Source organism: Arthrobacter sp. SLBN-112 (assembly GCF_006715225.1).
In the GTDB taxonomy this organism is placed as follows: domain Bacteria; phylum Actinomycetota; class Actinomycetes; order Actinomycetales; family Micrococcaceae; genus Arthrobacter.
Map to the genome: position 1 here is coordinate 3,494,702 of NZ_VFMU01000001.1, position 56,686 is coordinate 3,551,387.

General features: G+C 63.6%; 55 protein-coding genes (2 of these 55 cut by a window edge). 26 read left to right on the forward strand and 29 right to left on the reverse strand.

Annotated elements, in window-relative coordinates; translation table 11 throughout:
• Positions 1-786 carry the 5' end (the start) of a heavy metal translocating P-type ATPase gene (locus tag FBY33_RS16045; RefSeq protein ID WP_142031409.1) on the reverse strand. The gene continues 1,188 nt to the left of window position 1, outside the view, so 786 of the gene's 1,974 nt are visible here — the first part of the coding sequence; the start codon lies at positions 784-786; its stop codon lies beyond the left edge, outside the window.
• 215 nt (positions 787-1,001) lie between these two features.
• Between FBY33_RS16045 and FBY33_RS16050 the strand changes: the two genes are divergently transcribed.
• Genes FBY33_RS16050 through FBY33_RS16060 form a run of 3 tightly spaced genes read left to right on the forward strand, consistent with a single transcriptional unit; the run spans position 1,002 to position 2,363 of the window.
• Complete coding sequence (locus FBY33_RS16050; protein ID WP_142031410.1) at positions 1,002-1,454, forward strand: flavodoxin family protein; 453 nt, start codon at positions 1,002-1,004, stop codon at positions 1,452-1,454.
• A gap of 15 nt (positions 1,455-1,469) precedes the next feature.
• Positions 1,470-1,832, forward strand: coding sequence for a DUF5655 domain-containing protein (locus FBY33_RS16055; protein ID WP_142031411.1), 363 nt, complete (start codon positions 1,470-1,472; stop codon positions 1,830-1,832).
• A 60-nt stretch (positions 1,833-1,892) separates the two neighbouring features.
• Positions 1,893-2,363, forward strand: a complete 471-nt coding sequence (locus FBY33_RS16060) for a GyrI-like domain-containing protein (protein ID WP_142031412.1) — start codon at positions 1,893-1,895, stop codon at positions 2,361-2,363.
• 29 nt (positions 2,364-2,392) lie between these two features.
• Here FBY33_RS16060 and FBY33_RS16065 read toward each other — a convergent pair whose 3' ends face one another.
• Positions 2,393-2,749 (reverse strand): hypothetical protein, encoded by a 357-nt coding sequence (locus tag FBY33_RS16065; protein WP_142031413.1) that lies wholly within the window; start codon positions 2,747-2,749, stop codon positions 2,393-2,395.
• A 61-nt stretch (positions 2,750-2,810) separates the two neighbouring features.
• Between FBY33_RS16065 and FBY33_RS16070 the strand changes: the two genes are divergently transcribed.
• Entirely contained in the window at positions 2,811-3,707 is an 897-nt protein-coding gene (locus tag FBY33_RS16070) for a DUF4386 family protein (protein ID WP_160141969.1), read from the forward strand.
• 137 nt (positions 3,708-3,844) lie between these two features.
• Positions 3,845-4,117, forward strand: coding sequence for a YegP family protein (locus FBY33_RS16075; protein WP_142031415.1), 273 nt, complete (start codon positions 3,845-3,847; stop codon positions 4,115-4,117).
• A gap of 68 nt (positions 4,118-4,185) precedes the next feature.
• On the opposite strand, the gene FBY33_RS16080 is transcribed toward FBY33_RS16075, so the two are convergent.
• Positions 4,186-5,643 (reverse strand): DUF5129 domain-containing protein, encoded by a 1,458-nt coding sequence (locus FBY33_RS16080; protein ID WP_142031416.1) that lies wholly within the window; start codon positions 5,641-5,643, stop codon positions 4,186-4,188.
• Between the two features lie 120 nt (positions 5,644-5,763).
• On the opposite strand from FBY33_RS16080, the gene FBY33_RS16085 reads away from it, so the two are divergent.
• The 11 genes from FBY33_RS16085 (at position 5,764) to FBY33_RS16135 (ending at position 16,336) form a co-directional block, all read left to right on the forward strand.
• Positions 5,764-6,615 (forward strand): universal stress protein, encoded by an 852-nt coding sequence (locus FBY33_RS16085; RefSeq protein ID WP_142031417.1) that lies wholly within the window; start codon positions 5,764-5,766, stop codon positions 6,613-6,615.
• A 59-nt stretch (positions 6,616-6,674) separates the two neighbouring features.
• Positions 6,675-7,205: a hypothetical protein gene (locus FBY33_RS16090; RefSeq protein WP_142031418.1), complete on the forward strand. Its 531-nt coding sequence runs from the start codon at positions 6,675-6,677 to the stop codon at positions 7,203-7,205.
• Positions 7,202-7,396 carry a hypothetical protein gene (locus FBY33_RS16095; protein ID WP_142031419.1) on the forward strand — a complete coding sequence of 65 codons (195 nt, stop codon included), beginning with the start codon at positions 7,202-7,204 and terminating at the stop codon, positions 7,394-7,396. Before FBY33_RS16090 ends, FBY33_RS16095 begins: the two co-directional genes overlap by 4 nt.
• A gap of 53 nt (positions 7,397-7,449) precedes the next feature.
• Entirely contained in the window at positions 7,450-8,316 is an 867-nt protein-coding gene (locus tag FBY33_RS16100; protein WP_142031420.1) for an HNH endonuclease, read from the forward strand.
• Between the two features lie 24 nt (positions 8,317-8,340).
• A complete protein-coding gene (locus tag FBY33_RS16105) occupies positions 8,341-9,288 on the forward strand; it encodes an alpha/beta fold hydrolase (RefSeq protein WP_142031421.1) in 948 nt (315 codons plus the stop codon).
• 108 nt (positions 9,289-9,396) lie between these two features.
• The gene (locus FBY33_RS16110; protein ID WP_142031422.1) at positions 9,397-10,419 is read left to right on the forward strand and encodes a LacI family DNA-binding transcriptional regulator; all 1,023 of its coding nucleotides are present in this window, start codon (positions 9,397-9,399) and stop codon (positions 10,417-10,419) included.
• A 144-nt stretch (positions 10,420-10,563) separates the two neighbouring features.
• Complete coding sequence (locus FBY33_RS16115) at positions 10,564-11,856, forward strand: ABC transporter substrate-binding protein (RefSeq protein ID WP_142031423.1); 1,293 nt, start codon at positions 10,564-10,566, stop codon at positions 11,854-11,856.
• Between the two features lie 66 nt (positions 11,857-11,922).
• Complete coding sequence (locus FBY33_RS16120) at positions 11,923-12,894, forward strand: carbohydrate ABC transporter permease (RefSeq protein ID WP_142031424.1); 972 nt, start codon at positions 11,923-11,925, stop codon at positions 12,892-12,894.
• Position 12,895: 1 nt separating this feature from the next.
• Positions 12,896-13,774, forward strand: coding sequence for a carbohydrate ABC transporter permease (locus FBY33_RS16125; RefSeq protein WP_142031425.1), 879 nt, complete (start codon positions 12,896-12,898; stop codon positions 13,772-13,774).
• Between the two features lie 2 nt (positions 13,775-13,776).
• Positions 13,777-15,294 carry a glycoside hydrolase family 32 protein gene (locus tag FBY33_RS16130; RefSeq protein WP_142031426.1) on the forward strand — a complete coding sequence of 506 codons (1,518 nt, stop codon included), beginning with the start codon at positions 13,777-13,779 and terminating at the stop codon, positions 15,292-15,294.
• A 541-nt stretch (positions 15,295-15,835) separates the two neighbouring features.
• Positions 15,836-16,336 carry a DUF2087 domain-containing protein gene (locus tag FBY33_RS16135; protein WP_142031427.1) on the forward strand — a complete coding sequence of 167 codons (501 nt, stop codon included), beginning with the start codon at positions 15,836-15,838 and terminating at the stop codon, positions 16,334-16,336.
• A 58-nt stretch (positions 16,337-16,394) separates the two neighbouring features.
• On the opposite strand, the gene FBY33_RS16140 is transcribed toward FBY33_RS16135, so the two are convergent.
• The 3 genes from FBY33_RS16140 to FBY33_RS16150 form a co-directional block, all read right to left on the reverse strand.
• A complete protein-coding gene (locus FBY33_RS16140; RefSeq protein WP_142031428.1) occupies positions 16,395-17,246 on the reverse strand; it encodes a phosphotransferase family protein in 852 nt (283 codons plus the stop codon).
• 69 nt (positions 17,247-17,315) lie between these two features.
• Positions 17,316-18,188, reverse strand: coding sequence for a hypothetical protein (locus FBY33_RS16145; RefSeq protein ID WP_142031429.1), 873 nt, complete (start codon positions 18,186-18,188; stop codon positions 17,316-17,318).
• A complete protein-coding gene (locus tag FBY33_RS16150) occupies positions 18,188-19,936 on the reverse strand; it encodes an FAD-dependent oxidoreductase (RefSeq protein WP_235010597.1) in 1,749 nt (582 codons plus the stop codon). Before FBY33_RS16150 ends, FBY33_RS16145 begins: the two co-directional genes overlap by 1 nt.
• Before the next feature lie 310 nt (positions 19,937-20,246).
• Here FBY33_RS16150 and FBY33_RS16155 point away from each other — a divergent pair, with 310 nt between their 5' ends.
• The 4 genes from FBY33_RS16155 to FBY33_RS16170 all read left to right on the forward strand — a co-directional run bounded on the left by FBY33_RS16155 (position 20,247) and on the right by FBY33_RS16170 (position 22,655).
• On the forward strand, positions 20,247-20,549 hold the full coding sequence (locus FBY33_RS16155; protein WP_442858352.1) for a UBP-type zinc finger domain-containing protein: 303 nt from the start codon (positions 20,247-20,249) through the stop codon (positions 20,547-20,549).
• 67 nt (positions 20,550-20,616) lie between these two features.
• Positions 20,617-21,309, forward strand: a complete 693-nt coding sequence (locus tag FBY33_RS16160) for an MSMEG_4193 family putative phosphomutase (RefSeq protein WP_142031430.1) — start codon at positions 20,617-20,619, stop codon at positions 21,307-21,309.
• A gap of 24 nt (positions 21,310-21,333) precedes the next feature.
• Positions 21,334-21,888, forward strand: coding sequence for a DUF3090 domain-containing protein (locus FBY33_RS16165; RefSeq protein WP_142031431.1), 555 nt, complete (start codon positions 21,334-21,336; stop codon positions 21,886-21,888).
• Positions 21,888-22,655, forward strand: a complete 768-nt coding sequence (locus FBY33_RS16170; protein ID WP_142031432.1) for an SCO1664 family protein — start codon at positions 21,888-21,890, stop codon at positions 22,653-22,655. The genes FBY33_RS16165 and FBY33_RS16170 overlap by 1 nt, the downstream gene beginning before the upstream one ends.
• A gap of 133 nt (positions 22,656-22,788) precedes the next feature.
• On the opposite strand, the gene FBY33_RS20880 is transcribed toward FBY33_RS16170, so the two are convergent.
• Positions 22,789-22,992, reverse strand: a complete 204-nt coding sequence (locus FBY33_RS20880; RefSeq protein WP_160141970.1) for a hypothetical protein — start codon at positions 22,990-22,992, stop codon at positions 22,789-22,791.
• A 295-nt stretch (positions 22,993-23,287) separates the two neighbouring features.
• On the opposite strand from FBY33_RS20880, the gene FBY33_RS16180 reads away from it, so the two are divergent.
• A complete protein-coding gene (locus FBY33_RS16180) occupies positions 23,288-24,463 on the forward strand; it encodes a serine hydrolase domain-containing protein (RefSeq protein ID WP_200831402.1) in 1,176 nt (391 codons plus the stop codon).
• Positions 24,464-24,999: 536 nt separating this feature from the next.
• Here FBY33_RS16180 and FBY33_RS16185 read toward each other — a convergent pair.
• The 14 genes from FBY33_RS16185 to FBY33_RS16250 all read right to left on the reverse strand — a co-directional run bounded on the left by FBY33_RS16185 (position 25,000) and on the right by FBY33_RS16250 (position 39,118).
• Positions 25,000-25,206, reverse strand: a complete 207-nt coding sequence (locus tag FBY33_RS16185) for a hypothetical protein (protein WP_142031433.1) — start codon at positions 25,204-25,206, stop codon at positions 25,000-25,002.
• Between the two features lie 418 nt (positions 25,207-25,624).
• Positions 25,625-26,329, reverse strand: coding sequence for a hypothetical protein (locus FBY33_RS16190; protein WP_235010598.1), 705 nt, complete (start codon positions 26,327-26,329; stop codon positions 25,625-25,627).
• 909 nt (positions 26,330-27,238) lie between these two features.
• Entirely contained in the window at positions 27,239-28,366 is a 1,128-nt protein-coding gene (locus FBY33_RS16195) for a Gfo/Idh/MocA family protein (RefSeq protein ID WP_142031435.1), read from the reverse strand.
• On the reverse strand, positions 28,363-29,181 hold the full coding sequence (locus FBY33_RS16200; protein WP_142031436.1) for a ThuA domain-containing protein: 819 nt from the start codon (positions 29,179-29,181) through the stop codon (positions 28,363-28,365). Before FBY33_RS16200 ends, FBY33_RS16195 begins: the two co-directional genes overlap by 4 nt.
• Positions 29,178-30,278 carry a Gfo/Idh/MocA family protein gene (locus FBY33_RS16205; protein WP_142031437.1) on the reverse strand — a complete coding sequence of 367 codons (1,101 nt, stop codon included), beginning with the start codon at positions 30,276-30,278 and terminating at the stop codon, positions 29,178-29,180. Before FBY33_RS16205 ends, FBY33_RS16200 begins: the two co-directional genes overlap by 4 nt.
• 59 nt (positions 30,279-30,337) lie before the next feature.
• The gene (locus FBY33_RS16210; protein ID WP_142031438.1) at positions 30,338-31,234 is read right to left on the reverse strand and encodes a carbohydrate ABC transporter permease; all 897 of its coding nucleotides are present in this window, start codon (positions 31,232-31,234) and stop codon (positions 30,338-30,340) included.
• Positions 31,234-32,091, reverse strand: coding sequence for a carbohydrate ABC transporter permease (locus FBY33_RS16215; RefSeq protein ID WP_235010599.1), 858 nt, complete (start codon positions 32,089-32,091; stop codon positions 31,234-31,236). Before FBY33_RS16215 ends, FBY33_RS16210 begins: the two co-directional genes overlap by 1 nt.
• 77 nt (positions 32,092-32,168) lie before the next feature.
• A complete protein-coding gene (locus FBY33_RS16220) occupies positions 32,169-33,494 on the reverse strand; it encodes an ABC transporter substrate-binding protein (RefSeq protein WP_200831403.1) in 1,326 nt (441 codons plus the stop codon).
• A 193-nt stretch (positions 33,495-33,687) separates the two neighbouring features.
• Positions 33,688-34,701 carry a LacI family DNA-binding transcriptional regulator gene (locus FBY33_RS16225; RefSeq protein ID WP_142031440.1) on the reverse strand — a complete coding sequence of 338 codons (1,014 nt, stop codon included), beginning with the start codon at positions 34,699-34,701 and terminating at the stop codon, positions 33,688-33,690.
• Positions 34,702-34,982: 281 nt separating this feature from the next.
• Positions 34,983-35,597 carry a carbonic anhydrase gene (locus FBY33_RS16230; protein WP_142031441.1) on the reverse strand — a complete coding sequence of 205 codons (615 nt, stop codon included), beginning with the start codon at positions 35,595-35,597 and terminating at the stop codon, positions 34,983-34,985.
• A 428-nt stretch (positions 35,598-36,025) separates the two neighbouring features.
• Positions 36,026-36,292 (reverse strand): hypothetical protein, encoded by a 267-nt coding sequence (locus tag FBY33_RS16235; protein WP_142031442.1) that lies wholly within the window; start codon positions 36,290-36,292, stop codon positions 36,026-36,028.
• Positions 36,289-37,563: a hypothetical protein gene (locus FBY33_RS16240; protein ID WP_142031443.1), complete on the reverse strand. Its 1,275-nt coding sequence runs from the start codon at positions 37,561-37,563 to the stop codon at positions 36,289-36,291. The genes FBY33_RS16235 and FBY33_RS16240 overlap by 4 nt, the downstream gene beginning before the upstream one ends.
• A 188-nt stretch (positions 37,564-37,751) precedes the next feature.
• A complete protein-coding gene (locus FBY33_RS16245) occupies positions 37,752-38,414 on the reverse strand; it encodes a DUF4352 domain-containing protein (protein WP_142031444.1) in 663 nt (220 codons plus the stop codon).
• 41 nt (positions 38,415-38,455) lie between these two features.
• Positions 38,456-39,118 (reverse strand): hypothetical protein, encoded by a 663-nt coding sequence (locus tag FBY33_RS16250; RefSeq protein WP_142031445.1) that lies wholly within the window; start codon positions 39,116-39,118, stop codon positions 38,456-38,458.
• 240 nt (positions 39,119-39,358) lie between these two features.
• Here FBY33_RS16250 and FBY33_RS16255 point away from each other — a divergent pair, with 240 nt between their 5' ends.
• The 4 genes from FBY33_RS16255 to FBY33_RS16270 are packed head-to-tail and all read left to right on the forward strand — an operon-like array spanning position 39,359 to position 47,506.
• Entirely contained in the window at positions 39,359-41,422 is a 2,064-nt protein-coding gene (locus FBY33_RS16255; protein WP_200831405.1) for a hypothetical protein, read from the forward strand.
• Positions 41,422-43,050, forward strand: coding sequence for a class I SAM-dependent DNA methyltransferase (locus FBY33_RS16260; protein ID WP_142031446.1), 1,629 nt, complete (start codon positions 41,422-41,424; stop codon positions 43,048-43,050). Before FBY33_RS16255 ends, FBY33_RS16260 begins: the two co-directional genes overlap by 1 nt.
• Positions 43,047-44,270 (forward strand): restriction endonuclease subunit S, encoded by a 1,224-nt coding sequence (locus tag FBY33_RS16265; protein WP_142031447.1) that lies wholly within the window; start codon positions 43,047-43,049, stop codon positions 44,268-44,270. The genes FBY33_RS16260 and FBY33_RS16265 overlap by 4 nt, the downstream gene beginning before the upstream one ends.
• 47 nt (positions 44,271-44,317) lie before the next feature.
• Complete coding sequence (locus tag FBY33_RS16270; RefSeq protein WP_142031448.1) at positions 44,318-47,506, forward strand: type I restriction endonuclease subunit R; 3,189 nt, start codon at positions 44,318-44,320, stop codon at positions 47,504-47,506.
• A 547-nt stretch (positions 47,507-48,053) separates the two neighbouring features.
• Here the strand turns inward: FBY33_RS16270 and FBY33_RS16275 are convergent.
• Both FBY33_RS16275 and FBY33_RS16280 read right to left on the reverse strand, forming a co-directional pair.
• Positions 48,054-48,314 carry a type II toxin-antitoxin system RelE family toxin gene (locus FBY33_RS16275; protein WP_142031449.1) on the reverse strand — a complete coding sequence of 87 codons (261 nt, stop codon included), beginning with the start codon at positions 48,312-48,314 and terminating at the stop codon, positions 48,054-48,056.
• Positions 48,311-48,559 (reverse strand): type II toxin-antitoxin system Phd/YefM family antitoxin, encoded by a 249-nt coding sequence (locus tag FBY33_RS16280; RefSeq protein ID WP_142031450.1) that lies wholly within the window; start codon positions 48,557-48,559, stop codon positions 48,311-48,313. Before FBY33_RS16280 ends, FBY33_RS16275 begins: the two co-directional genes overlap by 4 nt.
• A 117-nt stretch (positions 48,560-48,676) precedes the next feature.
• On the opposite strand from FBY33_RS16280, the gene FBY33_RS16285 reads away from it, so the two are divergent.
• Positions 48,677-50,215, forward strand: a complete 1,539-nt coding sequence (locus FBY33_RS16285) for an HNH endonuclease signature motif containing protein (protein ID WP_142031451.1) — start codon at positions 48,677-48,679, stop codon at positions 50,213-50,215.
• A gap of 81 nt (positions 50,216-50,296) precedes the next feature.
• Here the strand turns inward: FBY33_RS16285 and nrdF are convergent, their stop codons facing one another.
• From nrdF to FBY33_RS16315, 6 genes are all read right to left on the reverse strand, one after another.
• Positions 50,297-51,271 carry a class 1b ribonucleoside-diphosphate reductase subunit beta gene (gene nrdF / locus FBY33_RS16290; RefSeq protein WP_142031452.1) on the reverse strand — a complete coding sequence of 325 codons (975 nt, stop codon included), beginning with the start codon at positions 51,269-51,271 and terminating at the stop codon, positions 50,297-50,299.
• A gap of 575 nt (positions 51,272-51,846) precedes the next feature.
• Positions 51,847-53,967 (reverse strand): class 1b ribonucleoside-diphosphate reductase subunit alpha, encoded by a 2,121-nt coding sequence (gene nrdE, locus FBY33_RS16295; RefSeq protein ID WP_142031453.1) that lies wholly within the window; start codon positions 53,965-53,967, stop codon positions 51,847-51,849.
• Between the two features lie 20 nt (positions 53,968-53,987).
• Positions 53,988-54,458: a class Ib ribonucleoside-diphosphate reductase assembly flavoprotein NrdI gene (nrdI, locus tag FBY33_RS16300; protein ID WP_142032956.1), complete on the reverse strand. Its 471-nt coding sequence runs from the start codon at positions 54,456-54,458 to the stop codon at positions 53,988-53,990.
• Positions 54,459-54,585: 127 nt separating this feature from the next.
• Positions 54,586-54,831, reverse strand: coding sequence for a glutaredoxin-like protein NrdH (gene nrdH, locus FBY33_RS16305; RefSeq protein WP_013601222.1), 246 nt, complete (start codon positions 54,829-54,831; stop codon positions 54,586-54,588).
• A gap of 370 nt (positions 54,832-55,201) precedes the next feature.
• Positions 55,202-55,723, reverse strand: a complete 522-nt coding sequence (locus tag FBY33_RS16310) for a TspO/MBR family protein (protein WP_142031454.1) — start codon at positions 55,721-55,723, stop codon at positions 55,202-55,204.
• Positions 55,724-55,755: 32 nt separating this feature from the next.
• Positions 55,756-56,686: the 3' portion of a class I SAM-dependent methyltransferase gene (locus tag FBY33_RS16315; RefSeq protein ID WP_200831406.1), read on the reverse strand. 446 nt of this gene lie beyond the right edge of the window; 931 of the gene's 1,377 nt are visible here — the last part of the coding sequence; the start codon falls outside the window, past its right edge; the stop codon is at positions 55,756-55,758.

Below are 56,686 nucleotides of genomic sequence, written 5' to 3' on the forward strand. Positions count from 1 at the left end.
TGCGTAACGGTCAGCGAGCCGGACAACGGGAGCCCGGCTGTTGGATGCCTCCTCCACCAGGGCGATGATGCGGCTGTACTGGGAATCGACTGCGGCGGCCGCGGCCCGCATGCGGATAGCGGCCTCGCCGTTGACCGCACCGCTAAGCAACTGTTCCCCCTTGCTGCGCTCAACGGGCAGGCTCTCACCCGTCAGCGATGACTCATCCAGGGTGGCTGAGCCGGACAGCAGTTCGCCGTCCACAGGTACCAGCTCGGACGGGCGGACCACCAGGATGTCCCCAGGTGCTACCTCCCCAATGGGGATATCTTCGAGTATCGCGCCGGTCCCTTCCCGGTGCGCGAACCGGGGCGCCCTGTCCAGCAGCGACCGCAATTCGCGTGCCGCGCGTCCCTGGGCAAAGTTCTCCAGCGCCTCACCCCCGGTCAGCATCAGGATTACCACCAGTGCGGCGAGATATTCACCCACGGCCACCGTGCTGGCAATCGCCGTCAGCGCCAGGAGGTCGATACCCCAGCGTCCCTCCCGCAGGGACCGGACCATGCCAGGCGCACGCGCCACTACGATGACCGCGGCGTAGGCGGAGGCGAGGACGCGGACCTGCAAGTCCAGGCCGGCCTGGAGCATCACCAGCGTGGCGAGGAGGACGAGGCAGGTCAGTGCGACGACGGGATAACGCCTGAGAAAGCCCCATGCCTTTCCTGCCGGCGACGTGGGGGATGCCCCGTCGTCGAGGTTGCCGGGACTCCCCTTGGTTGCCGCGGGCAGTGCGGCCTGGTTTCTCACTTAGGCCCCCCGGCAAGTAGTCGGCGGTGATCGCACATAAAGCCGAACCTACCCGGCCGCCCGCAGCCGGGCTAGGGCATTAGGCCCCAACCCCCTCCAGGCAAAGCCCTCCAGCAGGCCTTTGGGCCCTGCCGTGACTTTTGGCCCTGACACGGCAGCCGGACCAGGAGCATGGTTGAGGGCAACATGCCGCCGACACAGACCGAAAGTTCCACATGAAAGCCGTTGTCCTCTACGACACCGCGTATGGGAACACCAGGACCATTGCGGAGTCGGTGGCATCCGGACTGGGGCAGGGTGCGGCCGCCGTTCCGGTTGAAGGGTTCGATACGGAGACCCTGCACCCGGGTGACCTGCTCGTCGTCGGCAGTCCCATCAATGGCTGGAAGCCCACCGCCCGGATCACTGAAATGCTGGCAGACCTCGGCCGTCGTAGGCTGACCGGGGTAAAGGCCGTTGCTTTCGATACCAGGGTGAAGCTGTTCGTCCACGGTGATGCCGCCGGGAAGATCACCAGGGCTCTTGAGGCGGCCGGTGCCAGCATCGTTGGCGGACCCGCGGCCTTTTATGTCAAAGGCAGCGAAGGACCCCTCATTGAAGGCGAGGCAGAGCGGGCAGCAGCATGGGCCGCCGGTCTTGCGGCCTCGCTGGGCAACGGCAGTGTGTAGGCAGGGCCTTCCACCTTGCAGCAGTTGACGGTGGAGCGGTTCTTCGACGGCGCACCGACGGCCCTAAGGCTTTACCAGGCGGCGGAGCAGATGGCCGCGGAACTGGGTCCGCACGACGTGCGGGTCAGCAAGAGCGAAATCTCCTTTCGCCGGCGCCGCGGCTACGCTTACCTCTGGCGGCCGGGGGTGTACGTGAAATCAGCGGTTCCGTTGGTCCTGTCCCTCGCGCTGCCCCGGAACCTGGAATCGCCCCGGTTCAAGCAAATCGCCCATCCCGCAGCCGGAATCTGGATTCATCACTTGGAGCTCACAGACAGCTCCCAACTCGATGCCGAGGTCCACCGTTGGATGCAGGAAGCGTATGACGCCGCGGCCTGACCTTTCCCCTAGAGTCCTACGGCCCTGTCACGCTGCTGCCCGGAGGGCAAAGCTGATGCCATGAATGAACAGGGCCAGCAGCCGCGGAGGATCCATATCACCGCGCAACCAATCGCCGTGGTCCGCGAACGCGTCCCCATGAACGAACTGACAAGCTTCTTTGGCCGCGCCTTTGGCACAGTCATGGCCGCCGTCCAGCAGCAGGGCGCCAGCCCGGCAGGCCCTCCGTTCGCGCTGTACCACGGAATGCCGGATGAGACAGTGGACGTTGAAGCAGGATTTCCCGTGGCCGGGAACTTCCAGGGAACCGCGGAAGTGGCCAGCGGGATGCTCCCCGATACCGACGCAGTCGAAGCCATCCACACCGGCCCTTATGACAGCCTGGGCACCACCTACGATGCCATTCTTGAGCATATGAAGGCCGGCGGCGCCGCCCCCTCAGAGACCATGTGGGAGTACTACCTGACGGATCCGGAAGCACAACCCAATCCGGCGACATGGCAGACCAGGGTGGTCTGGCCGGTCGCCTGAGAATGGCCCACGACTGAGGGGCCGGAGGGCTATGAGCCGTTGCGGCGGCTGAAGGTCAGGTCCCACGGCTGGGTGCCGCGGCTGGTTTCAGACCATCCATCGCGTGCAATTTCCTGGCGGAGCTGGCCCAGGCTTGCTTCCAGGCCGGGAGCCCAGGCCTCTTGCGGTGGTGTCTTGTTCAGCGGTGGTCCGGGAAACGTATCGCTGGTGTAAAGGCGGTGGCCGTCCTCCGTCCTGCCCACGAAGCGCAGCTGCGTGCGTCCATACTGTGAGCCGAGCGTGTAGAGGATGCGCGCCCACCACTTCCGGGACGCGGCGTCCTCCAGCTCTACGCGGAGCCGCTCTTCACGCCCGGGGTGGGCTGGCTGCTGGGCATCTGCGGTCATGTCGTCCTCCAGGGAAACGCGATCATGGGTTAGGTCCCGCAGTCTTCCAAGGATCGGCTCGATGGAACAGGGCCCTTGGTCACTGGGTGCCGTGCTTCTCACCGGGTCCAAAGGCACTACCCCACCCCGCAGGCGGATGGCAGAGTCCAGCCATGACAAGGCACTCCCCTTGACCGGCCGGCATCCGGGCGCCCGGCACCGTCCGCCGGCCGGCGGTACTGCGGCAGACACCGGGGACCGGCACGGCTGGCAGCTCCTGTATCTGGCAGCCGGCGCGTCGTCGATCCTGTTTGTGCTCCTGCTGATAGCTGCCCTGGTACTCGACTTCATGGCTCCCCCGCCCGTGCACGGCGGAGCCCCCACCCTGGAGTTCATCGCCGCCAACAAGCAGGTCTACGTCGCCGAGCAGGTCCTGTGGATCCTGCCGAACATCCTTCCGGTCCTTGTTTTTGCAGCACTTTTCGTCGCTCTCTCGGCCGGTCAGAAGAGCCTTCCCCTGATTGCGCTTGTTTTCGGCGCCCTGCCCTGGGCACTCCTGCTTGCTGTACCGGTCAGCAGCCGGGGTTCACTCAACCTGGTGTACCTCAGCGACCGCTTCACGGCGGCCGGGTCGGATGAAGAACGCAGAGCCTACGCCACCGCCGCCGAAGCCATCATTGCGGAGAACAACACTCCTGCCATCGTCGGCGCCCTCTCTGCGCTCGGAATCCTCCTGATGGGACTGGCGATGCTCCGGGGAAGCGCAGCACTCTTCCCGCGGTACCTGGGCTGGCTTGGTGCGGGCACGGGAGCCTTGGGTGTGGTCAGCGAGGTCCTCCGGCACGCTGCGCCCGAATTTTATTGGGGCTACGGCATCCTGCTGTGGGTGTGGTTCATCGCCACAGGAATCGCACTCATGCGGCTGTCCCGCGTGCCCGCCCGAAGCCCGGTGCCGGCGGTCAAGGTCTTTGGTCCCTAAAAAGCCCGCCGGTCATTTGAGATGGTGGTCCAGGCCGGAAGCACCACGCTGGGGTTGTGCATCCGGGTTGCCGCGGCCCATGCAGGCCGGCATGCAGCCTCATCAACGGGGGCAGGAGCTAGAGGAGAGCAAGGCTTATGGCAGGTACGTTCGAACTGTTTGTCGATGAAGATTCACAGATCCGGTTCCGGCTTGTGATGCCGGATGGACACGTACTGGCGGTTTCCGGACAATTCACTGACAAACGGGCGGCGGCCGCAGCCATCGAAGAGGTGCGTGAATGCGCCGGAACCGGGCTGATCCGGGACGTGGTTTCGCCACCGCCGGGCATGGCGCTGGCCTCCGCGCCGCATCCGCGCTATACCGTCCGGCATCGAATTCCCCGGCTCAACTCCCTCGGCGCCGCATAGGCACAGCCATCGGGCAACGGCCCACCCAGGCCCGGCTTGCCAGGAGGGCTTCGCTCCTGACTGGGCTGCTAGAAGCTCGACGAACTGCCTGATCCCGAGAAACTGCCGCCGCTGCTGCCGTACCCCGTGGTGCTGCCGCCGCCCCTGGCGGAGTTGACGCTGCTGACCCCGGTATTGAAGCCGGAGCTGAATGTGGCCACGGAGAAAAAGTTGTACGACGGATACACGGTGCCCAGGATGCTCGGTTCGTAGGTCCGCTGCCTGTGGTGGTCCAGGCCCTCGTGTGCCGTCTCCATGTGCTCGCGCATCAGGCGGGCCTCGCGCTCATTTTTTGCGAAGCCCTGGATGACGGTTTCGGCATGGTTCTCCAACAGCTCCGAGAGCCGTGAGCGTGCCTCATAGAGCCGGTCCAGGGCCTTTTCCGGGCTGATGCGCCGGTCGGCCAGTTCTGCCGTCCACCGTTCGATGTCCCGAAGGCTCCCGTCACGGAAGGAACGAAGCGCCGTGGCGGTGGCCGAATCCCCCTGCCCGTGGCGTTTTGCCAGGAGTTGCTCAAGCCCGGCCAGGTCCTTGCGGAACGGGGCGAGCTGCCGGTCCCAGGCGGTAGGCCAGGTGTCGGCGCGGTTGAGCAGGGCGTTGCTGTCGGCGATGACATCATCGAGGGCGTCCAGCTCTGCTGCGGCATCCGCGAACTGGCGGGCGAGCTTGAGGTTCTTCCGCCGGCTGAGCGCCCGTTTGCCCAGCGCGTGCACTTGGTTGGAGAGCTCCGTAGAGGCTGCATACCGGCTCAGGAAGGTGCGGTGTTTCTCCAGGATGCGGCTGCCGTATCGGGATGATTCGGGGATGGTGCCGGCATTCAGCTCCGTGACGTCCAGGTCCATGCTGACGTTGGAGTAGCTCCGGTCACCGCGTTCGATCTGCTTGCGGCAGGATGTCCTGGTCACGGCCCGGACAATCAGCCACGCCGCCGCGCCCAGGACCGCAAGGCCCCCGGTGATCCAGGCCGTGATCAGGAAGGCGGCAGACCTGTACCAGGGCTGGTTGATGAGCTCGGCGGCACGCCGGATTCCGGCCACCGTGCCGTCGGTCCATTGCGCGTCGCGGAACAGTTCCTTCGAAGCGTCCTGGATGTCGCTGCGCTGTTCAAGCGACACTTTCCGGTCTTCGCCCATGTAGGTGCCCACGTGGCGGCCCACCGGGTCGAGCGCGAAAATGAACAACCCATCTGCCCATTTCTGTCCATCCGCGCTGATCCACTCGGGGTGCCTGTCACGGGCGAACTTCAGGACCTCTTCATTGAGGTTGTCCTCAGGCTTTCCGTTGTACGTAAAGACGGCAACGCGGGTGGGCTCGTAGAACTGGATCTTTTCGATCGCGGGAACCAGCGTGTTCCGGTCCAGGACACCGGCTGTGTCTTCCACGACGACGGCTGCCGGGACCACGGCAGCGCTTGGGGCCGCAGCACCGAGCAGGGTGGCAGCCAGGGCAAGCATGATCACGGCTATCCGGCCCACCATGGTGCCCATATCCCTCCCCGCTTCTTAGAATCAGAAGGATTCCTGGATTCAGCATGGAACCAACGGCCCGGCGCGCCAAAGGGGCGAAGGTCCCGCCAGTGAAGATCGGCCTGAGAGGAGCGCTGCCGCATGACACTCGGTTCGGGGCAAATTGTGGCCGGTTACGACGGCTCGGACGAGGCAGCGGCCGCCGTCCGGTGGGCGGCGCGCCATGCCCGGGCCATCAATTGCCCGCTCCATGTGGTGCATTGTTCAATGTGGCCGTTGCTGACAAGGCACCTGGGTCCTGTCCCGGGGGTGTCCGGCAGTGGCCTGGAACAGTCCGCCCAGTCCGTCCTGGAGGAGGGCGTCTCGCATGCGGCAGCGGAAGTACCTGGCCTTAAAATCCGCAGCACCCTGCTCCACGGACTGCCCGCACAGCTCCTGGCTGAATTTTCCGCCGGTCAGAAGATGCTGGTTGTGGGCAGCCGCGGGCTGGGCGGTTTCCTGGGCCTCCTGGTGGGGTCCGTGAGCCTGGAGCTGGCGGCCACAGCTGCCTGCCCGGTGGCTGTGATCCGGGAGGACACCCATCCCGGCGGACCCGTCTTCGCCGCCGTCGATGCATCGGGTTCGCCGGCAGCCTTGGAAGACGCCTGTGGCCTTGCTTCCGCATGGCAGGCACCCCTTACGGTGGTCCACGTCCGGTACGAGCCCGCCGGCTACCTGCGGCCGCGCGGGCAGGACGGCTCGGCTGAGGCCCGGGAAGTCCTTGAATCCGCCCTGACCCAGGCGCGGACCGTGGCCCCGGATGTTGCCGTTGACGGCAGGTTGCCCGCGGACAGTTCTGTCCCGCACGCCATCCTCGAGGCCGCACGGGAAGCACGGATAGTGGTGGTGGGTTCCCAGGGCCGCGGGGTCCTGCGGGAGACCATGGGGTCAACCGCACACGCTGTACTGCACCACGCTCACGGGCCGGTCCTCGTTTCCCGGCGCGGCGCCTGAGCAACGCTGCTGCAGGAGTGTCGGCCCGGGTGCAGCGGGACTGCGCCTAAGCTGGTTTGGTGACCCCTGTCCCCTCCCCCGGCCCGCTGGACGTCGTCGTCCATTCGGGACCGGCGGACTGGTGGGTCATCCTGGCGGGGCTTGGACCCCTGGCCGTTCTTATCGCAGCCCTGCTTGCCTTCTACATCAACTGGCGGACGCTCAAGCAGCGCACCGCTGCTGACCAGACCGCGTTGGACCAAAAGCGAGAAGCGGACGCCGACGCCCTGCGGCAGAAGACCGAAGCAGACAGCCGTGCGGAATGGTGGCGCCGTACGCAGTGGGCGCTGGACCGGGCGTTGGATCCCGATGAAGGGACAAAGGCGCTGGGCCTGGCCACGCTGGAAGTCCTGGCCAGGAGTGAACTCGCCCGCACCGAGGAACTCGAGTTGTTCGACATCGCCTGGAAGAGTGTGTCCGGCGACGAGAACGGGGACGATGAAGAAGCCGGCACAGCGCCGGGGCGGGAGACGGCCTTCGTGGACGACGGTGGGAACTTAGGCGAGAATGGAACAACGGATGAAGACAATGCCAGGGAGGTTGAACCATGAGTGCAGCATCGCCTGAACACCGCCTTGTCCACCCTCCCCGGAACAGCGCTGCCAAGCCTGCCGGGAAAAAAGCCACCCCCGCCGAACACCGGGTCCAGGTTGCTGCGGCCAGGCTGCGCGTCACGCTTGATGAACGCCTGGGCCGGGAAACGCCCGCCAAGACCAAGGCCCTGGCCAAGGAACCGATCTAGGTTCCGTTGCAAGGGCTTGGGGGTCGACGACGCATGGCCGGGTTCGGTGGGCAGTGGCACTAATCCTTGGCTGCGGCTTGGGACGGCTGCGCCGCTGGGACTATGGGGCCGTCGTCGGGCAGGTGGCGCAGTCCGGCAGGTACCTGGACCGTTGGCGCATCGGCTCCCGCCCTGACATCCTCCCGGGAAGCGAAGCCTGGCTCCTGCTGCGAGGCAGCAATGATGCGGGCAGCGGACTGATCGGCCACGGGTGGGTGGCGTCGGAGCCGTACCAGGCTGCAACAGGCGAGGTTCCCGGTGCCCCGGACTGGTACATCGCGGTGGCCTTCGATTCACTGCTGCCGCTGGGTGAACAGATACGTCCCGGGACTCTTCGGGAGGCTTTTCCCGGCGGCCCCTGGGATATGGCGAATCCGCCCTCCCTGGTGAGCCTGCCGCCGTCGTCCGGGCCCGTTCTGCAGCGCTTGTGGCGGCAATACGGACCCACGACGACGGCTCCCACCGAGGTGGTGGCCGGAACCTGTCCCCCGGGCGCCGTCAGCAATGTCCAGGTGAACCGCTTCGAGCGGGACCCTGACGCGCGCCGGGCCTGCCTGGCCTTCCATGGCACCTCGTGCGCGGCCTGCGGCTTCTCCTTCGAGTCCGCCTACGGCGAGGCCGGCGCAGGAGCAACTGCCGTGCACCACGTGGTGCCGCCGGCGATGCTTGGCAGTGGATACCAGCTTGACCCGATCGCCGACCTCATTCCACTCTGCCATAACTGCCACGCGGTGGCGCATGGCGCCAACCCGGCGCTGACGGTGTCCGAGCTCCGGGGCATCACCTCGTCCGCCGGGCATCTGAGGGGTGAAGTGGTCAGTGATCCGGCGCTTCAGGCGCAGGAAGATGCGCGGCGGATCCTCGGAAGCGGCCAGCCGTAGGGTTTGCGGGGTTATCTTGGGACCATGGCGGAGCCGGACCGGAAAGAGTACGGGGTTGATCCTGAGGAGTTTGGTTCTGCCCTGGTGGATGCGGCTGCCCTCCTGGATGCGGAGTTGGGAGACGTCGATTGGTCAGTCCCGCCGGCGGGCTCGGTGCGTTTCGCCATCGATGTTCCAAGCGGCAGGCTGGCCGCCTTGGCGCTGGGTAATCCGGAAAGTCCCTGCGTACTCCTGGTACCCGGGGCCACCGGTTCGAAAGAGGATTTCTCGCTCATGATGCCCGACCTGGCTGACGCCGGCTACTTCGCACTGGCCTACGACCTGGCCGGCCAGTACCAGTCAGCAGGCGCAGGCCCGGAGAACCTGGAGCCGCCCCGGAAGCATTACGACTACCGGCTTTTCGTGGAGGACTTCCTGGCGGTCACGAAAACCGCTGCCACCCCCATCCACGTTGTGGCTTATTCCTTCGCCGGGATCATCGCCCAAATGGCCTATGTGGAACGCCCGGAGCTTTTCAGGTCCCTCACCCTGCTGGGCTGCCCGCCGGAGCCCGGGCAGGGTTTCAGGGGCGTGAGCCACCTCGGCCGCTTGAGCACGTGGGTGAACGGACGGGCAGGCGCTGCCCTCCTGATTTGGGGGATCCGCAGCGGCCGCATGGTCCACGTGCCGCCGGGACGGCAACGGTTCGTCAACTACCGTTTCCGCTTCACGCGCCGCGCCGCCGTCCGGGACATCTACACCCTCATGCAGAACATTCCGAATCTTCGGCAGCAGCTGGCGGAGGCCCCAATTCCCAAGTTCGTGGCCGTCGGCGAACACGACCTGTGGCCTCTTCAATTGCACCGGCTGTTCGCGCAAGCCATTCGCGCCCGCATCGGGGTATACAGGGGCGGGCACAGTCCGTGCGAAACATCGCCGCACCAGTTCAGTCGCGATCTTTTGGCGCTGTACGCCAAAGCGGACGAGGGGTAATCGAGGCATTTGAGCCGCGAAAGGCCTGGGAGGCCTTGACCGGAGCAAAACGTTTTGCATATAGTGATGCAGGCAACATACAAAACGTTTTGCAAAGGAATGAAGTCAATGGCGACCAAGGTAAACATCCGGGACGTGGCGAAAGCTGCCGGCGTGTCCGTGACCACCGTGTCCCATGCCCTGAGCGAAGCGCACAGCTCCCGGGTGAACGCCCAGACAGTGGAGCACATCAAGGCGGTGGCCGGAGAACTCGGCTACGCCCCCAACCGGCTGGCCAGCGGACTGCGCAACCAGCGCTCCCGGATCCTCGGCCTGGTCAGCGACGAGATCACCACCACCCCCTTTGCCGGCGCCATGATCCAGGGTGCACAAGACGCAGCCTCCGAGCACGGACACCTGCTGATGGTGGTCAACTCCGGCCTGGACAATGAACTCGAACGACAGGAAATCCGGGCCCTGCAACAGCACCAAGTGGACGGGGTCATCTACGCCCGGATGTTCCACCAGCTGGTATCCGCTCCGGGCGAGCTGAACGGCCTGCCGACGGTCGTGCTGGATGCGGCCACGAACGATCCCCGGCTGTCCTCCGTGGTGCCGGATGAATTTGGCGCCGGCCAATCAGCTGCCGAACTCCTGGTGGCGGCAGGCCACGGCAGGATCGCCATGATCAACAACGAGGACGACATTCCGGCGGCCCACGGGCGGCTTGCAGGCTTCCGCGAACGCCTGCTCCGTTCCGGACTCGAACTGGCCGAAGGGAACCTGGTGGCCGCACATCCAAGCACGGCCGGAGGGCGGGAAGCGGCACTGCAGCTGCTGTCCGGAACGGAGCGGCCCACGGCGCTGTTCTGCTTCAACGACCAGATGGCCATGGGCGCCTACCAGGCCGCCGGCCACCTCGGCCTCAAGGTGCCGCAGGAGCTCTCGATTGTGGGGGTGGACAACCTCGAACTCATCGCGGATGCGTTGTGGCCCGGGCTGTCCACGGTGGCCCTCCCCCACTACGAAATGGGCCGGTGGGCCGTCCTCAAGCTCCTCGCCGAACTTGATGACCCGGACGCCGCCCGCATCCAGGAAAAGATTACCTGCCCGCTCGTTGAGCGGGAGTCCGTGGCTCCACCCCAAGACTGAACCACCCAAAGACTGAGCCGGATTCGCACAGCGGACCCGGCCCTCAGTAAAACCCGCAAAAAGGGAACGCAGCCGTTGCAGCGGCCGCGTTCCCGGCAGGACCCCATCAATCCCTCCACTGTGTCCAAGCAGAAAGACCGACCCATGAACAAGACGCTCACCAAGGTCCTCGCGACCAGCATAGCCGCAGCCGCACTCACTGCCACCCTCGCCGGCTGCGGAAAGGGCAGTGCCTCCTCCTCCACGGAAGGATCCGGCGAAATTGCGCTGTGGACCCACAACGCAGGCAACCCCGATGAACTGGCCGCCGTCCAAAAGATCGTCGACTCCTACAACGGCAGCCAGGACAAGGTGAAGATCAAGGTCCAGGCTTTCCCCCAGGACTCATACAACGACTCCGTGGTCTCCGCAGCTGCGGCCGGGAAGCTGCCATGCATTGTGGACATAGACGGCCCCAACGTCCCCAACTGGGCCTGGGCCGGCTACCTTAAGCCGCTGGAACTGGGCGCGGACCTCTCCAAGCAGCTGCCCAGCACCGTGGCGGAATGGGACGGAAAACCCTACGCGGTTGGCTACTACGACGTCGCGTTGGCCATGATGGCACGCGCCTCGGACCTTAAGGCTGCCGGCGTCCGTGCTGCCACCGTCGAACAGCCGTGGACGAAGGAAGAGTTCCAGGAAGCCCTTACCAAACTCAAGGCGCTGGGCAAATGGGACTATCCCCTGGACATCGGCACTGCCGGGACCGGCGAATGGCTGCCGTATGCCTACTCCCCGTTCCTGCAGTCCTTCGGTGGCGACCTGGTGAACAGGGACGGCTTCCAGAGCGCCGATGGCGTGCTGAACGGCGACAAGGCAGTGGAGTGGGCCGGCTGGTTCCGCGGCCTGGCCGACCAGGGCTTCATGGCCAAGAAGAGCGGCAAGGACTCCACCCAGGACTTCCTGAACAACAAGAGCGCCATCGTGTATACCGGCTCCTGGGCTGCGGACAAGGCCAAGGCAGCACTGGGCGATGACCTGGTGGTCATGCCGCCGGTGGACCTGGGCAAGGGCCCGAAGATCGGCGGCGCCTCCTGGCAGTGGGGCGTCACCAGCGGCTGCAGCAACTCCGAAGCGGCCATGGACTACCTCTCCTATTCACTGAAACCGGAGAACATTGCGGCGGTGGCCAAGGCAACGGGCGCCATTCCCGCCAGCAACGAGGCTGCCGCCCAGATCCCGGCCTTCGCCGAAGGCGGGGCCAACCGGATCTTCATGGACTTCTCCCGCAACTACGCGGTGATGCGGCCGGAGACCCCCGCGTACCCCTTCATCGCCACCGAATTCGGGAAAGCCACACAGGACATCCTCAACGGGGCAGACGCCCAGTCAACCCTGGACAAGGCCGTGAAGGCGATCGACGCCAACATCAAGTCCAACGGCGGCTACAAGAAATAGCCGGACCCGCGGGAGGCCCGTACCCAACGGTGCAGGCCTCCCAGGCCCGGTCGATCGGAGAATCCCATGGCAACTGTTCCCCTCCCCACCCGTCCCCGCGTTCCCGAAGCATCAAAACCCGCCCCGCCGCCGTCGGACGCCAAAACCAACGCACGCCGCCGCCCAGGCTTCCGCCGCGACCAGCTCAGCGGCTGGGGCATGATCGCCCCGGCAGCAGTGCTGCTGCTGGCCTTCGTCTTCATCCCGGCCATCCTCGGCTTCGGCCTGGCCTTCACCAACGCCAGGCTCATTTCACCCCGTCCCGTCGAATTCGTGGGAGTGGACAACTTCGCACGGCTCTTCACGGACCCCACGTTCTACCGGGCACTGCTCAACGTGGCCTACTTCACCGTGGTGATTGTCCCGGTGCAGTCAGGCCTGGCCCTGGTGATGGCGCTCCTGATCAACAAGAAGTTCCGGGGCGTGAACTTCTTCCGTACCGTGTACTTCCTGCCGGTGGTCACCTCCATGGTGGTGGTTTCGCTGCTGTGGCTGTTCATGTACCGCAAGGACGGCCTGATCAACGAGATTCTCTCCACCGTCAGCTTCGGCCTGATCAAAGGACCTGACTGGCTGGGCGACCCCATTACCGCCATGCCGGCCATCATCATCCTGTCCATCTGGCAGGCCGCGGGCTTCCATATGATCATCTGGCTGGCGGGGCTGCAGGGCATTTCCGGCGAGCTGTACGAGGCGGCGCAGCTGGACGGCACCAGCCGATGGCAGCAATTCCGGTACGTGACGTGGCCCGGGCTGTTCCACACCCGCAGCCTGGTCCTGGTCACCATCACCATCCAGGCCCTGGGCCTGTTCGACCAGATCAGTGTGATGACGCAGGGCGGCCCGATGGATTCAACCACCACCATCGTTTACGAGGCCGTCCGGTCCGGCTACCGGCAGCAGGAAACCTCCTATGCATCCGCCATCTCGCTGGTGTTCTTCGTCCTTGTACTGATCGTCTCCGCGGTGCAGCGCTACCTCACGCGGGAGAAAGACTGACATGAAAAACCAACTGCTTTTCAGGAGCGCCGGCACCATGCTGGTGCGCGTCCTCTTCGCCGTCGTCGCTGCCTTCCCCATAGTCTTCATGCTCGTGTCCTCCTTGAAGCCGGACCAGCAGATCTTCGGCGACATGTCATCGCTTGCGGCGTTCCTGCCGGTGGGCAACATCTCCTTCGACAACTACGCCGCCGTGTTCGACCGTGTCCCGGCGGCACGCTTCCTGCTCAACTCGGTGGGCGTCTCCGCCGTCACCGTGGTGCTGGGGATCTTCGTCAACAGCGTGTGCGCCTTCGCCCTGTCCCGCATGCAGGTAAAGGGTAAGAAGATCGTCTTCACCGCGATCCTGGCCACCCTGATCGTGCCGTTCCAGACCCTGGCCCTGCCCCTGGTGTGGTGGGTCAACCAGCTCCCCTACTTTGAGCTGAACGGTTTCAGCCTCGAGTTCTCCAAGGGCTGGCTGGACACCTACCAGGTCCAGATCATTCCGTTCATCGCCAACGCGTTCTCCATCTACCTGTATCACCAGTATTTTGAGTCCATCCCCAAGGAACTGGATGAAGCAGCCCGGATCGACGGTGCCGGCTGGTTCAAGATTTACCGCCAGGTGGTCATGCCCCTGGCAGGCCCGGCCACGGCGACGGTGGCGATCCTGACCTTCCTGCCGGCCTGGAACTCCTACCTCTGGCCGCTCATGGTGGTCCAGTCCGAGGAACTGCGGCCTGTGATGATCGGCATCCAGTACTTCTTCCAGCTGAACGTCTCGTGGGGCGAGGTGATGGCCTACGCATCCCTGATTACGGTCCCGGTGGTGGTGCTCTTCATCGCCTTCCAGCGTTCGTTCGTCAACAGCATCGCCTCCAGCGGCGTGAAGGGCTGAGCATGAAGACATTGACGACGGCGGCAGGCGCACCTTCGGTGTCCACCCCGGACCCTTTCCGGCCCAAATGGCATTACACCTCTGAGCGCAACTGGCTTAACGATCCGAACGGGCTGGTGTACCTGAACGGCACCTACCACCTCTTCTACCAGCACAATCCTTTCGGCCCGGAGTGGGGCAACATGTCCTGGGGACACGCCACGTCCGGGGACCTGCTGAACTGGGACGAGCAGCCGGTGGCGATTGCATGCGATGAGCACGAAGCGATCTTTTCCGGCTCGGCCGTGTTCGACGAACTCAATACAAGCGGCTTCGGCACGCCCGCTAACCCCCCGCTCGTCGCCGTGTACACCAGCGCCTATACCGATGCCTCCCCGCTGGCCGGCCGGCAGGCCCAGTCTCTGGCGTACAGCCTGGACGAGGGGCTGACCTGGACCAAGTACCACGGCAACCCAGTCCTGGACCGCGCATCGGCGGAGTTCCGGGACCCGAAGGTCTTTTGGTACGACGGGGACGCGGGCAGTTACTGGGTGATGGTCGCCGTGGAGGCGGTGCAGCGCCAGGTGGTGCTGTACAAGTCCGATGATTTGAAAGCGTGGGAACACCTGAGCACTTTCGGACCCGCCAATGCCACCGGCGGAGTGTGGGAGTGCCCGGACCTTTTCGAGCTGCCCGTCGACGGGAATCCGCAGGACAGCCGGTGGGTGCTCATCGTGAACATCAACCCGGGCGGTGTCGCCGGCGGCTCAGCGGGGCAGTACTTCCTTGGAACCTTCGACGGCGTGGCGTTCCGGTCCGGGTCGACCGTCACGGAGGGCCTGCAGAGCGACGGTTCGCGCATGCGCGAGTACGGCTGGCTGGACTGGGGACGGGACTATTATGCCGCCGTCTCGTTCAGCAACATGCCCGATGGGCGCCGCGTCATGATCGGCTGGATGAACAACTGGGACTATGCCCGGGAGACGCCCACCGGAGAGTGGCGAAGCGCCATGTCCCTGCCACGTGAAGTCTCACTCACCCGCGTGGACGGGAAGCCGGCGCTGCGGCAGCAGGCCATCGATCCGTTTCCCGGGCTTGAATCCGCACAGTTGCAGCTTGGACCGCAGGCCTTGGCACCTGGTCTTTTGGCACTGCCTGCTGCGGCAGAGGTGGCACGGATTGATGTTGAGTTCCGGCCGGGCACTGCGGACAGCGTGGGGCTGCTGGTGCGGAGCGCGGATACCGAACGCACCGTCGTCAGCTATGACGTGGCGGAGGGAATACTCAGGCTTGACCGCCGGGAGTCGGGGAACGTCAGTTTCCATGGAGCTTTCCCGTCTATTGAAGCCGTGGCGGTTCCCCTGCAGGACGGCCGCCTCCGGCTGCGTGTCTACCTCGACCGCTGCTCGGTGGAGGTGTTTGCCCAGGAGGGCCTGGCCACGGTAACGGATCTGGTGTTCCCGTCGTTGGCGGGCACGACGCTGGCGATTTTCGCCCACGGTGAGGGCGCGCACCTCGTGGCGCTCGACGTCGTCGGCTGACTCCGTGGAAGGCCTGCGGTCTCCCCGGTAATCCTTTGATTGATGCGGAACATCACAAGGCTGATCGAAATTCTGTGAGGGCACCCACAGATCGCATACTTCGGGGTTATCCTCGAAAGGCGTATCCAGTTGTTGGGGCAGGGCAAGGCGCAACTGCGGTCTGATCGCCGCGGGTCAGTTTCATCATTTGCATTCGCACCGGGGGAACCGGAGACCATGACGGCGGCCCTCGGCTGGGACAAACAACCCCCGTCGTGGTCCGAAGTGTTCAAAATGGCCGGGGAGCAGGATATCTGGGAACGCCTGGGCCATGGCGACTGGGGAAAGTTCAAGTTTGGGAAGGCCAGTCCCAGGTTGGCATCCGTCAAGTGTGCGGGTGGTGGCTGGCCAGCAACAGGGCCACACGTCCCGCCGGGTCCGAACACTCCTGCAGGGGGTTCCGGGAACAGGAGCTTCAGGGCTACGATCTCTGATCACCCACTGACACATATGGTTTCGCTGGCCGGCAAAGGAAAAAACTGACGTGGCCGAAAGCAGGAGAATGAGCGGCCCCCATTGGCGCCGGGTCCTGGGAACGCTCGGCAACGGCGATGCCCGGATTGCCTACGCCCAGATTGTGCTCGGGGCTGCGCCTGCCGACATCCTGCCTGAAGTAAAAGAGCAGCGGCGGAACCGGGCCATCGCTGGCCTTCTCGAAGCCGGGCTCGTGGAGCAGCAGGCGTCAGGCGACTTGGTAGCGTCGGACTCGATATTCGGCGACTTGCTCGTCCAGCAGCCACGCCGGCAGCCCCGGACGGGACTCGACAAGTTCCTGCGGCTCGGCCGGATCGAACGGTACCCGGCGAACGTTGCGGATCGGCGGGAGCTCCTTGCCAGGATTGCGGGTGAAGTCATTGCGCCCGGAGAAAAGCTAACAGAGAGGCAAGTCAACGAACGGCTCCTCAGTTATACCGACGACGTTGTGCTGCTGCGCCGCTACCTGGTCGACTTTGGACTACTGGAGCGCACGCCCTCGGGCTCTTCCTACTCCTTGGTGGAGTAGCGCTGCGTTACCCAGCCCTGGGGCCGGCTCGGTGAGTTCGTCGCCCGGAGTTTGCTGCCTAGAAGTTCAGCAGGGCCTCACCCAGCATGCGATGGCCCTGGGCTTCGAACGCCGTGTCGCCCACAAGAAAAGCCCACACGGCCGTGCCCACTGCTTCCCTCAGCAATTCGATCCGCCACGGATCCTGCGCCCGCGGATCCTCTCCGTACCCGTCCAGGAATGCCGATTCGAGGGCCGGGTCCTTCTGCCACTGCTGCACGGCAAGCCGGCAGAAGTCGCTCGCGGCCGGCCGGAAGTCGAACCGGCCGAAGTCTATCGCCTTGAGCTGCCCTTCATGACTGACCCAGTTTCGCGGATGCCAGTCGCCGTGGGTCGGAACAACCCTGACCTGCGAAGGACGGTAATCCATCAGGTGCCGCCGGATGTCCCGTTCCAGTCTCGGATCAATCCTGTGGCGGCGGTCAAGCCAGCTCAGGGCTTTCTGCGTGGCTTGGGCTTCATAGTGGTCGTCCACCCGGTGTTCCTCTGCGTGGAGCATGCTCAACAGCTGCCCGGCCTGGCGGTGCAGTCCCCTGTCCAGTTCGTTTGCAGTGCCTTCCACCAGGTCCCCGTCGAGATATTCGAGGACCAGAACGTTCGCGGGCCGACTCGAGTGCAGCATGAGCGGGGCGCGGCCGGCAGCCAGGAGCGGGCGGGTATAGGAGGCATAGGCCGTGATCTCCCGGTGAAGGTGATGATTGTCCGGGCCAGCGGCCTTCACAATTCTCGCCTGGCCACGGGCATGGACCTTGAGGACCTTCGTGTCCGTCAGTCCCCATGACAAGTCCTCAACGAGTTCCGGCACGCCCAGCCACCGTGCCACCAGTTCGGCTTGGGGCGCAGACAGGCTGCCCCGGTCCCATCCCTCCATGCCGCGAGCCTATCAATGCTGGCTCAGGGAAGACCCGGCGCCCTGTGCGCGGCATAGGGACCCTTCCAATCAAGCAGGAGCAGCCGGGCCCCGGGAAGTCGTCCAACGCGATAGCGCCAGTGCCCACCCGCCGGCCACTCCAATGGCAAGTAGAACGGTTACGAAGGCGATCGCCGGTCCGCTGGGCCATGCGAGGGCGCCGCCATACCGCAGCAGTGCAAGCGCCTGAAGAAGAACGAATGCAACGGAGGTCATGGCCACTGGGCGGACGGTGCGGAGGTCGCGGCTGAACTGGCCCTGGGCGGCCGCCCATCCCAGACCGACCAGCCACGCCCCGATGGCCCGCGCTGTCAGTTCGGACAGTGTCCACGGCCACCAGCGCGCGGCGAGCGTGGGTACTGCCAGGAGCGCCACGCCATACAACAGCAGTACCCCGGCGATTCCCGCCAGGAGCAGCCGGAGCGCAGGGGGCAGCACTGGCGGTCCCGCTGCTACGGATTTTGGGGCGGGGCGCCGCGACCGGATCTGCATCCTGCTGATGATGAGCATCGCCACGGGCACCAGGGCATAGATAGCCAGCCACGCCCACGTGGCAATCCGGGCAGTGGGGGCAGCATTTGAAGCCAGGTGGAAGCGATCGATATGGAGCAGGGTGACTCCCAAAGTCAATGCAGTGAAGATGAACACGGGCCAGACAGCCAGCCTCGCTGAATTCCATCCCGCCGACCGGGCGCCCGTCACCTCCAGGCCGGCACTCGACCAGTATGCCGCGCCGAGGAAGACCGCGGTCATGGGTGGATTGACAGTCCACGCGAAGAACTCATCAGTCTGGAGCGGAAAGACGAACAGCACGAGCCCGGCCAGGAACACGAGGAACGCAGCGACATAGAGCAGCCACCGCATCGGCGGGATCAACGGTGCAGCTTCAGTTGAAGCGGACATCACCGGGCCAGTTCCCCGGGCGCGGCTGCCCCATTAGGGGCAGTAGATGAGGCCGGCAGAGGGTTTTCGGCCAGGTACGCATGAAGCATCGAGACCACGGTGGCGCCGTCCCCCACTGCGGTAGCCACTCTCTTGATGGAACCCGCCCGCACGTCGCCAATCGCGAAGATGCCAGGCATGCTGGTTTCCAGCGCCAATGGGGCCCTGTCCGCCCCTGCGGACCCGCCGTAGCTGACATCCCTGCCGCCCGTGAGCAGAAATCCGGCCGGATCCCGCTCCACAGTTGCGGGCAGCCAGGAGGTCCGCGGCACCGAACCGATCAACACAAACAAGCCGCCCGCTTCGATCTCCTCGCCCGGGACTGTATCGGCCGCTCCGGATGCGGCTACCTTGACGGCGGCGAGGAAACCATCCTGGTCGCGGGCCCCTACGATGGCGGTGCCAAAGCGGATCGCCACATTCCGGGTGGCTTCGAGCTGGGAGATGAGGTACTCCGACATACTGGCCGAAAGTGTGGGTCCGCGTACCAGCAGTGTCACCTTCTTCGCATACCTGGCAAGGTGCAGAACCGCCTGTCCGGCCGAGTTACCGCCGCCCACGACACATACATGCTTCCCGGCCATTGACGGCGCCTCGGAGACTGTGGCCCCGTAGAAAACGCCTCTGCCAACCAGGTCCTCCAACTGGGGTATGCCGAGCCGGCGGTAGTCCACTCCGGTGGCCACCACGACTGTGCGGGAATGCACCACGCTGCCATCGGAGATCGACACGGCGTACAGTGTCCCGTCCATGTGGAGCCCCTGCACCTTCCGCAGGAACAGGAAGTCCGTGCCCAGGGTCCAGGCCTGGTGGAAGGAACGGTAGGCCAGGTGGGCGCCGCTCACACCGCGGGAGAAGCCCGGGTAGTTCCGGATGAGCGAACTGGTGCCGGCCTGGCCACCCACAGCCTCTCCTTCCACCACCATGGTGGAGAGGCCCTCGGAGGAAGCATAAACGGCGGTCGCGAGACCGGAGGGCCCAGCTCCAACCACCACTACGTCGAAGATCTTGTCCGCCGGTGGCGGCCGGGTCACCCCCATCGCTTCGGCGATCTCCAGGTCAGTGGGGTTCTCCAGGACAATTGGCGGAGCGGTGAACTCAAGCACCATGACCGGCAGCGCGGGGTCGCGCAGGTCCAGGCTCTCCAGCGTCCGTTGCGCGGTCTCGGACCCTACAGGGTGGAAGACCGCGGGGATGTGGTTCCGGCTCAAGGAGTCACGCAAGGTGTGCGTCCTTTCGTCGCCTACCTCCCCGATCAGCCGGACCGCCTCGAACCCGACCCCCTGGGCCAGGTGCCAGTCGTCGAGGGCGTCGGTAATAGCCCCATGGAATTCCTCGTCGCGCAATCGTTCGGGACGTATGATCACCAGTTCGGCGTACCCCTGTGCCACGGCGTGGAAGACAGTCGGGGCGCTTGCGAAGTCACCCCATGTCACCACGACGCCACGTTTGGCGGCCGGGTGAAAGCCATAGGCGCGCCGCAGGAAATCAAGTCCCCCGCGGTCGGCTGGTCCGTAGCACCCAAGGATGAGGGCCACCTGGCGATTCCAACGGCGAAGCCCCTCCAGCACCGCCCGGCCGTGCGCGTGGCCGTCGCACGCCACCACCTCATAGTCGGCACCGTACCGTCGACGTAACTCATCCCCAAGAATGCGCCGGGAGGTCGCGTCCGTGGTGGCAATCAGCATGATCGGAACCGGGTCATCCATAGCCGCCGTCTTTCCGGTTCAATGGTTCGGTGGCGCTCACGATACTCGCGCTGCGACACCGGGGACAAGGGTGATTCTTACCTCCAAGGCGGTCCTTGACCACCGAAGCCAGAGTCCTATCAGATCCCGTGTTTGAGGCCCTGATTTGTCGTTCCAAGGGCGCGGGGATAGTGCCAGAATTGCTTCAACCAGCGGCAAGCGGGATGACCTGTACTTGTGAAGAAACGGAGGGATTGAAATGGAGGACTCCATGGAGGACCGCCCTGTTCCGGGAATCAGCCTCGCCGCCACGCCCAGTGGAACAGGGTGCATGGAGTGCCTCAGCGGTGATGGCCCAGGCTGGTGGCTGCATCTTCGCCGCTGCGCCCAATGCGGCCATATCGGATGCTGCGATTCATCGCCCTCACAACATGCCAGTGCCCATGCCCGCACCGCAGTGCACCCTGTGATGAGATCCTTTGAGCCTGGCGAGAACTGGTTCTACGAGCACACCACAAAAAAGTTCTTCCGCGGCCCACGGCTTCCGGATCCCCAGTCCAGGCCCATAGACCAGCCCTCACCTGCGCCGGCAGAGAAGGTACCGGCGGACTGGCGGGAGCGTCTCCACCGGTAGCCGCGGATTTCCGAACCAATCGAATCGACGCCGGAATTCGCCGGAGGAGGCTGGTTAGGCTGTATGGATGGCGACACTTATCCTCGTGCGGCACGGCCGCACCACTGCCAACGCCGCTGGACTGTTGGCCGGTCGGGCGGCCGGCGTCACGTTGGACCAGATCGGGCGTGAGCAGGCAGCTTTGACGGGAGACCGGCTCGCGGCCGTGCCCTTGGCCGGGGTGGTATCGAGTCCCCTCGAGCGTTGCCGGCAAACCGCCCAGCTCATCCTCGATCGCCAGGCGGGTAATCCTTCTGCGCCGACCGATCCCGATCTCACGGAGTGCGATTACGGCCAGTGGCAGGGCCGCATGCTTAGTGATCTCGCCACCGAAGACCTTTGGGCGGCTGTGCAGTCGCAGCCGTCCGCCGTCGTTTTTCCCGGCGGTGAATCCATGGCGGCAATGCAGGCCAGATCGGTAGCAGCAGTCCGGCGCCACGATGCAGCCTTCGAAGCCGAATACGGGCCAGGAGCCGTGTGGGCGGCAGTAAGCCACGGTGACATCATCAAATCGATCCTCGCCGACGCGTTCGGTATGCACCTCGACCTGTTCCAGCGCATTAACGTGGGCCCTGCCTCCGTATCGATCGTGCATTATGGTGCTGTGCGGCCCAGCGTCTATGCGACAAACACGGACGCCGGGGACCTGTCGTGGCTGTCGAACGGCATCAAGTCCGGGGATGCGCCGGTGGGCGGCGGGCCAGGGCAAACGGCGAAGTGAACCTCATGTGCCTAAAATACTCACATGCCCACACGCGTTCACGAGTTTGCCTGGCCTGACCGGGTCGTCATCGGCACCGTCGGCCTCCCGGGGGCACGCACGTTCTACCTGCAGGTCCGCACCGGCAAGCAAATTGTGAGCATCGCCCTCGAGAAGCAACAGTCCGCCGAACTCGCCGGGAAGATTGACGAAATCCTGGATCAGCTCATCACCCTCGAGGGCAACCCCTTCAGCATTCCCACGGGTACTCCCATCGAACTCGTGGATAACGACCCGCTTGAGGCCGTCGAGGAGCAGTTTCGAACCGGCGCCATGACCCTGGGTTGGGATCCGACGACGGCGCAGGTGGTCATAGAGGCATACCCGCTCACCGACCTCGATGCTGACGAAGACGACGAACCGCTTGATGGAAACGGCGCTGACGCGCCGGAAATGCTGCTGGTGCGGATGCCGGTTGGCACCGCCCGCGCATTCGCCAAGCGGACCCTTGAGGTGGTGGGCGCGGGACGTCCAGCATGCCCGATCTGCGGTTATCCCATGGACGCCGACGGGCATGTCTGCACCCTGCCCGAGGTTTGATGCCGGCACCCGACCTGCTGACTGGCGAGCTGACGCTCACCGGGCGCATCACGACGGCGTCGAATGCCACCTTCGTGGGGACCATCGGCGACACCACGGTCGTTTATAAGCCGATAGCCGGCGAGAAACCGCTGTGGGATTTCCCCGAGGGCTTCCTTGCCCACCGGGAGGTTGCCGCCTACCTGGTTTCTGAGGTCCTGGGCTGGAACGTGGTGCCACGCACCTGGCTCCGCGATGGTCCCCTGGGCCACGGAATGGTGCAGCTGTGGCAGGAGACTGACCCCGACCAGAACGCGGTGGATCTCGTTGCGGCGGACGACGTTCCGGAGATCGGGTGGAAACAGGTCCTCGAGGGTCAGGATGAAACGGGGCGGATGGTCGCTCTCGTCCACGAAGACACACCGGAGCTCAGACGCATGGCGGTGTTCGATGTCGTCGTCAACAACGCTGACCGCAAAGGCGACCACATCCTTGCCATGCCGCACGGGCACCGGCACGGCGTGGACCACGGGCTCACCTTTCACAGTGAGCACAAGCTGCGCACGGTGCTGTGGGGGTGGCTGGGAGACGCCCTGACGGCCGAGGAACTTGAGGGCATCGACCGTGTCAGCGCAGGACTGGACGGTGAGCTGGGCCGAAGGCTGGCGGACCTGCTCAGCGCCGAAGAAATTGCGTCGCTCGTGGCGCGCTGCGCCCGGTTGCGGATGACACGGCGGTTCCCTGCTCCCAGAGGTGGGATGCCCGCGGTGCCCTGGCCGCTGTTTTAAGGACATCAGGGAGACGGACTTAGCTCTTGCCGGCCAATTCAACGGGCAGTCCACTGCTTCGTCGCCGAGTACTTTTTCTGCAGGAAGGCCCGGCTCGAACGGCGTCTACTTGGACAATTCGGGGCGGCTGCTCCTATCGGGCTGCAGCGCCCATCCTTACCGAGACGAGCACATCGTCACTGCCGTCACCGTTCTCTTCGCCGGAGCCACCGGTGACCTCGGCCAGCGCATTGTTAGCGAACTCCTCCGCGCGTGGCAGGGTATGCAGTACTTCGTCAGCATGTTCAGCGGCGAGGCCGAACTCCATCACGTCAACAACGATCGCTACGGCCCGCATGAGTGGACCTGGGTCCGCGATGTCCTCCAGGCGCACCGGAACGTGACAACGGACGATCGCCGACCCGGGCGCAGTATGAAGGCAGTCAAGGATCTGCGGACTGTGACGTCACCCGCCTCTTTGCCGCATGCTACGGGTCGCCGCCCCGAGGCTGGGCTGCTGCGCGAAGGATTTCCCACCGCGCCGCTCAGTCCTAAGATTGAGGGGCTGGGGCGACGGTGCCGCCACAAGTTTGGCCGGACGTGGTGCCGTGGGCGGCCGCTAACCTGTCATCTCGTCCCGAGCGGATCCGGCAATGAGCACGAAGAATTACGTATTGAGGCGGGCGTCGCTCGCAGTCGTCCTCCTTGTCTCTGGCTGTACCTATTCCAACGATGAGCCCGCACAGCCATCGAGCTCGCCCAGCCCCTTCGCTTCCTTGGAAAATCAGGTCCAGCTGTTCATGGACGAAGGCGCGGTGGCCGCCGTCGTCCAGATCCGCTGGCCCGAGGGCGAGTGGTCCAGGGCCTACGGCGTGCGCGACCTCGAGACCAGGGCGCCGGCTCAGCCCACGGACCGGGCGGAGGTCGCCAGCGTCACCAAGACGATGACGGCCGTGGCCGCGCTGAAGCTCGTGGACGACAACCTCATCAGCCTGGACGATCCCGTGAATGACGTCATTCCCGGGTTTACATCCACGCTTAAGCCTCCGGGTCCCATCACCGTAAGACAGCTGCTGAGCCACACGTCCGGAATGCCCGAGGTCAACGATGCTCTGCCGAAGGATGTTGACTTCCGCCCTGTGCTGAGCCAAACACTCACGATGGAGCGGGGCCTGCAACTGGCAGGGACCCTCCCCTGGACCTCTGCCGATGTCGGGTCTTTCAAGTACTCGAACACCAATTACCTCGCACTCGGCCTCCTCATCCAGACGCTGCGGCACAAGCCCTTCGTCCAAGTACTGCAGGAGGAGGTCTTAGGCCCTCTCGGTTTGAAGAACACCAGCCTGGACCGCATTGACCCTCACGAAGCCGGTCTTTTGCACGGCTACGTGACCCTGCGCGGTGAACGGGTAGACACCACAGACAACACCTTCGCGGTCGGCAACCCGGCCGGCGGCGCTGTCTCCACGATGGAGGACCTGAACCTCCTCATGGCCGGAATATTCCAGGGACGGGCGGTCTCAGCGTCGTCCCTGCGGGAGATGAAGACCAGCCCCAGCTTCCGTCCGTACGGGCTGGGCGTATGGGAGCATGCGGACGGATGCTCGAAAAACTCGCGGCACGAGGGCCGGGGCTCGTTCTGGGAATACCAGACCGTCGTAGTCAGCAGCGGAGACGGGCGGTACCAGGCCGCGATGACAGTCACAACACCACCAATGCCTACCGAGTTAGAGGACCCCTCCACGCGCGACAAGCGCGACTACCTGAACGGCCGAATCGAGTCTTCACTCAACGAGGCATTGGACCGCATCTGCAAGCCGGCCAGCTGAGAAAGGCCGTGCTCGCTCAGACGGCACACCAGGAACGGGAGAACCTGCGCAGGCTCGGGTATCGAACCCTGCTTGCCATTCAATGATGGGGACCGGAACAAGAATCAGCAGATCCGTGGCGGTTCTGTTGCCACCCTAAGGCTGTTTAGATCCCGCCTCCTCCGACTGGTCCTACCCAGCCACTGAACTCTCCTCCTCGCCTCTGGCGCTCATCGTCGTCCTTTCCGCAGCGGAGACAGCGCTTATACAAGCTGCCGTCTTCGGCGTGTTCGACATGCCATTTATGGCTGATATTCAGCTTGCACAACAGGGCCTTCATGGCCTTCTCCCGTCCGCGTATCTGGCAATTTCAATGATGGCCCTCGCGTGACACGGACGGTACTGGCAGTGGCACCACTATGACAGTCCGGCATCGGCCTAGCGCCGGAACCCATGTATGCGCAAGTCGAGATCGCTCTGGCTGCGGCGGATTCGACCACTCCACCTGGCCTTCAGCCGCCTACTCACGAGCGTGAAGAAGCTGGCGGGGTTGTCCGCTAACCAAATCCGCCGCCTCCTCCGGTCGGCCCCAGCCATCCACTCAATCCCAGCCATCTACTGAACTCGCCGCGGCGACGCCCGCCGCCGTGGTCATCGTCGCCCTTGCCGCACCGACGGCAGCGGCTGTAGAGGCTGCCGTCTTCGGCGTGTTCGACATGCCAGTCGTGTTGAATGTTCAGCTTGCACAGCAGTGCCTTGCGCATAACCTTCTCCAATCGCTGCAGCAGCCACTCCGGCAATCCAATGATGGCCCTCGTCCAGTCGCGGCGAAACCAGCAATTGCTAGTTCTCAATGCTGCTGAGGACCAGCAGAGGAAGGCTCAGCCGGGGATGGTGAAGAAGCTGGCCGGGTCGTCGGCGCCCAGGATGTCCTGGTGGAAGGCGATGGCGTCCAGCACTGGATGTCCACGGAGAGGGCAGTAGCCGTCGGCAGGCGGGCGATGACCTGAACAGCGTTGCCTCGGTTTTACCCACCTCACCAAGCGCTAAAGTTGCCGTCTCCCCGCTGGCGCTCATTGTGGTCCTTTCCACAGCGGAGACAGTGCTTATACAAGCTGCCGTCTTCCGCGTGGCTCGGCATGCCAATCGTGCCGTATGTTCGGCTTGCGATCGCCTATCGCATCAGCTGGACACTTCTCGGAGCTTGAACACGATCGAGTCGAAGACGGCGCGTGCCTCCCTTGTCAGCTCCGGATTAATCGATTCGTGGAATTGGACCACCCAGAACATAGCGCGATGGCCGTCCAGATTGACCACCCGGTAGGTTTCCCGCTCAGCAGTGCTCGAGTACCAGCGTGTGCATAGGTTCGAATATCCTGAGTGGACGCAAAACTGACCGTTGTCGCAGGCTTTGATGTCCACGTCGCCCTCCACGGAGTGGTCGAACTCGACCCCGGAGTAATCGCCCACCATGACCTCGACGGGAGGGGTGCTGGCCGTTGACGTCTGCGCCGTCATCGCATCGACGAAGGCCTTGGCCGACGGATTGACCTCCACGAGCGAGCCCTGCCACTTGCATGCGTCCCTCGGCACATGGTTGGAGGGCCACCAACCGACGAAGACCCCCAAGTCATCCGGGTGATCCGGGTCGTCCTTTCCCAGGCCATCGCCGTCTTCACTCACCCAGCCGTCTGGGACGGTGATCTCGAAATTCTCTTTGAAGCTGGTGACGAGGTATGTACCGGGGTCGATGTCGCCGCTGTCCGGCAGCGGTGGGACCGTGGGCACCGGTGGGACCGTGCGAGCCTCCGTAGTTGGTGCGGGGGATGACGTTTCGGTGGCAGTGCACGCCGAAAGGCCGAGGCAAACGGACAACACTGATGTCATGGAGATGAAATCGCGTAGCAGCACCCGCATGGAGGCCTCCAAAGGCAACCCGTATGCTGCGGACGTTACGCCCAGCCAACACTGACCACAAGAGACGCCAGAAGCCAATGCTCCCCTATTTTGGATAACGGGGAACGGATGGTGAATCCCCCCGCTGGGCGACTGTGGTCATCGCCGCTGGTTCGCCATCTCACATTAGTCGTCAAATCGCCAAGTAGCTTCCGATCTCACAACGGACGCCTGTGAGCTGCAGGTCGACTTGGAAGAACTTTCAACAAGGAACAGCGGGATCCCCCGAGGCAAGTGCTTCCGTGCAGAAGGACCGCAGCCAGTTCACTTGGAAGTTCGCGGCGCCGATGGAGGCTATCGGCAAACTGTTCCGCCAGTGGTCCCGCAAGTTGCCAAAAAGCGCTGCCAAAAGCCAGTCGCTGCCCAAGGCTCGACTCATTGCGCGTCCGGGTCCGGTGCGGACAGGTCAGTGGCCAGCTCCTGCGATCCTCCAGGCCAGCTTCAGCGAACTCCCGGTAGCGGCGGGACCAGCGCGCACCCGCTGGGACCAGAACGTTGAACCGCTCAGCAGCCCGGGCGCAACGGCCAGCGACCAACCCCTATGACGCTGGCCAGATGCGGACGCCCCGAATAGGCCAAAAACGCGTTGCGGTGGGACACGAGGACCTCCTGGTTTGTGTTCGCTCTCGACAAGCAACACACACCCGGAGGTCCTCGTATAACGCCAAATAAATTCCCCTGTCATCAACCTGCCGGGACAGTACCGCTCATATCTGGATTTCGTTGCAAAGGAGGGCGTCGTGTGGTTAGACGCGACACCCTCCCTCCCGGCGCCCCGCCGCCGGCCGTTCCAGTCGCCCATAATCGGGCGGGGACTGAGCCACTGCAGCTGCAGGGTTATCAGATGTGGACGACACCTGACTTGGCAGCTGCTGATTCTTCGATCGCGGCCAGGACCCGCTGGACCTGCAGCCCGTCCTCGAACGACGGGGACGGCGGGTTGCCGTCCCGGATCGCGGCAAGAAAATCACCGATCTGGTGGGTGAAGGTGTGCTCCCAACCAAGCACGTGGCCCTGCGGCCACCACGCACTAACGTATGGCTGTTCCGGCTCGGTGACAACGATTCGCCTGAAGCCTTGCTCCGCGGCGGGGTTTGTCGCGTCGAGGAACTCGAGCTCGTTGAGCCGCTCGAGGTCGAAGGCGAGTGATCCGGACGAGCCGTACACCTCAATCCGGAGCGAGTTCTTTCGGCCCGTTGCCACCCTGGAAGCCTCCACCGATGCGACGACCCCGCCAGCGAGGGAAAGGGTGGCCCAGACAGCGTCGTCGACCGTGACTTCCTCCACGCCGTCCGGGCCAGGACGGCGGCCGATGAAGGTATGCAGGCGCCCGGAGGCTTCAGTGACGGCGTCGTCCAGGAGGTACTGAACCTGATCGATTGCGTGCGAAGCGATGTCCCCCAGCGCGCCGGATCCTGCGGTCTCCTTTCGGAGCCGCCAGCTCATCGGGGCGCTCGAGTCGGTCAGCCAGTCCTGCAGGTAAGAAGCGCGGACCTGCAGGACCTTGCCGAGCCGGCCAGCGGCGATGAGTTGCCGCGCGTACGCCAGCGCGGGCACGCGCCGGTAGTTGAACCCGATCATGGATTGCACTCCCCGCTCCCGGGCAGCCTGTGCGGCGGAAACCATAGCTTCGGACTCAGCCAGCGTATTCGAGAGTGGCTTTTCGGCCAGCACGTGCTTCCCGGCTTGTAGTGCGGCGATCGCTATCTCTGCGTGCAGCCATCCAGGGGCGCAAATGTCCACGATGTCCACATCGTCGCGTTCGATGACCTGGCGCCAGTCTATCGCCGATTCCGCCCAACCGTAGCGGGCCGCAGCTTCGGATACGTGGGCGGTGTCCCTGCCCACAAGGACGCGTTGCTCGATGGCGGGGCCGTCGAAGTACGCTCCCACGTTGCGCCAGGCGTGCGAGTGCGCTTTGCCCATAAATGCATATCCAATCGCGGCGATACCCAATGGACGGCTCATCGAATTGCCACCTTGTGTGTCACTGGCGTCGATACCGGGGGAAGCTCCGGGCCGGCGGCGGGGCGGGTTTCGTGCCCGCCTCGGGGCCGGTTACTTACTTCCGGGGCAGCGCGGGGCCTGTCGGACTGGGCGGCCCAGCTGACGGCGTTGGCTATGACGCGCTGGATTTGTGGGTGGTGATAGACGGGGTATTCCTGGTCGCCCGGGCTGAAGTAGAAGATTCTGCCCTTACCCCGGGTGAAAGTCACACCGGAGCGGAAGACTTCGCCGCCGTCGAAGGAGCTGATAAAGATCAGGTCGTCCGGGTCCGGTATATCGAACAGTTCCCCGTACATCTCCTGCTCTGGGATGACGATGGGGTTCTCGACACCGTCGGCGATGGGGTGCGATGGTTTGACGGTCCAGACGAGCTCTTGCTCGCCATCGTTGCGCCAGGCCAGGGAACAGCTGGTGCCGAGGAGGCGGGTAAAGATTTTGGCGAAGTGCCCGGAGTGCAGCACGATCAGCCCCATGCCGCCGAGCACGTGCCGATGCACTCGCTCCACCACGTGGTCACTGACCTCGGCGTGCGCCTTATGCCCCCACCACAGCAACACATCGGTCCTCGCCAACGTCTCCTCGGAGAGGCCGTGTTCCTCGTTTGAATGCAGGGTGGCCGTTGAGATGTCCGCGTCGGGCAGGGCCTCGCGGAGACCGTCTGCGATTGCTCCGTGGATGCCGTCGGGATAGATGCGCCCGATGTGTGCGGGTTCGTTAAGCGCCTCGTGCACTCCTTCGTTCCAGACCAGGACCTTGAGCTTGCCGGCGCTGCTCACAGCTGGACCTCCTTGCCTTCGCGGGCTGAACGGTAGCAAGCATCGATGATTTCCGCCCGGTTCAGGGCCAGGGAGCCGTCGTGATGGCCCCAGACGGTTTCGCCGGCGCGGACTGTTTGAATGAATTCCTCGATGACGGTCTGGTGGCCGAGTCCGGGCCGAGCTTCGGGCGTGTAGTCGGCGTTCTGACCATCCTTGTCGGTAAAGATCCTGAGTTCGCCGACAGGCGCCGATGGCGAGCCTTTGGCTTTCAGTTCCGCTCCCCCATCCGTGCCGTAGACCATGAAGTCGAGCAGGTCATCTTTCTCGCGGTAGCTGGCCCAGCCTGCCTCGATGAGAAGGGTTGCTCCTCCCTCAAGTCGGAGGAACGCCGAGGCGAAGTCCTCGACTTCGAAAGGGTGTTCGTCGTTCATCGGGGAGAAGCGGGCGCTTCCGCCGCGGCCCCGCGGCCCGAGTTCGGCATAAACAGTTGCCGAGACGGTGATGACTTTCGGCTCTCCCAGCAGGTGGAGAGAGTAGTCAAGGACGTGGACGCCGATGTCGGCCATCGGTCCGCCCCCGGAGAGGTGCGGGTTGGTGAACCAGCTCCCGAGCCGTGGAATGCCAGTGCGTCGCAGCCACGATGCCTTGGCATAGTAGGGGCGGCCAAGCCCGCCGTCGTCGATGATCGACTTGAGTTTTTGGATGTCGCCGCGTCGCCGGTGGTTGAACGCGACATCAAGTACCCGGCCCGACTTTCGGGCTGCCGCGACCATCATGCGGCCCTCTTCGGCGGTGCGGGCGAGCGGCTTCTCGCTCAGGACATGGAGTCCACGTTCAAGGGCGGCCACGGCGATTGGGGCGTGCAGGAACGTCGGAACGGCTACGCTGATGGCGTCCAGGTCTTGATGCTCCAGCATGTCTTCCCAGCGGAGGAAGGCGTGAGGAATGGTGTATTCGGCCTGAAGGGAGCGGAGGAGGTCCGCTTCCATTCCGGCGACGGCCACGATCTCGACGCCGGGAATGTTGCTGTATGCCTTCAGATGCTGCTGCCCGGCCCAGCCGATGCCGACGACGCCGACCTTGAGTGCTGGAGCGTGGGACTGCTCGGAGTTCACGAAAGTTGTTCCTATCTGGATGTGGTGGGAATTTAGGGTGTTGGGCGGTAGGAGACGGTTCAGCCTTTGACTGCGCCGGCGGTCATCCCGGCAACTATTCGCTTTTGGCAGATCAGGACCAGGACGACGAGGGGGATGGTGACGATGACGGATGCTGCGCTGATCCGGCCAAGGGGTACGTCGAATTCGCTCATGCCATTGAAGAAGGCGATGGCCACCGGTACGGGTCTGGCAGCCGGCGAACTCGTCAGGGTCACGGCCAAAAGAAACTCGTTCCAGACCGAGATGAAGACAAGGATCGCCGTGGTCGCCAGGCCCGGGACGGCCAGCGGAAGGATGACCCTTCTAAACGCCTGAAACGGCGTCGCCCCGTCCACGTAGGCAGATTCTTCGAGCTCGCGGGGAATGTCGCGGAAGAAGGATGTCAGCGTGTAGATGGCCAGCGGCAGGGCGAAGGTGAGTTTGGGAATGATGAGGCCGACCAGGGTGTCGTAGAGGCCGATTTCGCGCCAAATGGCGAACAAGGGAGCAGCGATCGCGATGGCCGGGAATGTCGTGACCGAGAGGATCAAGGTCAGGATAAGGGCCTTACGGCGCATCTTCAGACGTGCCAGTGCATAGGCGGCGAATGAGGCGAAGAGGAGCGCGATGACAGTTGTCACGACGGCAATAATCACCGAATTTCGCATCGCCAGAAGGAAGTCACCGTTGCCGAATACGGCCAAGTAGTTATCGACGGTCGGCTCGCTCGGGAACATCTCCCCTTTGCCCAGGCTCGCGCCCTTCTTCAGCGAGGTGCTGACAAGCCAGTAGAAGGGCACGAGCGAAAAGCCCATCACCACGATGACAAACACCCATACCAGGGGATGAAGGCGCGTTCTGCTGCGACGGGGCCGGGTGGCACTGGCGGCCTCGGCACTCGCCACTGAAGTGCGAGAGGTAGTTAGGGTGCTCATCAGCGGTCCTCCCGTGCGATGTCGCGGATGTTCCCGCCTCCGAAGCGGATGTAAACGGCGGAGACGATCATGACCGTCAGGAACGTAAGGATGGAAAGCGCCGACCCCTGCCCAACGAGCCGGTTTTCATTCAGCTCGCTGTACGCCAGCATGGACATCGACTGCGTACCATTCGCACCATGGGTGAGCACGAACGGCAGATCGAAGATTCTCAATGCGTCCAGCGTGCGGAATATCGCGGCCAGGACAATGGCCGGACGCAGCAGGGGCAGCGTCACGTTTACAAATGTTTTCCAGCGGCCGGCGCCATCAAGCTCGGCAGCTTCATACGTTTCCTGGGAAATCGCCTGCAGGCCGGCCAGGATGATCAGTGCGGCGAAAGGTGTGGTCTTCCACACATCTGCCATCACGATCACGGCCATCGCATACCCCTGTTCGCCGAGCCAGACCACGCCCGCGCCGGGCAGGTGAAGGGCGGTGAGGATCTGAGGTATGAAGCCCGTGGTGGGATCAAACATGGTCTGCCACGTTATGGCGCTAACGACCGTGATGATCGCGTAGGGCACGAGGACGACCGTGCGAAGCACCGCGCGGCCGCGGAAGGCAAGGTTGAGCAGAAGCGCCATGCCTGTGCCGAGAACCATCTCCAGCGCGACAGAGCACGCCGCGAACAGGAAGGTCTGGCCGAACGCCTTCCACCAGTCCTGGCCGGTAAGCGCCTCGACGTAGTTACCCAGCCCAACAAATCGGGAAAGCCCCGCCTGCAGGAGGCTGTACTGGTTGAGCGAGAGCCAGATTGCATAGCATATTGGGACGGCTGCCACGAGAGCCATCAGGATCAGCGCCGGAGCGGTCATCCCGGCGGCGAGGCCTCGCTCAGCATGGTCCCGGGTTCTGCGGGGCCGGTCGGGGACGAGTATGCGGGTGGCTGACATCAGAAGCTGGCCTGCGCCGTCTTCATCTGGTCCGCCATGTTCTTCACCGCGTCCTCGGTGGTCGAAGCGCCCGAGAGAACGGCGTAGACATTCTTGTTGATGGCCGCTGAAATTTGCGCATAGACCGGGGAGACCGGCCTGGGCTTGGCCCCCTTGACGGAGACAAGGAGTTCCTTAGCGAAAGGCATCTTTGCGAGCACCTCCGGGTCGGAGTAGGCTCCCTCCCCGGCGGGCGCCTGTGAGTAGTCCATCGCGACGTGCTTCTGCCAATCGGGCGAGGACTCAAAATTCACGAACGCGACGGCGGCACCGGGGTTCGATGCGAAGGCCGAAAGCGCCAGGTTCCATCCACCGAGCACACCACTGCCACTGGACTTGCCGTCAAAGGACGGCAATGGAGCGACCCCGAAAGTATCCTTCAGGGGCGTTGCATTCAGCTGACCGTAGACGTTGGGCCAGTTGCGTTGGTATCCGAACTTGCCCGACTCGTATGCCAGGCGCGTCGCATTTTCGTCGTACGTCAGGACGGCACGGTCAGCAGAACCGTTCTTGATGCCCTGCGCCATGAAGTCGAGAACCTTGCGGGTCTCCGACGAATCGACCTTGACGTTTCCCTTATCGTCAATGACGTCGCCGCCAGCGCTGTACAGGAGCTCCAGGAAGTTGACTGTGAGGCCCTCGTACTGCTTGGCCTGATAGACCACGCCATTGCCCGGGGATTTCGCCGCTTCGGTGTAGAGCTGCTGCCATGTCTCGGGCTTGGCTACCTTGTCCTTCGCGTAGTAGATCAGGCCGGCGTTGGTGTAGAACGGGGTGGCCCACGACTTGCCCTTGTACTGCGTTGTCGCCACCGTCGACGAAATCAGGGTGCCCTTGACGGCGTCAGTGACCTTGGTCATGTCCTGAAGCCAGCCCTGCGAGGCAAACTCCGGGGTCCAGGTCACGTCTGTCAGATAAAGGTCGCACTCGCCCGACTTGGCTTGAAGCCGCTGCACAGCCTGGGTGCGGCTCTCATCCGTGGTGGCACCTAAGACCGTGTACTTTGCGGTGATTCCCGGGTTCGCCTTCATGAAAGCGTCAATCGTGCCCTTATAGAGTCCGACCGAGTCCCTGCCCCCGCAAATCGAAAGGCTTCCGGATGCTCCCTTGCCCGAGGCGGGGTCCACGACAGGGGCCGAAGGACCGGCAGATGGGGCTGCCGTGCCGCCGCAACCGCTCAGGCCGAGAGCGAGTGCTCCTGCAGCGGCAATGATGCCTGCCAGCGACCGGGACTTCGCGCGGCGGGGACCGTTGGGTGACGAGGGTGAAGTAAGGGCAGTGTCCACAGATTGCTCCTTGGAAATTTGGTGCCTCACGGGCACGTCCGACGGCGTGGTGAATCGATTCGGCACCAGCGCCAAATCAACCCGCCACGAATAGAAAGAGAGAGCTGGTGCCGCCGGGCTTAGGTGTTGCCGGATCGATTCAGCACCGAGTTGATCGTGTCAGGTGAGATGGATCACTGTCAAGCATTTCCGGTTACGACGCTTGCTGGCACCCGCACGATTCCCGGACCACAAGCTCCGGCGCAAACACACGTTCCGAAACTCCCGCAGCTGGCTCCGCGATCTCTTCGAGGAGGAGTTCGGCCGCTGCACGCCCCAGCAGTTCAGGGCGGGTCGCGACAGATGTGAGGGGAGGTTCCCAGAGCGCGGCGGTTCGAACGTCGTCGTAGCCGATCAGGCGAACCCCAGAGGCTCGCCCTGCGATGCGCAGCGCTCGATAAACACCGAACGCCACCCCATCGCTCTGGCAGATGATTGCCTCCGGGAGCACACCTCGTTCAAGGAGGGCTTGCCCTGCTTGCAGACCGCCTTCACCGTTAGTAGGGCTCTCAACCTCGACTAGCAGGGCTGGATCCATGCCCGCATCCGCCAGCGCAGATCGAACACCCTCGATCCGGTCCCGACGCGAGAGGTGGGGGGAGAACCCTCCTACGAAGGCGAAACTACGGCAGCCGTGGCCTAAGAGGTGCTCGGCCGCCAGACGGCCGCCCAGTTTGTCGTCAGGTCCCACGTAGGGGGCGGAAACGCCTTCCAAGTACTTGGTCACGAAAACGTGTGGTACACGCGAGGCTTCCAAGGCTTCGAGGAAGGTGCTGCCCGACCGGGATGCGGGCATGATGGCAAGTCCCGCCACTTGGTATTCGCGAAGCTCAGCGATGAGTTCGTCCTGCCGCACGGGATCGTCCGAGGATGCGACAACGAGCGAACGAAATCCCGCTTCAGCGAGGGCAGCCTCAAGTCCCACGAGAAGTTCACCGAAAAAGGGGTTGGCAATGTCGGTGACGACGACTCCGACGGTCGTTGTCCGCCGTGTCCTGAGCGATGCCGCACCACGGTTGTAGACATAGCCGAGCTCGCGCATGGCTTGGTGCACCCGATCGCGGGTCTCGGAGGACACTCGCCCCGTGCCCGTGACCACGTTCGAAGCCGTAGTCCTTGACACACCCGCGTGGGCGGCAACATTTTTCAGGGTGACAGCAAGGTCCATTCGCAAAAGATAGCAGGATCGATCCAGTGACGGCGCCGAGTGGACCCACACGGGCGTTCAACCGCTGGTCCGAAGCCGCTTCAGGGCGGCTGGGTTGCAGCGGGATTCCTGGACGGGAACAACGTCGAACCGGGAAAATCGCCGCCGCTGGGCAGGCGATGGCGTGCCAGTCCCGCTTCGGCGAGTCCTTGGCGTCGGTCAGGACAGCCTGCAGCCGGGCCAGGTCTTCGATTACCACTGGCGACTGGTGCTCGGTCATGTCTTGGCTTCCCTCGCGTTGCCTAGAGCAGGGCGGGATCCGTAACGAGCTGCGCGCGGCCTTCTGCGAGCCGGTACGCGACACCGACCACGGCGGTTGACGAGTTGTGCACAGCCGCGGCGATCACCGGCGAGCTTTCCAGCAGCCGCTCAGCAGTCAGTCTCGCGTGGTCGACGACCATATCGTTGATCTCTGTCCTGCCATTCCGTTGCGAAGTTAGCACCGACGGAGTAATCCGTTCCACCAGGTCGCGGATGAAGCGTTGGGGCATCTCTCCGGTTTCCAGTGCTTCTTTGGTGGCAGTGACAGCGCCACAGTTGTCATGTCCCAGGACGACGATCAGCGGGACGTTGAGGACCGAAACGCTGTATTCCAGCGAGCCGAGCACGGCATCGTCAAGGACATGCCCGGCCGTCCGGACCACGAAGGCATCCCCGAGGCCGAGATCGAAGATAATCTCGGCAGCAAGGCGGGAATCTGAGCAGCCAAAGATGACCGCAAAGGGGTTCTGGGTGTCCATCAGCTCACGGCGCCTCGAGGCGCCCTGGTTCGGGTGCTGGGCGTCACCGGAGACAAAACGTTCGTTGCCTTCAAGCAGGCGCTGCCATGCTTGGGCCGGGCTGATGCTGTTAGTCACCCTACTTACCTTATAGGAGGGGCGGGCGTCCCTTATGGGCGACATCGCCCTGCATTTGCGCGGTCCTTGCCATCCCCGCCATTGTCGCGGCCGTGGCTTCCATCTTGTCAGTTTGAACCGCGCCCGGGTGCCTCTGACCCTTGCCCCGGCAGAGCTACAGGCCGCGGCGAGTAAGGCCGGCATCATGACCACACCCGGCCCTCTCGGCACCAGCCGAAACGGCCGCATCATGCCGAGGCCGGGGCTTGAGCGCAGGGCGATCACGTCTCGATCATTTGAAAGTTTGCGAGGCTCGCGGAGGCCATCCCGGGCTGAGCTGCAATGCAGCACACGGTCGGCTGACGGGATTGTCAGACGGCGTATTACTTGAGGCCCTGCGACCTAATCAAGGAACTCGTGCTGGCCGACCTCGCCGCGTCTCTGGCGACTCACATGGCGACCCGAACTGCTTTAACCCGAATGTAATTAAACGTCCTCGCGACTTCTCCCGGCGACGCGTTGTTCTTCTCCAGGGACCACGCAACAAGGCCGTCGTACTCCGTGCGCCCCTCTACGTCCTCATGTAGGGAACTCTCGGCCAGAGAAGCCATGTAGGCGTCGGCAAGGCTGTGGCAGTGCTCGCCTGTGTTGCGGTTCTTTATAAAGCCAGCCTCCATGACTGCCGCGAGTTCTGCGCTGTAGGCGTCCGGATTCATTCCCCGGGCGCCCTCTCCGGCGCGTCAGCCGTGTCTCGCTTTCGCGACTTGAACAGACCAGCGACTCTTCCACTGGCTGCGCCGGTGGCACCAGCCAGGGCACCACCGAGGCCCTTCACCGCGGCGAGGGCCTGCGGCTCGTCCGGGATCCCGTCGCCGTCGACGTCCACGGCACGGAACGGGCGGGAGACCGCAGCGGCAGCGCTTGCTACCCCCGACCCCACCGCGGAGGCACCCGTCGCGACTCCTTCTCCAACAGTGCTGGCCGTCCCGCTGATCCAGCTTCCCGTGGACTTCGCGGCATCCTCCAAGGCTGCAAGCGCCCGGTTGGGTTCGGATTCCTGGTCGTCGGCGTCGGACAATTCGATCTGCAGGGCAAGGTGTGCCGGGAACTCCGCCGGAGCCACAGGGAATGCTTTACGGGCGGACTCAACGACGTCCCGGCCAAACACAAAACGGCTCACACCTCCAGTGAGTGCACCCACTCCGTATTCGATGGCCGTCTGCTGGTTTCCGTTCAGGGTCTCCCGCACGGTGTCCAACTGACCCGTTTGCATGGTCCGTACGAGGCTTTGCGCGGCGCCGCTGGGCAAGGTATCAGCCAGGGTAGTCGCCCAGTGGGACCAGTCCCCGCTGGCGGCCGCGAATTTGTGGCCAACGCCCACCACACCGTCGGGGGAAGTCTCCGCGACGTCCTTGGCCATGATGGCAATCTGCTCCTGGCTTACCCGCTCATTGGTCAACCCGTAGACCAACGCGTGGGCCTGGTCTTGGTCAAGGGCCTTCCCGTGGATGTCGGCGAGGGCCAGACCATAGATCGCTGTGAGCTCGAATTGGAGCTGCTGATCTCCTGCCGGGAGCAGCGCCGCGATCCGGTTGGCGCCGTTTTTCGCCGCACCCATGGCCATATTCTTCGCGGCCACCTTAGCCGCTTCCTTGGCGGTTACCTGCACGGTCTTCTTGGCTGCCTGCTTGCCTGCAGTCTTAATACCGGCGGCCGCCACTCCGCCGCCCGGAATGAGGGCAATTCCGACTTCGGCGGCGATCGACCCCGCGGTAATAGCGGCCCCTGCAGCGGTGATTGACGTGCTGTAGTGACGCTCAAGCAGTTTGATCACTTCTGCGGGGGTCGCCTCCGGACGCCGGCGCCGAATCCGCATGACGTACTTGCGTGCAATCGAATGACGGGCACTGACGGCCTTCGCAATGTCGGCGTTGGCTTCCTCATCATCCAACTGGGTCTCCAGTGTGACAGCTTCGCTCTCGGTCATTTACGTTGTCCCCCTCTAACCACAGGCTCAACCCTGAGCCTTTTTGTCAACGCTGCAATTCAATTCGCGGCAAAGGAGCCAAGGGCTCCCCTGCCGCGCCGTCATCAGTGTCGCGCATGAGGCGGCAAGATCTTGCTCGCCACGCTGCACTGACCTCCGCCGGGCAGAGCGCACGGGCGGAAGTGAGCCTATCCCGGGATCTGGATCCGCGCAGCTTCCTGCAGCAGGGGATCAGAAATCATGACGGTGGCAGCTCCCGGTGCAATATCGAAAGCGATGTTGCCCCGCGCCTTGTCCCCGGGAAGCACCTCGCCAGAGCCCAGCTGGTTGTCGGCAAACAGGCTCATGTCCGCCTTGCGCCCGTTGGCATCCTTCGCAGAGAAGTAGAGCGGATTGGAGCTCGTCTTGCCGGATTCCGTTTCCCAGAGCACGTCCAGGAGCAGGTAGGTGCCGTTCTTGGGCGGCGTAGCGAACGCGCCGGTGGTGACAGTGTCGGTGCGGACGGCGGACACAACGGTGATCCTGGCGGTGTTGCCGTTGCGCATCTTCACGGAGAAAGGAACGCCGACCGTAGGAGCCGCGGGCGCGGCAGGAGCGGACGACGGCGGTGCTGCCGCCGCCGGGGCGGCAGGGGCAGCGGTAGCCGGCGCCGCTGCTTCGGCAGACGCTGCGGTGGAGGCGATCGGGCTGGAGTCCGCGGCTGGCTTGTTGCCGCCGGAGCAGGAGCCCATGAGGATGCCCACCAAAAGCACACCGGCTGGGATAACGAAGCGCTTCTTCGTGTAGAAGGCGCGCTTGGCGGGTGCCGGAGCTGCCGGCGGGGTCGGGAATGAAAAGTTCTGGTCAGCCATGGTGGTGCCTTTCGAGAGTGGGTGCTGTGATGCTGCGGTTGTTACTGCTTTTCCCATTTGCCGCAACGGCTGGATTTGAAATCCTGGCCGGCGGAGAGTGCCACGGAGGGCCGTCCGCCGCCGGGGAGGTCGTTGTCGATGATGTTGCTGCCGTTGCTGCCGGTGGCATAGATGCCCCAGTAGCAGGAGGAGCCGACGTCGGCCGACGCTCGGTAGGTGCCTGGCTCGATGTCGGTGCCCACGGTCCAGGTGCCGTCACCGATGGTGTTGGCCGCCTTGGTCTTCTCCGCCCCGGTGACGGCCTCTTCGCGGACCTTAACCGCCGCTTCAGCAGACTTGACTGCGGCATCGGCCTTTCCGACCTCGGCCTCCCGCGCCGCAACCTTGGACTCGCGGGACGCCATACCCCTTTCGAGGATGTCGAACTTCCCTTTCAGCGTGGCGTAGCTGGACAGCGCGGCGTCGCGCTCAATCTCCACCGTCGACTTCTCGTCTGCGAGGGACACATACGCCTCGCTTGCCTTCGGGTCCGGCAGGACAGTCCCGAAGGTGATGCCGCCGGCAAAGAGCACGACGGCGCCCATCACCAGAAGGAGTGGCTTCTTCCGGCCCGGCCTGGTCACCTGGGCCGTCTGACCGGGCCCGGTTTCAACTGCTGTGTCGTCGGCCGGCATGTCCGCCGGCCCGACGTCGCTGTTCAACATGTTCTCTTCCTCTTTTCGTGGATAACCGCTGAACGGCGGCGGGATACTGATCCCCCAATACGCGGTTCCCCGCCGCCGCCGCAGCTCTGGAAGATTCCTTCTTGGCTGCAGGACGAACTTATGGGCCGCCTGCACGTGTCCAGCGTCGAGGGACTGATAACCCGGGTTATCAGCACAAAGCCATCAGTGTCCCAGCATCCCGTTAGGCTGATGGAACGATTCCGACTGAAGGGGGCAGCCATGGATACAGCTACCGGTTCACTGCACATGAGCCTCTCCGACGTCGCCTCCCTTGCGCAGGTCCAGCGGCCGGTGGTCTCCATGTGGCGCAGGCGAAGCAGTGGAGGACCGCTGCCGTTCCCGGCAGCCGCCGCGACCAGCAACGGAGTGGAGCTGTTCGACGCCGATGAGGTCACCGCCTGGCTCCGGGCCACCGGGCGCGGGAACAATGCGGAAGCCACGAACGACGCCGCCGTTTTCGCGAGGCTGGCCGCCCCGGCAGCGGGAGCACCCCGGGATAACCGGCAGACCTTCGATGGCCTCACCTCGCTCCTCGCCCTAAAGGTCATCACCGGTCAGGTCCTGAGCCGAAGCAGCGCGGCCGAACTGCTGGACGCTGCCGACGAGGCCGACCCCGACGATGTGTTCCTCTACTCCGAATTGGAGGCCCTCGGTTCCGCTCTTCCGGGGCTGGCAAACTTCGCGGACCGGCTGGCAGACAGTGCGTTCAGCGCGCCGGCGGCCTTCGAGAAACTGCTCTCCCACCGCTTCAAAGCCGGTCTGCGGGAGCAATCGGACACTGCACTGACGGACGCTGCGCTCAAGCTTGTCAGCACCACAGCCCTGGAGCTCGCCGCAACCCTGGACCGGAAGCCACTGTTCGTAGACTCCACGCCGGGCGGCAGCGACGTGATGCTCAGCATCGTACAGCAGTCCGGCGAATCAGGGCCCGTCACTTTCCTCGCAGCAGACCACGACGGCGGCGCCTCACGGTTTGCCCGCCGCCGCCTGGCAGTGCACGGCGCGGACAGCGCACCGGTCAAGATTGACGCCAAAGGCGCCTTCACCGTCAGTGGTCCCGCCGTGCATGTGGCCCAATATCCGGCTCCCGGCGATCCTGCACTGGACACCACCGGCATCCTGCTGGGCATCGAGAACATCGTCCTGCAGATGGACGACTCCCAGCGGGCGGTGGTCATTGCCCCTGCCCGAGTGCTGTGCGACGCCTTGCCGGGCGAGGCCGGGAACTTGCGCGCAGGTCTCCTGCGCTCCGGCCGGGTGCGCGCAATCGTCCGGCTCCAGCCGGGTCTTCTTCGCGCCAAGCCGCGCGAACCGCAAGCTTTGTGGGTGCTGGGTCCGTCCTTCGCGGAAGTGCCCATCGCCGACCGCTGGACCATGGTGGCGGACCTGAGCACCAGCCCGCTCACCCTCGATGTGAGCCAGGACCTGATCAGCGACGCCGTCGCCTCCATGGGCAGCCGAGCCACCATCCGCGCCCACTCATTCCGGTTCGCCCGTCTGGTGCAGACCCGCATACTTCTCGCGAGCCACGGCTCCCTTGTGGGCGCCCCGCCGGTCAGGAGTACGACGGCGGCGCGCGGCATTGAGACAGCGCTGCGGATCGAGGAACTCGTCCGGGTCCTTTCCGCCGGGGCAGCCGAGCCGCCTGCACTGCCGGCGTTCCAGCCCGCGGCGTCAGGCGGTTCGCTCCAGCCCGCGACGGTCCAGGAGCTCATGACCGCCGGTAACGTCAGGTACCTCAAAGGCATCCGGCTTGAGCAGGCTGACCTCAACGGCAAGGCCGGAAGCAGGATCCTGGGCCGCGAGGAACTGATGGATCCGCACAATGCCCAGCCGCGCTTCATCACGCTTCTAGACTTCGCCGCCAACTATCCCGCAGGGCGGCTCACCGAACCCGGCGACATTGTCTTCTGTACCAGCCCGCGGTCCGCCGCCATGGTGGACGCGGAGGGCGGCGCCGTCGTCGTCTTTCCCGCCCGGATCCTGAGGATCGACGAAGGTGACCCGGGCGGCCTGGTGCCCGCCGCCGTCGTCCGTGACATCAACGCCTGGCCGGCGACGGACAAAACCTGGCGCAATTGGCGCCTGCGCCGTACAGCGGACGCCCAGCGCCAACCTTTGATCAACGCCCTGGAAACCCTGCAACACGCGCAGGCCCGAGCCCGCGAACGCCTGAAGCAGCTGGAAGAACTCGCTACCCTGATTACGGACGGCGTAGCGGGCGGAAGCCTCACCCTGACAGACCCTATTTCCCACGCCGCACCACAAGAAGGAACTGCATAATGCCCCCGAAAGTGAAGGTGGACCTCGCCCCGTCCACCATGAAGGAACTCAAGGACACGCTCTGGAAGGCGGCGGACAAGCTCCGCGGTTCGATGGATGCCTCACAGTACAAGGATGTGATCCTGGGGCTGGTGTTCCTGAAGTACGTGTCGGACGCGTTCGAGGAGCGGCGCGGGCAGATCCAGGCCGAGCTGGAGGCGGAAGGGCTCAACGAGGAGCAGATCGCCCAGCTGATCGGCGACGTGGACGAGTACACCGGCCGCGGCGTGTTCTGGGTATCGCCCCGGGCACGCTGGACTTACCTGGCGGAGCACGCCAAGGGCCTGGACGCGGTGGACGGTGCGGCGCCGAAGTCCGTCGGGCTGCTGATTGATGAGGCTATGGATCTCATCATGGCCGACAACAAATCCCTGGCGGCCACGCTTCCCCGCATCTACAACCGGGACAATGTGGACCAGCGCCGCCTGGGTGAGCTGCTGGACCTGTTCAACTCGGCCCGTTTCACCGGGCAGGGCGCCAGCAAGGCGCGCGACCTGCTGGGCGAGGTGTACGAGTACTTCCTGGAGAAGTTCGCCAAGGCCGAGGGCAAGCGCGGCGGTGAGTTCTATACCCCGGCCGGCGTGGTCCGCGTGCTGGTGGAGGTGCTGGAACCGCACCGCGGGCGGGTGTACGACCCGTGCTGCGGTTCGGGCGGCATGTTCGTCCAGGCCGAGAAGTTCCTCGCGGCCCACCACCTGGAGGGTTCGGACATTTCCGTCTACGGCCAGGAGCTCAACGAGCGCACCTGGCGGATGGCCAAGATGAACCTCGCCATCCACGGCCTGAACGCCAATCTGGCCTCGCGCTGGGGCGACACGTTCGCGCGCGACCAGCACCCGGAGCTGACCGGGACCAACGGCGCGGACTTCATCATGGCCAACCCGCCGTTCAACATCAAGGACTGGGCCCGTTCCGAGTCGGATCCGCGTTGGAAGTACGGCGTCCCGCCGGCCGGCAACGCCAACTATGCGTGGATCCAACACATCATCTCCAAGCTGGCGCCGGGTGGCAGCGCCGGCGTGGTCATGGCCAACGGCTCCATGTCCTCCAACTCCGGCGGGGAGGGCGAGATCCGCGCCCAACTGGTGGAGGCCGACCTGGTCTCCTGCATGGTGGCGCTGCCCACCCAGCTGTTCCGCAGCACCGGCATCCCGGTGTGCACCTGGTTCTTCGCAAAGGACAAGACCGCCGGCCCGCGCGGTTCAGTGGACCGGACCGGGCAAGTGCTCTTCATCGACGCCCGAAACCTGGGCTACATGGTGGACCGTGCAGAGCGTGCCCTGTCCGACGAGGACATTGCCAAGATCGCCAACACGTACCACGCTTGGCGCGGAACTTCGTCGGCGGTTGAGGCCGGGCTGACATACGACGACGAGGCCGGCTTCTGCTATTCGGCCAGCCTTGCGGAGGTCAAGGCAGCAGATTACGCGCTGACGCCGGGACGGTATGTTGGGGCGGCGGATGTTGAGGACGACGGCGAGCCGATCGAGGAGAAGATCGCGCGGCTGTCGAAGGAGCTGTTTGAGCAGTTCGAGGAGTCCGAGCGGCTCGCGGCGGTTGTGCGCGAGCAGCTGGGGAGGGTTTCGTGAGCGAACGCAAAACTAATACCGGCGGCCGGGAGGCAACACTGAGCGTCATCCCAGGAAAATTTGCGCTCAGCGTCGGAAAACCGCGCCTTCCAGAACCTGCTGGTTTCACTTGGACCAAGCTCACTGACGTCGCTCGAATAGAAAGTGGCCATACTCCCAGCCGTACCAAGGAAGAGTACTGGAATGGGCCGATTCCGTGGATTGGGATACGAGAGGCGACGGGGAATCATGGCAAAACAATTTACGAAACGTCACAGTCGATAACGGAGCTAGGACTAAACAACTCCTCCACTCGATTACTTCCTGCGGAAACGGTTTGTCTGTCGCGAACCGCGTCAGTCGGATACGTAGTGAAGATGGGCGTTCCTATGGCCACCAGCCAAGATTTCGTCAACTGGGTTTGCGGTCCCCAATTGTCTTCGAGTTACCTCATGTACATCTTGATGGCAGAACAAGATAGCGTGCGAAGGTTTTCTCATGGCACAACGCACCAGACGATGTATTACCCCGAAGCTAAGGCCTTGAACGTACTAATTCCGCCCCGACCTGAGCAGGATGGGATCGTTGAAGTCTTGGGCGCCCTCGACGACAAGATCGCCGTAAACACGAAAATGGTGCAGTCTGCTGAAGAGTTGCTCCAGTGTTCTTATCGCGGACTCATCAACGCTGTTCCTTCCACACGCGTCTTGGTTGAAAGCCTGATCCATCGCATAACGCCAAAGCGAAAGTTTTCCAAGGAAGAACTGCTAACGCAGGGCGACTTTCCGGTGTTTGATCAAAGCGAGGTTGGATTACTGGGCTACCTAAATGGTGAAGGATTCTTGGATTCAAGCGCCGAGCGTCCAATCCTCTACTTTGGAGACCACACGTGCAAACTAAGGCTCGCCTCGGAAAGATTCACCGTTGGCCCGAATACAGTCCCGTTTACCGGTTCCGGCATTCCATCGCTGACTCTTTATTGCGCATTGAACGGTTTGCAGAATCATGAAGAATACAAACGCCACTGGCAGCTGCTGTTGAAGAAAGAAGTGGAGATTCCCGATTCTGTACAGGCCACTGACTTTGCATCGCGTTATAGGCACCTACTTAAGGTGATCCAGAGTGCGAACCGAGAAAACACTCTTCTGGCGGCAACTCGAGACGTCCTCCTCCCACAGCTAATGTCCGGCAAGCTCCGGGTCAAGGACGCGGAGAATGTGCTTGAACGGGCCGGGGTGTGACAGTTAGACCTATCATCAGAAGATCCGGTCAACCAGGGGGAATCACCGTGACAGCACCAGCAGTAGCGTTTTCGGAAGCCGACTGGGAGGGGGCCGCGAAGGAGCGGCTCGGCGAACTGGACTGGAAGCCGGTGGAGGGCCAGGCAATTGCTCCTGGCACCGGGGAACGCGATTCCTGGTCTGAGCTACTGATCCGGCCCCGCCTCCTCGCCGCCCTCCAGCGCCTCAACCCGGCAGTCCCCGCCCAGTATTTGCAGCAGGCTCTGGCTGAAATCGCATCACTCAAGTCGAACGACGCGCTGGCCGAGAACCACCGCATCCACAACTGCCTCGTAGACGGCTACCGGCTGACCTACATTGACTCGGACGGCAATGAGGCCAACCCGACCATCCGACTGCTCAGCCAGGCGCCGGACCAGAATGACTGGCTCGCCGTCAACCAGGTCACTCTGGTGCAGGGCGACTACAAGCGGCGCTTCGACGTCGTGCTCTACTGCAACGGCATGCCCGTCAGCATCATCGAACTCAAGAAGGCCGGCAGCGCCCACGCCGACCTTCCCGGCGCCCACGCCCAGCTCCAGACCTACCTCCGCGAATTCCCCATGGCTTTCCGTTTCTGCGTCTTCACGCTCGCAAGCGACGGGATCCAAGCCAAATACGGAACGCCGTTCACCCCCTTTAATCACTTCTCACCATGGAACGTTGACGACGACGGCGTCCCCGTCCCCCAGGGGTACATGGTCGACGGCGATGCCGTCACCGCCTTGGACACCGCCCTTGACGGGCTCTACAACCAGGAGCGTTTCCTACAGCTCACCCGCAACTTCACCGCCTTCGACCAGGGCTCGGGCGGCCTGGCCAAGCGGATTGCGAAGCCGCACCAGTACTATGCGGTCACCAAGGCCGTGGCCAGCACCATCCAGGCGGTGGAGAGCAACGGCAAGGCTGGCGTTGTGTGGCACACCCAGGGTTCGGGCAAGTCCATGGAGATGGAACTGTATGCCAATATGGTGGCGCGGCAACCGAAGCTGAAGAACCCTACCGTTGTGGTCATCACCGACCGGAATGAGCTGGACGGCCAGCTGTTCGAAGGTTTCGACCGCAGCCTGCTCCTCGCCGAGCAACCCAAGCAGATCAGGAAGCGCTCCGAGCTGCGTGACGAGCTGAGCAACCGGACCACCGGCGGCATCTACTTCACCACGCTGCAGAAGTTCGGCCGCAGCAAATCGGAGAAGGACGCCGGTGCCGACCACCCGCTGCTGTCCGACCGGCGCAACATCATCGTCGTGGTGGACGAGGCACACCGCTCCCACTACGACGACCTGGACGGCTACGCCCGGCACCTCCGCGACGCGCTCCCCCATGCAACCCTGATTGCATTCACCGGAACGCCGATCTCCTTCGACGACCGCAATACCCAGGACGTCTTCGGCGACTACATCGACATCTATGACCTGTCGCGGGCCGTGGAAGACGGCGCCACGGTGCCCGTGTACTTTGAGCCTCGCCTCATCAAGGTGGGGCTGGCCGCGGACATCACTGAAGAAGACCTGGACAAATCCGCCGATGAACTGACACTGGGGCTCGACGATACGGAGCGCGCGCGCATCGAGGCGAGTGTCGCCGTCGTAAACGCCGTTTATGGTGCGCCGCAGCGCATTGCTGCGCTGGCCGAGGACCTGGTGGCGCACTGGGAGAACCGGCGCGAGCGGATGGGCAAGTTCATCGAGGCGCCGGGCAAGGCGATGATCGTGGGCGGGACGCGCGAGATCTGTGCGAAGCTGTACGCCGCGATTGTGGAGCTACGGCCGGACTGGCATTCGGACGACCTCTCGAAGGGCAGGATCAAGGTGGTGTACTCGGGCGACGCGACCGACGTGCCGCCGGTATCCGACCATGTGCGCCGGGATTCGATGAATGCCCAGGTCAAGGAGCGGCTCAAGAACGTCGACGACGAACTGGAACTGGTGATCGTCAAGGACATGATGCTCACCGGCTACGACTCTCCCCCACTGCATACCCTGTACCTGGACCGGCCGCTCAAGGGCGCGCTGCTCATGCAGACTCTGGCACGTGTAAACCGCACCTTCCGCGGCAAGGAGGACGGGCTGCTGGTGGCGTACGCGCCGCTGGCCGAGAACCTGGCGAAGGCGCTGGGCGAGTATACGAAGTCGGACCGGGCGAACAAGCCGGTGGGGAAGAACATTGATGAGGCTGTCGGCCTGGCGGTATCCCTGGTGGAGACTTTGCGCTCCTTATTGGCTGGGTACGACTGGAAAGCCGTGTGGATGAAGGGCGGGCCGAAGTCGTTCCTCAACGCTGTGACCGGCGCGGTCAGCTACCTGCGCAATCCTGCCACGCCCGGCAACCAGCCCGCGGACGGCGAAGAATCGGTTGCAGCGAGGTACCGCAAATTCTCCAGCCAGCTGTCCCGAGCATGGGCGCTGTGTTCAGGGTCTGAGACACTGGCTGAGCTGCGCCCCGAGATCCAGGTGTACGAGGAAATCCGCGTCTGGATGGCGAAGTACGACGCCGCCGACCGGCAGGCCAGCGGCGAACCTGTTCCGGAGGACATCCAGCGGCTGCTGGGGAACCTGATCGCGTCAGCGACGTCCTCGGGCGAGGTGCTGGACATCTACGATGCCGCCGGCATGCCGAAGCCGTCCCTGGATGACCTGACACCCGAATTCATTGCCAAGACGCAGAAGGCGCGGAACCCGCAGCTGGCCATCGAGGCGCTGCGGAAGCTGATTGCCGATGAATCGGCTTCCTCCACCCGGAACAACGTGATCCGGCAGCGTGCGTTTTCGGAGCGGATCACCGAGCTGATGAAGAAGTACACCAACCAGCAGCTGACATCTGCCGAAGTGATTGCGGAGCTGGTGGCGCTGGCGCGTGAAGTGGCGGCCGAAGGTAAGCGGGGCCAGCAGTTCACTCCCCCGCTGAACTCTGATGAGCTGGCGTTCTATGACGCCGTGGCGCAGAACGAGTCCGCGGTGGAGGTTCAGGGCGAAGGGGTTCTGGCAGACATTGCCCGCGAACTGGTGTCCGTGATGCGGCGCGATGTCCGGACGGACTGGACCGTGCGCGACGACGTTCGGGCAAAACTGCGGTCCTCGATCAAGCGGCTGCTGGTTCGGTTCGGCTACCCGCCGGACAAGCAGCCAGAGGCCATCAAGCTCGTGATGGAGCAGATGGAGTCCATGGCACCAAGGTTTGTCGAAGCACGGGCTTAGCCCAAGAGTTTTACGCCAACAGGCGGTTGCAACAACAAAATGAAAATGGGGAAATGACTACTTACGAAGCACCTAATGCTGGCATGAATCCAGACGCACCGCCGGCGCCGACCCGTGCGCCGCAGCCAAAAGCCAAGCGGCTGAAGCTATCGAAGCTCCGGTCGGCCAACGCAGCCAGGATCATTTTGGGCTCGGTGCTGGCTTTGCTCCTGATCATCACCTGGTTGGCTAATAACCCCGGCTGCAGAGTGGTAGCAGCCCGTCGGATTGGAAGTCGGAGCTCAGCGCGGCCGATCTCAAGAAAACCATGAACAACGGCGAGGCCAAGGGCGCCCCGCAGCAGACAGTTGTCAACGGCTGGTATGCCAACGACATTGCCGCTGTCACTGCTGCACAGAACACATACATTGCTGCAAGTTCCGCCCGGAACGGGAGTTTCTTGCTCCTCATCGGGTTGGCAGTAGCCGGGGAACTCATCATCAGGGGCGTCGAAAAAACAAACCGACAGCGGCCAGTTACATCTTGACTCCGGAAAATGGACGGTTCGCTACTTATCGTAGACGTCGCGTCGATGCCCTAAGGTAACAACAACCACGAGCAAAACGTCGTCCTGGATCGTGTAGATGATCCGATAATCGCCTACTCGGATCCGGTAACCCGGACGGCCGCTCAAAGCAATTGCCTTGGGCGGCCGCGGGCCTTGGCCAAGGAGCGCAATTGCCCCCTGAATCCGTTGACGATCCTCGCCATGGATCTTCTTGAGTGCACGAAAGGCGGAAGGGCGCAGCTCAATCCTGTAACGACTCATCCCCAGCCCAGATCCGCCTTCACCTGCGCCCAGGGAATGTTCTCGCCTTCTTCCGCCATTGCTGCGTCGAACGCCGCAATGTCCTCGACTTCTTCCACGGCATCAAGCATCTGCTCGTAGCGCTCCGGGGATACGAGAACCGCTGCACGATGTCCGCGGCGCTCGATGAATACCGGCTCAGACTCAGCTTTCTCGATGAGCTCCGGTAGGTGTGAGCGCGCGTCCGTGATGTTGATGGTCGACATGCCAATAAATGTACATCTGCAAGTATCAGATGTACATGTAAATCCTTCGAAACCGGTGCGGGACTAAAGTGCGGCTGCCACCCAAAAAATGTCAGACCCCCGTTAGATGATCAGTGCATGGGAAGCGAAGCGGTGGCAAGGGCTTTTGAGGCGATCGACGCCGGAATTGCCTTGCTTCGCGCCGAGGCGGCTGAGTCAGGTTGCGGGTTGCCCCCGGACGCCGATCCGCTGGCCGCCGTTAGCGACGGCTGCTTGGACATCCTTGCCGCGGTTGCACGGGCCGAGGCCCGGCTGGCGGCATTAAAGGCCGAGGTTGCCGCCAGATACGCGGATTCTGCGCGGTCCGCGGCGCCTCCGGACATGCCGGTCCAAGCACAGGAAATGGCCATCGCCGCGGAGGTGGGTTGCGTACTGGCCATCGGCGACCGGGCCGCAGGCGCACTGCTGGCCCAGTCCTATGCCTTGAATACGTCCCTGCCGCGGACCTTGGCAGCACTGCAGGCGGGGACGCTTTCGTGGCAGCATGCCAAGGAGATGGTGCACGAGACCGCCACTCTTTCCCGCGAAGCAGCGGGTGCCCTGGAAGCCCACTTCCTCGACGCTGACGCGCCCAACCCTGCCCGCGGCTGCCCGGCCGGCGAGATGCCCGCCTACAGGTTCCGGCGGAAGGCCCGGACCTGGCGGGAGCGCCACCACCCGGACAGCATCGAAAAGCGCCATGCCAAGGGCGTGCAGGACAGGTGCCTGGAATACACCCCGGAGCAGGACGGCATGGCACGGGTGTCCGCCTATCTTCCCGCCGATCAGGCGACAGCGATCTGGAACCGCATTACCGCCATTGCCCGGGGTCTGCAGGGTCCCGACGAGGATCGGACGCTCACGCACCTGCGGGCAGACATATTTGCCGCGGCAGCCCTTCGACGCGAAACCGGCTGCACCCATTGCGGCAACAGCACGGGCATCCGCGGCGGGACTCAGGCTGGGCCGGATGCAGGGGCCACCGGTCTAGCTGATATCCCCACGCCTAGGGCGGAGGTCCTGGTCACGGTTCCGGTCTTCTCACTGCTGGGTCTGACCGACGAGCCAGCGATGCTGGACGGGTACGGACCCGTCCCGGCCTCCATGGCACGGAATCTCGTTGCCAACGGAGCGGATTCGTTCCACCGGGTGCTCGTGGACCCACGGGACGGGGCACCACTGGAAATCGGCCGCACCAGTTACCGGCTCACGAAGGCCATGCGGAACTGGCTACGGATGCGTGATGGCAAATGCCCGTTCCCCGGGTGCAACAACCACTCCCTGGACAACGAAGCCGACCACCTCTTGGCCTGGCATCACGGCGGAACCACCGGGATCAGCAACCTGGGACAGCCATGTCCCCGGCACCACAGACTCAAACACACCAGCGGCTGGAGACCAACGCCGGCAACAAAGAATGAGCCGCCCGGCTGGGTCTCACCATCAGGACGGAACTACAAAAGCGAACACCAGGACTGGGAACCGCCCCACTGGCCGCGTTCGATGGCCGCGCAAGCCGGAGAATGGCCACTGCCGTACCCATCTATGCCCACCGCTTTGGGTGGGACTGTGGACTATTTTCAGGTACCGCCATCTGCGGCAGAAGAATGCCTGCGCGCGTACCTCGATGCGAAATAGGCTGCCGGACGAAGCACAAGGGACCCCGCACAAAAGCGTGCGGAGTCCCTTGTTGTCAGATCCTGGAAGTCTCACTGACTCCTAGAAGTCCCAGTCCTCATCCTCGGTGTTAACGGCCTTGCCGATCACGTACGAAGAGCCGGACCCACTAAAGAAGTCGTGGTTCTCGTCAGCGTTCGGGGACAGTGCCGAGAGGATTGCCGGGTTCACATCCGTGACGGACGCCGGGAACATGGCCTCGTAGCCCAGGTTCATCAGGGCCTTGTTGGCGTTGTAGTGCAGGAACTTCTTGACGTCCTCGGCCAGGCCAACGGAGTCGTAGAGATCGTGCGTGTACTGGACTTCGTTTTCGTACAGCTCGAAGAGCAACTCGAACGTGTAGTCCTTGATCTCCTGCTTGCGCTCCTCGGACAGACCTTCCAGGCCCTTCTGGAACTTGTAGCCGATGTAGTAGCCGTGCACGGCCTCGTCGCGGATGATCAGGCGGATCAGGTCTGCCGTGTTCGTCAGCTTGGCGCGTGAGGACCAGTACATGGGCAGGTAGAAGCCCGAGTAGAACAGGAAGCTTTCCAGCAGGGTGGAGGCCACCTTGCGCTTCAGGGGGTCATCGCCCTGGTAGTAGTCCATAACGATCTGCGCCTTCTTCTGAAGGTTCGCGTTCTCGGTGGACCAGCGGAACGCCTCGTCGATCTCCTTGGTGGAGGCCAGCGTGGAGAAGATGGAGGAGTAGCTCTTGGCGTGCACAGACTCCATGAAGGCGATGTTGGTGTAGACGGCTTCTTCATGCGGAGTCAGGGCATCCGGGATGAGCGAAACTGCGCCGACGGTGCCCTGGATCGTATCCAGCAGCGTCAGACCGGTGAACACACGCATGGTGAGCTGCTGCTCAGCGGGCGTCAGCGTGTTCCACGACTGCACGTCATTGGACAGCGGCACCTTCTCCGGCAGCCAGAAGTTGTTGACCAGGCGGTTCCAGACGTCCACGTCCTTGTCGTCCTGGATCCGGTTCCAGTTAATGGCCTCGACGTGGCTCAGCAGCTTGACCTTCTCCGTCATGGGGGTATACCTCCGCTATCGATGGTTTTTCATGATGGCAACCGGGTCGCGTACCCGCAGATCGAGACTCACTCTGGATCGGATTGCTTATCCAGTTTAGCCGTCAAATAGCTTGGATAATTCCCATATTCCAGAGCGTTTCCCGACATCTCCTTAGTGACACGTCAACCCATATTAAGCACGGCAAACCGCGCCTTCAGCTGGATAAAAGTCCAGCCGAAGGCGCGGTTGCTAGCTGATGAAGACGCTACTTTTCCTTCACCGTGGTGTTTGGATTCGCCTTACCGTGCTTGGTCGTTACGAAACGTCCGGTAATCGCGGAGCGGTAGTTTCCACCGTTTCCTTTTGAGCCCTTAGCCATGCTTCACCTCCTCCCGAGGCGTTGATACCCCGGGATGAGCGGCTTCGACAGAAGCCGGACGACTCAAGTAAGCTAGCAATCCGACCACCGAGTTGGATTGCCCTGCTTGCCGGGGTTTCGAGGAGTCATGTAAGAGCATGACTCCTCGAGCTTTTAAGTCTTGTCTACGACGGCGGGCGGGCACCCGCCGTCGTACTTCACAAGTTACTTGAAGCTACAACATACAAGAAACGCAACCCTCCACCTCAGTCCCTTCCAGCGCGAGCTGGCGGAGACGGATGTAGTAGATGGTCTTGATGCCCTTTTTCCAGGCGTAGATCTGGGCCTTGTTGATGTCGCGCGTGGTGGCGGTGTCCTTGAAGAACAGGGTCAGGGACAGGCCCTGGTCCACGTGCTGCGTGGCAGCCGCGTAGGTGTCGATGACCTTCTCGTAACCGATCTCATACGCGTCCTGGTAGTACTCCAGGTTGTCGTTCGTCAGGTACGGCGCCGGGTAGTACACGCGGCCCAGCTTGCCTTCCTTGCGAATCTCGATCTTGGACGCCACCGGGTGGATCGATGAGGTGGAGTTGTTGATGTAGGAGATCGAGCCGGTGGGCGGCACGGCCTGCAGGTTCTGGTTGTAGATGCCGTGCTCCATGACGGAAGCCTTCAGCGCCAGCCAGTCAGCCTGGGTGGGGATGTGGACGTTCTTGAACAGCTCGCGGACCTTCTCGGTCTGTGGCACCCACTCCTGCTCCGTGTACTTGTCGAAGAACTCGCCCGACGCGTACTTGGACTTCTCGAAGCCGCCGAACGTCTGGCCCGTCTCGATGGCCAGCAGGTTTGAGGCGCGGACCGCGTGGTACACCACCGAGTAGAAGTAGATGTTGGTGAAGTCCAGGCCCTCTTCGGAGCCGTAGTGGACCCGTTCACGTGCCAGGTAGCCGTGCAGGTTCATCTGTCCCAGGCCAATGGCGTGGCTCTGGTCGTTGCCCTTGGCGATGGACGGCACCGAGGTGATGTTGGACATGTCAGACACAGCCGAGAGCGAGCGGATGGCCGTCTCGATGGTCAGGCCGAAGTCCGGCGAATCCATGGTCTTGGCAATGTTCAGCGAGCCCAGGTTGCAGGAGATGTCCTTGCCGGTGTCGGCGTAGGAGAGGTCATCGTTGTAAGTGGTGGGCTGGGAGACCTGGAGGATCTCGGAGCACAGGTTGGACATGATGATTTTGCCGTCGATCGGGTTGGCCCGGTTCACGGTGTCCTCGAACATGATGTACGGGTAGCCGGACTCGAACTGGATCTCCGCGAGGGTCTGGAAGAACTCGCGGGCCTTGATCTTGGTCTTCTTGATCCGGGAATCGTCCACCATCTCGTAGTACTTCTCGGTGACCGAGACGTCGGAGAAGGGCATGCCGTAGACGCGTTCAACGTCGTAGGGCGAGAACAGGTACATGTCCTCGTCCTTCTTGGCCAGCTCGAACGTGATGTCCGGGATGACGACGCCGAGCGAGAGGGTCTTGATGCGGATCTTCTCGTCCGCGTTCTCCCGCTTGGTGTCCAGGAACCGGTAGATGTCCGGGTGGTGCGCGTGCAGGTACACGGCGCCAGCACCCTGGCGGGCACCGAGCTGGTTGGCGTAGGAGAAGCTGTCTTCGAGGAGCTTCATCACGGGGATGACGCCGGAGGACTGGTTCTCAATCTGCTTGATGGGCGCGCCCACTTCGCGGATGTTGGTCAGCGCGAAGGCCACGCCACCGCCGCGCTTGGACAGCTGCAGGGCGGAGTTGATGGAGCGTCCGATCGACTCCATGTTGTCTTCGATCCGGAGCAGGAAGCACGAGACCAGCTCGCCGCGCTGCTTCTTGCCCGCGTTCAGGAACGTGGGGGTGGCCGGCTGGAAGCGGCCGTCGATGATCTCGTCCACCATCTGCAGGGCAAGCTGCTCGTTGCCGCGGGCCAGGTGCAGGGCAACCATGCAGACGCGGTCCTCGTAGCGCTCCAGGAAGCGCTTGCCGTCGAACGTCTTCAGCGTGTAGGACGTGTAGAACTTGAACGCACCCAGGAAAGTCTCGAAGCGGAACTTCTTCTTGTAGGCGCGGTTGAACAGGTCACGGATGAAGTTCATCGTGTACTGGTCCAGCGTCTCGCGCTCGTAGTAGTCATTCTTGACCAGGTATTCGAGCTTCTCTTCCAGGTCATGGAAGAACACGGTGTTGTTGTTCACGTGCTGCAGGAAGTACTGGTGGGCCGCCTCGCGGTCGGCGCCGAACTGGATTTCGCCGTTGGGACCATAGAGGTTCAGCATGGCGTTCAGCTCGTGATAGCCCAGCCCCTTGTAGGCGGCGGGCATCTCAGGCTTCTGGGACCTGGTTACTTCTGTGTCTGCGACAGTCGTGTCCAAAACGTGTCCAATCCTTGGTTGACCCGGGTAACGTCTTCCGGCGTTCCCATAAGTTCGAATCGATAGAGGTGGGGTACCTGGCATTTGGCGGCGATGATGTCCGCGGCCATGCAGTAGTTGTCCCCGAAGTTTGTGTTGCCGGCACCGATCACACCGCGGAGCAGTTTCCTGTTCTGCGGGTTGTTGAGGAACCGGATGACCTGTTTGGGAACCGAACCCTCTCCCCCGGTGCCACCATAGGTGGGCACCACCAGCACGAACGGCCGGGTGGCGAGGAGGGGTGCGTCCTTTGGATAAAGCGGGATCCGGGCCACCTCACGGCCAAGCTTTGCGACGAAGCGGCTGGTGTTCTCGGATGAGGAGGAAAAGTAGATGAGCTGGCTGTCGGTGGAAACCGGTGCAGCCTCATTCTGCGGCCCGGCCGGCGGGGACACCTCCACGCGCTGAGCCGCGTGGATCGGAACAACCTGGTGAATTGGTAAGGCCTCGTGGTCATGCTGTGCTGTTGGTGCTGCCATGGGAGTCACCTCAGCTGGTTGATGGTTGCCGGCAGGAAAAGCGGAACTCCTAGGCCACGGAGGAAACGGCCGACAGCGCGAGTTCCTCGATCTTGTCGGGGCGGAAGCCGGACCAGTGGTCCTGGTCGGTGACCACAACGGGAGCCTGCATGTAACCCAGTGCCTTCAGGCGCTCGAGTGCCTCGGCGTCCTGGGAGATGTCAACGCTCTGGTAGGTGATGCCCTTCTTGTCGAGCGCGCGGTAAGTGGCGTTGCACTGAACACAAGCAGGCTTCGTGTAAACCGTTACGGTCATTGTCCCTGTCCCCTTAGTTGAACTCTTCTGCTGGGTCGGTGTCCCCGTCCAGCTGTATGTAGATACTACATGTAGTGCAGACGCCTCTTTGGAACCCCAAGATGATGTATTACAAGTATGTCATTTAATGCACCGTTAATCCACAGGCAGGGGCTGGAAAAATGCCCGTGATCCCGGGATTTTTGCGGGCTGGGTCCACACCCTGTGGAGTACTTAGCCACATTTAAAGATCAGCGTGTCGCCGGGCGGCGGCGTGTCGCTCTCCGATTCCCGGCACAGGAAAAGGGTCCCTGACCACTACATGTAGTGGTCAGGGACCCTCTGATTCCGCGGGCTGCTGCGGAGGCTTTGCCGGCTGCCCAGAGCCTGTTCAGCGTTTAGCCGGGTTGAGGCCGGCGATTGCCGTGGACAACGCAGTGGCGAAGCCGCACCACGCTGCATACGGAGCCAGCGATACCCCTGCCGCACGGTCGAGCCGGTACGTCCGGCGCACCAGGTCGGCACTGCTGGCCGCCAGCACCGCAGCCTCGGCTGCTGCCAGCCAGGGCCGGCGGGAGCGCCAGAAGAACCAGCTCCACAATGCATTGAGGACAAGGTTTGCGGTCAGTGCACCTTGGTAGGCACGCACCTCCCGGCGGTGGTCCTTCCTGACGGGGCCGGGACTGTCGTCAGCCCTATCCAGTTCAGCAGCCCCGTCCAGTGCCACCGCGGACGTCACCGCAAGGTCCGCATACAAGGCTGTCCACACCACCGGGAAGGCGATGGCGGGCGGCTGCCACTCCGGCTTGCGCAGCCCCAGGTACCAGCTGCTTTGTGGATCCGTGGCAACACCGCCCGCGGCGGCTGTGGCGGCCGTCGCCGCCGTCGTCCATGCCAGTGTCTTCAGTTTCATGCCCGAATCCTCCCTCTTGCTCCTCCCGAATGCTAGAGCTGCGCCTCCCGGCGGTCCAGCACAATCTGCTGCACGTCCAGGTAGCCGGATTGGAAGCCGGCGCGCGAGTAGCAGAGGTAGAACAGCCACATCCGCTGAAAGACGGCGTCGAAGCCGAGCTCCCCCACTTCCCGGGACCGTGACAGGAACCGTTCCTCCCAGAGCCGCAGGGTGGCGGCATAGTGGTCGCCCATGCCCATGCGCTCCCGCACCCGCAGGGTGGTGTGCTGCTGGGTCACGCCCTCGATGGCGCGGACAGACGGCAGGAAACCGCCGGGGAAGATGTACTTGTGCACCCAGGTGTAGGCGTTGCGGGTGGCCAGCATGCGCCCGTGCGGCATGGTGATGGCCTGGATGGCCACCTTGCCGGCGGGTGCCAGGACGCGGTCGATGGTCTGGAAGTAGATGGGCCAGTATTCGTACCCGACGGCCTCGATCATTTCCACCGACACCACGGCGTCGTACTCGCCTTCCACGGCACGGTAGTCCTGCAGGGCCACCGTTACCCGGTCCGCGTATCCGGCATCCTCGATGCGTTCCTGCGCCAGCGCCTGCTGTTCGCTGGACAGTGTGACGCTGTAGACGGTGGCGCCGCGGGCCGCGGCACGCAGGGCAAGTTCGCCCCAGCCGGTGCCGATTTCCAGCAGCCGCGTCCCCTCACCGACGCCGGCTTTGTCCAGCAACCGGTCGATCTTGGCCCGCTGGGCTTCGGCCAGGAAGTCCCATGCCACGGCGGTGAGCGACCCCGCCTTTTCCGGGAACAGCGCGGAGGAGTAGCTCATGGTGGAGTCCAGGAAATTGAAAAACAGGTCGTTGGACAGGTCGTAGTGCCGGGAGATGTTGCTGCGGGTGTTTTGTTCGGCGTTGCGTTCCTGGCGGGGGGTCCGGGGCAGGTACAGCGAGCGCAGTTTCTGCAGCGGCATG

Bases quoted from the DNA above. Each gene is read 5' to 3' on its own strand.
- FBY33_RS16190 (WP_235010598.1), bottom strand. From the start codon at position 26,329: ATGACATCAGTGTTGTCCGTTTGCCTCGGCCTTTCGGCGTGCACTGCC.
- FBY33_RS16110 (WP_142031422.1), top strand. From the start codon at position 9,397: ATGGCGACCAAGGTAAACATCCGGGACGTGGCGAAAGCTGCCGGCGTG.
- FBY33_RS16145 (WP_142031429.1), bottom strand. From the start codon at position 18,188: ATGTCCGCTTCAACTGAAGCTGCACCGTTGATCCCGCCGATGCGGTGG.
- FBY33_RS16150 (WP_235010597.1), bottom strand. From the start codon at position 19,936: ATGGATGACCCGGTTCCGATCATGCTGATTGCCACCACGGACGCGACC.
- FBY33_RS16075 (WP_142031415.1), top strand. From the start codon at position 3,845: ATGGCAGGTACGTTCGAACTGTTTGTCGATGAAGATTCACAGATCCGG.
- FBY33_RS16085 (WP_142031417.1), top strand. From the start codon at position 5,764: ATGACACTCGGTTCGGGGCAAATTGTGGCCGGTTACGACGGCTCGGAC.
- FBY33_RS16130 (WP_142031426.1), top strand. From the start codon at position 13,777: ATGAAGACATTGACGACGGCGGCAGGCGCACCTTCGGTGTCCACCCCG.
- FBY33_RS16115 (WP_142031423.1), top strand. From the start codon at position 10,564: ATGAACAAGACGCTCACCAAGGTCCTCGCGACCAGCATAGCCGCAGCC.
- FBY33_RS16155 (WP_442858352.1), top strand. From the start codon at position 20,247: ATGGAGTGCCTCAGCGGTGATGGCCCAGGCTGGTGGCTGCATCTTCGC.
- FBY33_RS16160 (WP_142031430.1), top strand. From the start codon at position 20,617: ATGGCGACACTTATCCTCGTGCGGCACGGCCGCACCACTGCCAACGCC.
- FBY33_RS20880 (WP_160141970.1), bottom strand. From the start codon at position 22,992: ATGCGGGCCGTAGCGATCGTTGTTGACGTGATGGAGTTCGGCCTCGCC.
- FBY33_RS16275 (WP_142031449.1), bottom strand. From the start codon at position 48,314: ATGAGTCGTTACAGGATTGAGCTGCGCCCTTCCGCCTTTCGTGCACTC.
- FBY33_RS16260 (WP_142031446.1), top strand. From the start codon at position 41,422: ATGCCCCCGAAAGTGAAGGTGGACCTCGCCCCGTCCACCATGAAGGAA.
- FBY33_RS16060 (WP_142031412.1), top strand. From the start codon at position 1,893: ATGAATGAACAGGGCCAGCAGCCGCGGAGGATCCATATCACCGCGCAA.
- FBY33_RS16280 (WP_142031450.1), bottom strand. From the start codon at position 48,559: ATGTCGACCATCAACATCACGGACGCGCGCTCACACCTACCGGAGCTC.
- FBY33_RS16180 (WP_200831402.1), top strand. From the start codon at position 23,288: ATGAGCACGAAGAATTACGTATTGAGGCGGGCGTCGCTCGCAGTCGTC.
- FBY33_RS16120 (WP_142031424.1), top strand. From the start codon at position 11,923: ATGGCAACTGTTCCCCTCCCCACCCGTCCCCGCGTTCCCGAAGCATCA.
- FBY33_RS16285 (WP_142031451.1), top strand. From the start codon at position 48,677: ATGGGAAGCGAAGCGGTGGCAAGGGCTTTTGAGGCGATCGACGCCGGA.
- FBY33_RS16235 (WP_142031442.1), bottom strand. From the start codon at position 36,292: ATGAATCCGGACGCCTACAGCGCAGAACTCGCGGCAGTCATGGAGGCT.
- nrdE (WP_142031453.1), bottom strand. From the start codon at position 53,967: ATGCCCGCCGCCTACAAGGGGCTGGGCTATCACGAGCTGAACGCCATG.
- FBY33_RS16140 (WP_142031428.1), bottom strand. From the start codon at position 17,246: ATGGAGGGATGGGACCGGGGCAGCCTGTCTGCGCCCCAAGCCGAACTG.
- FBY33_RS16105 (WP_142031421.1), top strand. From the start codon at position 8,341: ATGGCGGAGCCGGACCGGAAAGAGTACGGGGTTGATCCTGAGGAGTTT.
- FBY33_RS16125 (WP_142031425.1), top strand. From the start codon at position 12,896: ATGAAAAACCAACTGCTTTTCAGGAGCGCCGGCACCATGCTGGTGCGC.
- FBY33_RS16185 (WP_142031433.1), bottom strand. From the start codon at position 25,206: ATGCGCAAGGCACTGCTGTGCAAGCTGAACATTCAACACGACTGGCAT.
- FBY33_RS16095 (WP_142031419.1), top strand. From the start codon at position 7,202: ATGAGTGCAGCATCGCCTGAACACCGCCTTGTCCACCCTCCCCGGAAC.
- FBY33_RS16215 (WP_235010599.1), bottom strand. From the start codon at position 32,091: ATGACCGCTCCGGCGCTGATCCTGATGGCTCTCGTGGCAGCCGTCCCA.
- FBY33_RS16250 (WP_142031445.1), bottom strand. From the start codon at position 39,118: ATGTTGAACAGCGACGTCGGGCCGGCGGACATGCCGGCCGACGACACA.
- FBY33_RS16135 (WP_142031427.1), top strand. From the start codon at position 15,836: ATGAGCGGCCCCCATTGGCGCCGGGTCCTGGGAACGCTCGGCAACGGC.
- FBY33_RS16070 (WP_160141969.1), top strand. From the start codon at position 2,811: ATGGAACAGGGCCCTTGGTCACTGGGTGCCGTGCTTCTCACCGGGTCC.
- FBY33_RS16065 (WP_142031413.1), bottom strand. From the start codon at position 2,749: ATGACCGCAGATGCCCAGCAGCCAGCCCACCCCGGGCGTGAAGAGCGG.
- FBY33_RS16245 (WP_142031444.1), bottom strand. From the start codon at position 38,414: ATGGCTGACCAGAACTTTTCATTCCCGACCCCGCCGGCAGCTCCGGCA.
- FBY33_RS16170 (WP_142031432.1), top strand. From the start codon at position 21,888: ATGCCGGCACCCGACCTGCTGACTGGCGAGCTGACGCTCACCGGGCGC.
- FBY33_RS16080 (WP_142031416.1), bottom strand. From the start codon at position 5,643: ATGGGCACCATGGTGGGCCGGATAGCCGTGATCATGCTTGCCCTGGCT.
- FBY33_RS16210 (WP_142031438.1), bottom strand. From the start codon at position 31,234: ATGAGCACCCTAACTACCTCTCGCACTTCAGTGGCGAGTGCCGAGGCC.
- nrdF (WP_142031452.1), bottom strand. From the start codon at position 51,271: ATGACGGAGAAGGTCAAGCTGCTGAGCCACGTCGAGGCCATTAACTGG.
- FBY33_RS16165 (WP_142031431.1), top strand. From the start codon at position 21,334: ATGCCCACACGCGTTCACGAGTTTGCCTGGCCTGACCGGGTCGTCATC.
- FBY33_RS16050 (WP_142031410.1), top strand. From the start codon at position 1,002: ATGAAAGCCGTTGTCCTCTACGACACCGCGTATGGGAACACCAGGACC.
- FBY33_RS16225 (WP_142031440.1), bottom strand. From the start codon at position 34,701: ATGGACCTTGCTGTCACCCTGAAAAATGTTGCCGCCCACGCGGGTGTG.
- FBY33_RS16310 (WP_142031454.1), bottom strand. From the start codon at position 55,723: ATGAAACTGAAGACACTGGCATGGACGACGGCGGCGACGGCCGCCACA.
- FBY33_RS16240 (WP_142031443.1), bottom strand. From the start codon at position 37,563: ATGACCGAGAGCGAAGCTGTCACACTGGAGACCCAGTTGGATGATGAG.
- nrdH (WP_013601222.1), bottom strand. From the start codon at position 54,831: ATGACCGTAACGGTTTACACGAAGCCTGCTTGTGTTCAGTGCAACGCC.
- FBY33_RS16255 (WP_200831405.1), top strand. From the start codon at position 39,359: ATGGATACAGCTACCGGTTCACTGCACATGAGCCTCTCCGACGTCGCC.
- FBY33_RS16195 (WP_142031435.1), bottom strand. From the start codon at position 28,366: ATGAGCCGTCCATTGGGTATCGCCGCGATTGGATATGCATTTATGGGC.